General features: G+C 36.3%; 40 protein-coding genes, 2 tRNA genes, 3 rRNA genes and 7 pseudogenes. 22 read left to right on the forward strand and 30 right to left on the reverse strand.

The genetic code is table 11. The annotated features are described in order from the left end of the window. Positions 1-59: 59 nt before the first annotated feature. Entirely contained in the window at positions 60-659 is a 600-nt protein-coding gene (locus QWZ06_RS22665) for an NAD(P)H-dependent oxidoreductase (RefSeq protein WP_290301234.1), read from the forward strand. Positions 660-912: 253 nt separating this feature from the next. On the opposite strand, the pseudogene murI reads toward QWZ06_RS22665, so the two are convergent. The 5 genes and pseudogenes from murI to QWZ06_RS22690 form a co-directional block, all read right to left on the reverse strand. Then, positions 913-1742, reverse strand: a pseudogene (gene murI, locus QWZ06_RS22670) (glutamate racemase). Positions 1743-1860: 118 nt separating this feature from the next. Beyond that, entirely contained in the window at positions 1861-2985 is a 1125-nt protein-coding gene (hemW, locus tag QWZ06_RS22675; protein WP_290301235.1) for a radical SAM family heme chaperone HemW, read from the reverse strand. Positions 2986-3036: 51 nt separating this feature from the next. Next, positions 3037-3987, reverse strand: coding sequence for a PorP/SprF family type IX secretion system membrane protein (locus QWZ06_RS22680; RefSeq protein ID WP_290301236.1), 951 nt, complete (start codon positions 3985-3987; stop codon positions 3037-3039). Positions 3988-4038: 51 nt separating this feature from the next. Further along, positions 4039-5112 carry an RluA family pseudouridine synthase gene (locus tag QWZ06_RS22685; RefSeq protein ID WP_290301237.1) on the reverse strand — a complete coding sequence of 358 codons (1074 nt, stop codon included), beginning with the start codon at positions 5110-5112 and terminating at the stop codon, positions 4039-4041. Positions 5113-5185: 73 nt separating this feature from the next. Next, positions 5186-6279: pseudogene (locus tag QWZ06_RS22690) on the reverse strand (PASTA domain-containing protein). Between the two features lie 156 nt (positions 6280-6435). Here QWZ06_RS22690 and QWZ06_RS22695 point away from each other — a divergent pair. From QWZ06_RS22695 to QWZ06_RS22705, 3 genes are all read left to right on the forward strand, one after another. Then, complete coding sequence (locus QWZ06_RS22695) at positions 6436-7425, forward strand: D-alanine--D-alanine ligase (RefSeq protein WP_290301238.1); 990 nt, start codon at positions 6436-6438, stop codon at positions 7423-7425. Between the two features lie 74 nt (positions 7426-7499). After that, complete coding sequence (gene coaD, locus QWZ06_RS22700; RefSeq protein WP_045492768.1) at positions 7500-7964, forward strand: pantetheine-phosphate adenylyltransferase; 465 nt, start codon at positions 7500-7502, stop codon at positions 7962-7964. 243 nt (positions 7965-8207) lie between these two features. Next, on the forward strand, positions 8208-8840 hold the full coding sequence (locus tag QWZ06_RS22705; RefSeq protein WP_290301239.1) for a trimeric intracellular cation channel family protein: 633 nt from the start codon (positions 8208-8210) through the stop codon (positions 8838-8840). Positions 8841-9030: 190 nt separating this feature from the next. Here the strand turns inward: QWZ06_RS22705 and QWZ06_RS22710 are convergent, their stop codons facing one another. Both QWZ06_RS22710 and QWZ06_RS22715 read right to left on the reverse strand, forming a co-directional pair. Continuing rightward, positions 9031-9597: a DUF2892 domain-containing protein gene (locus QWZ06_RS22710; protein ID WP_290301240.1), complete on the reverse strand. Its 567-nt coding sequence runs from the start codon at positions 9595-9597 to the stop codon at positions 9031-9033. A gap of 151 nt (positions 9598-9748) precedes the next feature. After that, entirely contained in the window at positions 9749-10246 is a 498-nt protein-coding gene (locus QWZ06_RS22715; protein WP_290301241.1) for a dihydrofolate reductase, read from the reverse strand. A gap of 75 nt (positions 10247-10321) precedes the next feature. On the opposite strand from QWZ06_RS22715, the gene QWZ06_RS22720 reads away from it, so the two are divergent. From QWZ06_RS22720 to QWZ06_RS28330, 6 genes are all read left to right on the forward strand, one after another. Then, on the forward strand, positions 10322-10927 hold the full coding sequence (locus QWZ06_RS22720) for a LemA family protein (RefSeq protein ID WP_290301242.1): 606 nt from the start codon (positions 10322-10324) through the stop codon (positions 10925-10927). Next, on the forward strand, positions 10927-11358 hold the full coding sequence (locus QWZ06_RS22725) for a TPM domain-containing protein (protein ID WP_290301401.1): 432 nt from the start codon (positions 10927-10929) through the stop codon (positions 11356-11358). Before QWZ06_RS22720 ends, QWZ06_RS22725 begins: the two co-directional genes overlap by 1 nt. Then, the gene (locus tag QWZ06_RS22730) at positions 11339-12145 is read left to right on the forward strand and encodes a TPM domain-containing protein (protein WP_290301243.1); all 807 of its coding nucleotides are present in this window, start codon (positions 11339-11341) and stop codon (positions 12143-12145) included. Before QWZ06_RS22725 ends, QWZ06_RS22730 begins: the two co-directional genes overlap by 20 nt. 196 nt (positions 12146-12341) lie before the next feature. Beyond that, positions 12342-12863 carry an NAD(P)H-dependent oxidoreductase gene (locus tag QWZ06_RS22735; RefSeq protein WP_290301244.1) on the forward strand — a complete coding sequence of 174 codons (522 nt, stop codon included), beginning with the start codon at positions 12342-12344 and terminating at the stop codon, positions 12861-12863. A 21-nt stretch (positions 12864-12884) separates the two neighbouring features. Further along, complete coding sequence (locus tag QWZ06_RS22740) at positions 12885-14591, forward strand: monovalent cation:proton antiporter-2 (CPA2) family protein (protein WP_494337510.1); 1707 nt, start codon at positions 12885-12887, stop codon at positions 14589-14591. Then, on the forward strand, positions 14558-14752 hold the full coding sequence (locus tag QWZ06_RS28330) for a hypothetical protein (RefSeq protein WP_494337511.1): 195 nt from the start codon (positions 14558-14560) through the stop codon (positions 14750-14752). Before QWZ06_RS22740 ends, QWZ06_RS28330 begins: the two co-directional genes overlap by 34 nt. A gap of 1 nt (position 14753) precedes the next feature. On the opposite strand, the gene QWZ06_RS22745 is transcribed toward QWZ06_RS28330, so the two are convergent. Further along, the gene (locus QWZ06_RS22745) at positions 14754-15569 is read right to left on the reverse strand and encodes a GIN domain-containing protein (protein WP_290301245.1); all 816 of its coding nucleotides are present in this window, start codon (positions 15567-15569) and stop codon (positions 14754-14756) included. Between the two features lie 254 nt (positions 15570-15823). On the opposite strand from QWZ06_RS22745, the gene QWZ06_RS22750 reads away from it, so the two are divergent. The 3 genes from QWZ06_RS22750 to QWZ06_RS22760 all read left to right on the forward strand — a co-directional run bounded on the left by QWZ06_RS22750 (position 15824) and on the right by QWZ06_RS22760 (position 19289). Next, a complete protein-coding gene (locus QWZ06_RS22750; RefSeq protein WP_290301246.1) occupies positions 15824-17965 on the forward strand; it encodes a M3 family metallopeptidase in 2142 nt (713 codons plus the stop codon). Between the two features lie 348 nt (positions 17966-18313). Then, positions 18314-18691 carry a YchJ family protein gene (locus tag QWZ06_RS22755; RefSeq protein WP_290301247.1) on the forward strand — a complete coding sequence of 126 codons (378 nt, stop codon included), beginning with the start codon at positions 18314-18316 and terminating at the stop codon, positions 18689-18691. Between the two features lie 4 nt (positions 18692-18695). Then, positions 18696-19289 carry a hypothetical protein gene (locus tag QWZ06_RS22760; protein ID WP_290301248.1) on the forward strand — a complete coding sequence of 198 codons (594 nt, stop codon included), beginning with the start codon at positions 18696-18698 and terminating at the stop codon, positions 19287-19289. A gap of 189 nt (positions 19290-19478) precedes the next feature. Here the strand turns inward: QWZ06_RS22760 and QWZ06_RS22765 are convergent, their stop codons facing one another. From QWZ06_RS22765 to QWZ06_RS22775, 3 genes are all read right to left on the reverse strand, one after another. Beyond that, the gene (locus QWZ06_RS22765) at positions 19479-19979 is read right to left on the reverse strand and encodes an FKBP-type peptidyl-prolyl cis-trans isomerase (RefSeq protein ID WP_290301249.1); all 501 of its coding nucleotides are present in this window, start codon (positions 19977-19979) and stop codon (positions 19479-19481) included. Between the two features lie 212 nt (positions 19980-20191). Next, the gene (locus QWZ06_RS22770) at positions 20192-20437 is read right to left on the reverse strand and encodes a VF530 family protein (RefSeq protein WP_290301250.1); all 246 of its coding nucleotides are present in this window, start codon (positions 20435-20437) and stop codon (positions 20192-20194) included. Positions 20438-20442: 5 nt separating this feature from the next. Further along, positions 20443-21264 carry a hypothetical protein gene (locus QWZ06_RS22775; protein WP_290301252.1) on the reverse strand — a complete coding sequence of 274 codons (822 nt, stop codon included), beginning with the start codon at positions 21262-21264 and terminating at the stop codon, positions 20443-20445. 163 nt (positions 21265-21427) lie between these two features. On the opposite strand from QWZ06_RS22775, the gene QWZ06_RS22780 reads away from it, so the two are divergent. The 3 genes from QWZ06_RS22780 (at position 21428) to QWZ06_RS22790 (ending at position 25956) form a co-directional block, all read left to right on the forward strand. Further along, on the forward strand, positions 21428-21580 hold the full coding sequence (locus QWZ06_RS22780; RefSeq protein WP_290301253.1) for a hypothetical protein: 153 nt from the start codon (positions 21428-21430) through the stop codon (positions 21578-21580). Between the two features lie 131 nt (positions 21581-21711). After that, positions 21712-22917, forward strand: coding sequence for a metallophosphoesterase family protein (locus tag QWZ06_RS22785; RefSeq protein ID WP_290301254.1), 1206 nt, complete (start codon positions 21712-21714; stop codon positions 22915-22917). Positions 22918-22920: 3 nt separating this feature from the next. Next, entirely contained in the window at positions 22921-25956 is a 3036-nt protein-coding gene (locus QWZ06_RS22790) for an AAA family ATPase (protein WP_290301255.1), read from the forward strand. 23 nt (positions 25957-25979) lie between these two features. Here QWZ06_RS22790 and QWZ06_RS22795 read toward each other — a convergent pair whose 3' ends face one another. From QWZ06_RS22795 to QWZ06_RS22820, 6 genes are all read right to left on the reverse strand, one after another. Further along, positions 25980-26807, reverse strand: a complete 828-nt coding sequence (locus tag QWZ06_RS22795; RefSeq protein ID WP_290301257.1) for a universal stress protein — start codon at positions 26805-26807, stop codon at positions 25980-25982. Positions 26808-26850: 43 nt separating this feature from the next. Continuing rightward, on the reverse strand, positions 26851-28263 hold the full coding sequence (locus QWZ06_RS22800; protein ID WP_290301258.1) for an inorganic phosphate transporter: 1413 nt from the start codon (positions 28261-28263) through the stop codon (positions 26851-26853). Between the two features lie 391 nt (positions 28264-28654). After that, entirely contained in the window at positions 28655-29542 is an 888-nt protein-coding gene (locus QWZ06_RS22805; RefSeq protein ID WP_290301259.1) for an LLM class flavin-dependent oxidoreductase, read from the reverse strand. Further along, positions 29488-29679, reverse strand: a complete 192-nt coding sequence (locus tag QWZ06_RS22810) for a hypothetical protein (RefSeq protein ID WP_290301260.1) — start codon at positions 29677-29679, stop codon at positions 29488-29490. The genes QWZ06_RS22805 and QWZ06_RS22810 overlap by 55 nt, the downstream gene beginning before the upstream one ends. 754 nt (positions 29680-30433) lie before the next feature. Continuing rightward, positions 30434-30844 (reverse strand): IS110 family transposase, encoded by a 411-nt coding sequence (locus QWZ06_RS22815; RefSeq protein WP_353960027.1) that lies wholly within the window; start codon positions 30842-30844, stop codon positions 30434-30436. A 509-nt stretch (positions 30845-31353) separates the two neighbouring features. Continuing rightward, the gene (locus QWZ06_RS22820) at positions 31354-33492 is read right to left on the reverse strand and encodes a S9 family peptidase (protein ID WP_290301261.1); all 2139 of its coding nucleotides are present in this window, start codon (positions 33490-33492) and stop codon (positions 31354-31356) included. 348 nt (positions 33493-33840) lie between these two features. Here QWZ06_RS22820 and QWZ06_RS22825 point away from each other — a divergent pair. Beyond that, positions 33841-34352 (forward strand): annotated as a pseudogene (locus tag QWZ06_RS22825) (YceI family protein). Between the two features lie 82 nt (positions 34353-34434). Then, positions 34435-35261, forward strand: a pseudogene (gene ygiD, locus QWZ06_RS22830) (4,5-DOPA-extradiol-dioxygenase). A 66-nt stretch (positions 35262-35327) separates the two neighbouring features. On the opposite strand, the gene QWZ06_RS22835 reads toward ygiD, so the two are convergent. From QWZ06_RS22835 to hutH, 3 genes are all read right to left on the reverse strand, one after another. Beyond that, positions 35328-36809 (reverse strand): S8 family peptidase, encoded by a 1482-nt coding sequence (locus QWZ06_RS22835; protein ID WP_290301262.1) that lies wholly within the window; start codon positions 36807-36809, stop codon positions 35328-35330. 130 nt (positions 36810-36939) lie between these two features. Continuing rightward, positions 36940-37392: a GNAT family N-acetyltransferase gene (locus tag QWZ06_RS22840; protein WP_290301264.1), complete on the reverse strand. Its 453-nt coding sequence runs from the start codon at positions 37390-37392 to the stop codon at positions 36940-36942. Between the two features lie 68 nt (positions 37393-37460). Beyond that, the gene (hutH, locus tag QWZ06_RS22845; protein ID WP_290301265.1) at positions 37461-38948 is read right to left on the reverse strand and encodes a histidine ammonia-lyase; all 1488 of its coding nucleotides are present in this window, start codon (positions 38946-38948) and stop codon (positions 37461-37463) included. Between the two features lie 225 nt (positions 38949-39173). On the opposite strand from hutH, the gene uvrC reads away from it, so the two are divergent. Further along, positions 39174-40970 (forward strand): excinuclease ABC subunit UvrC, encoded by a 1797-nt coding sequence (uvrC, locus tag QWZ06_RS22850; protein ID WP_290301266.1) that lies wholly within the window; start codon positions 39174-39176, stop codon positions 40968-40970. 458 nt (positions 40971-41428) lie between these two features. Here uvrC and QWZ06_RS22855 read toward each other — a convergent pair whose 3' ends face one another. The 3 genes and pseudogenes from QWZ06_RS22855 to QWZ06_RS22865 form a co-directional block, all read right to left on the reverse strand. Then, entirely contained in the window at positions 41429-42136 is a 708-nt protein-coding gene (locus tag QWZ06_RS22855) for a hypothetical protein (RefSeq protein ID WP_290301267.1), read from the reverse strand. Between the two features lie 9 nt (positions 42137-42145). Beyond that, positions 42146-43227 (reverse strand): annotated as a pseudogene (locus tag QWZ06_RS22860) (putative type IX sorting system protein PorV2). A gap of 12 nt (positions 43228-43239) precedes the next feature. Further along, positions 43240-44118, reverse strand: a complete 879-nt coding sequence (locus QWZ06_RS22865; protein WP_290301269.1) for a DMT family transporter — start codon at positions 44116-44118, stop codon at positions 43240-43242. A gap of 201 nt (positions 44119-44319) precedes the next feature. Here QWZ06_RS22865 and QWZ06_RS22870 point away from each other — a divergent pair, with 201 nt between their 5' ends. Both QWZ06_RS22870 and QWZ06_RS22875 read left to right on the forward strand, forming a co-directional pair. Continuing rightward, complete coding sequence (locus QWZ06_RS22870) at positions 44320-44841, forward strand: GNAT family N-acetyltransferase (RefSeq protein WP_290301270.1); 522 nt, start codon at positions 44320-44322, stop codon at positions 44839-44841. 285 nt (positions 44842-45126) lie between these two features. Then, a pseudogene (locus QWZ06_RS22875) lies at positions 45127-46754 on the forward strand (acyl-CoA carboxylase subunit beta). Positions 46755-46836: 82 nt separating this feature from the next. Here the strand turns inward: QWZ06_RS22875 and QWZ06_RS22880 are convergent. Together QWZ06_RS22880 and QWZ06_RS22885 are read right to left on the reverse strand one after the other, a co-directional pair. After that, positions 46837-48275: pseudogene (locus QWZ06_RS22880) on the reverse strand (AAA family ATPase). A 58-nt stretch (positions 48276-48333) separates the two neighbouring features. Next, the gene (locus QWZ06_RS22885; RefSeq protein WP_290301271.1) at positions 48334-49452 is read right to left on the reverse strand and encodes a vWA domain-containing protein; all 1119 of its coding nucleotides are present in this window, start codon (positions 49450-49452) and stop codon (positions 48334-48336) included. Between the two features lie 671 nt (positions 49453-50123). On the opposite strand from QWZ06_RS22885, the gene QWZ06_RS22890 reads away from it, so the two are divergent. Further along, positions 50124-50402, forward strand: coding sequence for a transposase (locus QWZ06_RS22890; protein ID WP_290301272.1), 279 nt, complete (start codon positions 50124-50126; stop codon positions 50400-50402). 961 nt (positions 50403-51363) lie between these two features. On the opposite strand, the gene rrf is transcribed toward QWZ06_RS22890, so the two are convergent. The 5 genes from rrf to QWZ06_RS22915 form a co-directional block, all read right to left on the reverse strand. After that, a 5S ribosomal RNA gene (rrf, locus tag QWZ06_RS22895) occupies positions 51364-51471 on the reverse strand. A 146-nt stretch (positions 51472-51617) separates the two neighbouring features. Beyond that, positions 51618-54397: ribosomal RNA gene (locus QWZ06_RS22900) — 23S ribosomal RNA — on the reverse strand. Positions 54398-54598: 201 nt separating this feature from the next. Continuing rightward, a tRNA-Ala gene (locus QWZ06_RS22905) sits at positions 54599-54672 on the reverse strand. 103 nt (positions 54673-54775) lie between these two features. Further along, positions 54776-54849, reverse strand: a tRNA-Ile gene (locus QWZ06_RS22910). 223 nt (positions 54850-55072) lie between these two features. After that, positions 55073-56596, reverse strand: a 16S ribosomal RNA gene (locus QWZ06_RS22915). Together the 16S, 23S and 5S rRNA genes with 2 tRNA genes alongside form the textbook arrangement of a ribosomal RNA operon. Positions 56597-57671: the final 1075 nt, after the last annotated feature.

The raw sequence follows: 57671 nt of genomic DNA on the forward strand, positions 1-57671 counted from the left end.
ATTGCAAAGCTAATAAACTTACATTAATTTTGCAACTATAAAAATGATAGTATAAAATTATGAACTTTTTAGACAAAATGAAAACAAGATATACTGTAAAAAAGTATAACCCACAAGGTAACATCAGCGAAGAGAAAATCTCTCAATTAAAAGAGATTCTAAACCTAAGTCCTTCGTCTATCAACAGCCAGCCATGGAATTTTATCTTTGTAAATCGTGGAGAACTGAAATCACAATTGGCAGAGGTTTCTTTCATCAATAAAGAAAAAGTAATTGACTGCAGTCATCTGATTATTTTCCAAGTTCTTACAAATCCTGAAGATTTTGAAAAACAGATTGAGGAAAATTTACCTGAAGGTGCCGTAAACTATTACAGAACAAGGGTAAAACTAAAAGGAGAAGCATTTGTAAAATCATGGCTAGCGCATCAGGTATATTTATCACTAGGTGTTCTTCTTTCTGCATGTGCAGATATGGGAATTGATTCGACGCCTATGGAAGGAATAGAGCCGGAATTGTATGATGAGATTTTGAAAAATGATAAATATGAGACACTTTTCGCTGTTGCAATAGGTGAGAAACTAGACACTGATGCAAATCAGCCGAAATTCAATCCAAAATCAAGATTAAAACCGGAGAAAATAATTATGGAAGCCTAATTTTGGAATACAAATTCACAAATATCTTCACAAGATATTGGCTCATAGTCTCGCAGATTATACAGATTGAGCAGATTATACCGCACAAGAATCTGCGTAATTCGTGAGATCTGCGAGACAATAATTACAGCATAAAATTTTATCTGCGATAAAATCCTTGCGCCATAAAAACGCAATCTAATACTTTATTAGCGCCTTTGCGTTATCCAACACAAATAAATAAGTCTGCTTCTTTATGAGGCAGACTTTTTATTTATAATACTTTGAGTTCTAAATCGATCGTTTTACCGAAAAATTTCTTGGAGATCTTTTCAAAGTTTTTGGTAAGATCCGAAAGGTAGAAATGGTAATTCGGCTTAGGGTTATTTTCATTCATAAGATTATATTTGTCTAGGATAATCTTCAAATGATTGGCTACAATATTGGGAGAATCAATAACACGGACCCTATTCCCATAATACTGTTTAATCTCATCAATTAACAATGGGTAATGAGTACAGCCCAGAATTAATGTCTCAATATTCTTCAGCTTGCTATTGCTCAGATAATTGTAAATGATAGCATGAGTGATCGGATGGTTTTTAAAACCTTCTTCAATAGCCGGAACCAGTAAAGGAGTAGCCAATTCATCTACCTTGATCCATTTATTATGTTTTCGGATACTCTTTTTATACAATCCCGAATTCACAGTAGCTTTAGTAGCAATGACTCCCACATTATTATGGATTTCATAAGAAACCTTTCTGCCACGGGATTAATAACATCGATGACCGGAACTTTCCCTGCAACTGACTGCATTACTTCATTCAAAGCATTCGCTGTAGCCGTATTACAGGCAATTACAATTGCTTTACAATTTTGTTGAAGCAGAAAATTAGTAATCTTTGTTGAATATTCTATAATCGCTTCTTTTGATTTTTCACCGTAAGGAAGATGCTTGGTATCTCCAAAATAGATAAGGTCTTCATTAGGCAAAAGCCTTTTGATTTCCTTAGCAACAGTAAGACCTCCTACTCCACTATCAAAAATACCGATAGGCTGGCTGGATGAAAGATGCGAATAATCTTGTTTTTTAGTTTTCAAACGAACTGAAATTTTATACAAAATTAATGAATTTACGTTGTATTTACATTGTATTATCTTGTATTTAATACAACATTCTTAAGACGATTCAACTCTCACATTGAATTGGGATGCTGAATTAAACCATAAATAAATCAGAAGCAATTCCGTCTGCCATAAACCAATGTCTTTCCGGGATTTTCAGATGTTCATTTTCAATACTTAAAACCCCTTCTTCTATTTTCTGCTTGATTTCCTTTTGGAAATGCTCCATGAAACGGTTATCAAATTTTTCTTTTAGGCTTTTCAGATCAACTCCCCAAATCGTTCGTAAACCAATCATAATCATTTCATTAAACTGATCTTCCTTGGAAAGAATTTCTTCTTCCTTTGCTAAAAGTTTTGTACTGAGTTTTTTAATGTATTGCTGGTTGTTAGCAATATTCCAGCTTCTTATATCAAATCCGTTGTAAGAATGTGCGGAAGGCCCTATTCCTAAGTATTCCTGATATTTCCAATATGAAGAATTATGTCTTGAATAAAAGCCAGGTTTAGCAAAATTGGAAACTTCATAATGTTCAAAACCATGATCTTTTAAAAAATCTGAGAGATAATAAAATTCTTTGTTTTGTTCTTCTTCTTTCGGACTTTTCACTTTCCCTTTTGCAATCCAACTATCAAGAGCTGTCTTTGGCTCAACAGTTAAGGCATAAGAGGAAATATGAGGTACTTCCAGTGCAATGGTTTTATGTAAGTTTTCTTTCCAGATCTCAAGGTTAGAAGTAGGTGAACCGTAAATCAAGTCTATACTCAGATTTTCAAATCCGAAATCTTGGGCACGTTTAATGGATCCTTCTGCTTCTGAGGCTGTATGTGCACGATTCATCAATTTAAGATCTTCTTCAAAGAAACTTTGCGTCCCAATTGATAAACGGTTGACAGGTGTTCCCGACAACTGCTTTAAGAAATTCTTATCCAGGTCGTCCGGATTGGCTTCCAATGTGATCTCAATATCTTTTTCAAAACTGAAATAGTGCAGCACTTCATCAATTAAAGAATTGATTTCATCCACGGAAAGAATAGAAGGTGTTCCTCCTCCAAAATATAATGATTGTAAACTACGATTCTGCAGTTCATCCTTTCTAAGCTGTATTTCAGTTTTCATGGCATGGAGCATTTCATCTTTAAAATTCAAAGATGTTGAAAAATGAAAATTACAGTAGCTGCACTTTTGCTTACAGAAAGGAATGTGAATATATATCATAAAAAAAGCCCTGAAAAAATTCAGAGCTCAAATTTATTTAAATTAAATTGATTAATATCTATATCCTCGAACATTAATAAAGTTATCGAAATTATAACCAAGTCCGATCATGAAGCTGTTTCCTCCGTATTGCTGAATATCAGACAATCCAAGGTTGTAAGTAGCTCCAATCATAAATTTGTTGAATCTTACTTTAACAATCGGTGCAATTTCCAACTGCTGGCTGTCAAATCTATTCTGAGCAGCTCTATAACTTACCCCAACAGAAAATGCATTGACTTCATTAGAGAATGTAGCCATTAGGTTATAATCCATTACTCTTGTTGAATTGGTGTTCAGGTTGATCATCATCGCAGGAGTCAACATGATATTATCTGCAATATTCCAGTTATATCCTAAGTTTAAGAAAAACTTAATTGGCGAAGGCTCAAACCCGTTTACAATTGGTTTATCGTTACCTAATGCGATATCATTTACTGAAACACCCCCGAAAAGGTTTCTATAGGTAGCGGCTAAACCGAAATTAGCATAAGCCATGAAAATGTTCTCTCCATTACCTCTTATTAATGGATCATTCTGTTCTTCAACATTGATTTTAGAATAATCAAAATTTCTATTATAGAAACTAACACTTGTACCGAATGAGAACTGATCTTTTCTGTCTCCTTCACTACTTAGAGGAATAAAATATGAAGCTCCCGCTGTAACACCACCTGCAGATTCTGCTCCGTTGCTGTCTCTGAATACGGTAAGACCGGCACCTACTCTATCGAAAATGTTAGCATTGATTCCCACTGATTGTACGTTTGGGGATTCGCTGAATTTTGAAAATTGCTTTTGATAAATGGCATTGAGCTGTACGTAGTCTGTTTTACCGTACTGAGCTGGGTTGAACAGGAAGTCACCATCCAAAAGATACTGTTGATAATATGGTAGTGATTCTTGTGCTTTGTATGCATTTGACAAAAGAGCTAAACATACGATAGCATATAGTTTTCTCATAACAAATCTTGATTTCAATTCAACAAATATAAAAAAAATCTCAATATATTTTTAGTTTTCTAAATAAATTCTCCATTTTTTTACAGCATCCTCCATATCTTTGGGCATTGGGCTTTCAAAATATAATTCCTTTTTTGTTGTTGGGTGTATAAATCCTAGGGTATGTGCATGCAATGCATGTCTTGGAAGAATTTCAAAAACATTTTTAATAAACTGTTTATATTTTGGAAGATTCACTCCTCTTAAAGGCGTATGCCCTTCATAACGCTCATCATTGAACAATGTATGGCCTATATGTTTGAAATGTGCCCTGATTTGGTGCGTTCTCCCCGTTTCAAGCTTACATTCTACCCATGTCATATATTTGAATCTTTCTAGGACCTTATAATGGGTCACTGCATGTTTCCCATGGCTTCCGTCTTCGTAAACAGACATCTGCATCCTGTTTTTAGGATGTCTCCCAATATGACCTCTTATCGTTCCTTCTTCATCTTTAGGATTTCCCCATACAAAAGCCCAATATAACCTTTTTGTTGTCCTGTTGAAGAACTGCTTAGCCAGGAAGCTGAGTGCATATTCATTTTTAGCAATGACTAGAAGTCCCGAAGTATCTTTATCAATCCTATGAACAAGTCCTACTCTGTCAAGGTCAGATTTTGAGCCATTTTTTTCAAAATGAAATGCCAGAGCATTGACTAATGTTCCATCCCAGTTTCCGTGTCCCGGATGCACTACCATTCCAGGTTCTTTGTCTACAACGACCAGGTCATCGTCTTCATAAATAATATTCACAGGAATATCCTGCGGAATAATCACATTTTCCCTTGGAGGACGAGTTAGTAATATAGAGATCTGATCTCCAGGTTTCACTCGGTAATTCTGCTTTACTGCAGTACCATTCACTACAACGTTTCCAGCCCTGCAGGTCTGAGAAATTTTATTCCTTGAAGAATTCTGGCGGTGTATTAAAAGAAATTTATCAATTCTTAATGATTCCTGTCCAGGATCAACAGTGATATTAAGATGTTCATATAACCCTTTGTTTTCCTCGTCAATATCGATATTATCAATACTATTGGAATCTAACAATTCTTCGTCTAAAAAATCTTCGTTATCTTCTGACATTGTATTTATTTTTTTACACAAAAGGCTTCAACATTTTGCAGTTGAAGCCTATATTTTTATTATTAATCTATATTTATTCTACGACTACTTTCTTAGCCTTTGGCTTTTGAGCAGGCTGCTGTGTAGGATTTGAAGCTGCTGGTTTTGCAGTGTTTCCTGTAGCAGGCGTACTGGTAGTAGAAGCCTTAGGTTTCTCCGTTCCTGTACTTGCAGGTTTAGGAGTTGTAGACTGAGGCTTTGGAGTCTCCGTTTTGGGAGCTTCTGTCTTTGGCATCTCTCTTTTAGGCACTGGTGCAGGTACTACAGGTGCATCATAGTGAGGCTCATTATGAACTTCCTCATATCGTACCGGTGGCAGGGATGTATCTACCTTCATTCGGTAAATAGAATTCAACTGTTCCACTTTTGCTCTAAGCTCTGCCGGTGTTTTCTTACTTGCCCAAAGATCAATCTGCATTCCCTGGTCACGAACATCTCCTGCCGCGGGATCCTGATAATAGATAATATCAGACTCATCCTTACCGCCATCTTCATATTCTACCAATCCAACTTCAAACATACTTTTTGTAATCAATGCCCTAGCTTCTTTTACAGAAAGTCCCACTACATTCGGGATAGAAATATTTCTCATTGGTCCTGATCCTACTACAACATCAATAATAGAGAATCTAGGAATTTTGGTACCCGGATTTACGGCATTTCCTTTATATAAAATTCTTAAAAGAGCATCTTTCTGGATACTTGGTTCGAAAATGGTATCACCAATCTTAAGACCAACCTGATCCAATCTCTGGAACGCCAGCCCCGAATATTTGTTGATTACATCCGGAATTACAATAGGAGCCCATGTTCTTGGATTTACTTTAAGACGCACTGTTCTTCCATCCTTTACACGAGAACCCGGTGCAGGATAAACCTGCAGCACTTGAAACGGTCTGTATTTAGGATCATAATTAGCACTGTCCACATCATATTCCAAGCCCGTGTCATCTAATATTTAACGGCATCATGCACTGATTTATTTACAACATTGGGGACAGGAATTTCCTGACCATGATTAGTATGGTACTCTAACCAGCGGAACGTAAGCCATATCAGCCCTACGAAAACACCGATTGCCACTACTAAATTCACTAAAACTTTCCAATTGAAAAGTGATTTAAGCATACTTAAAAATACTTTAATTATAACCGCAAATATAGCTAATAATTTTAGAATGGACTTTTTATTTAACACAATTCATTTTTGATTTTAAAATTTGCGGATTTCCCGTATTGCATTGCATAAAATGTTTAAATTTGCCTCAATTGATACTATATGGTTATGAATAAAAAAAGTGTTGCCGTAGTAATGGGAGGCTATTCTGATGAATATGTTGTATCCTTAAAAAGCGGACAGTTGATCTATGATTCTTTAGACAGAAATCTGTATGACGTATATAAAGTAGTCGTTCTTAAAGATGAATGGTATTTTTTAGGAGAAAATGATAAAAAACATCCTATTAGCAGAGGCGATTTTTCTGTTACCTTAGATAATGAAGAAACATTGAAGTTTGATGCATGTTTCAATATCATCCACGGAACACCAGGTGAAAATGGTATTCTACAGGCTTATTGGGATGCCATAGGTCAAAAATATACTGGTTGCGATTTTTATCAGAGCGCCCTTACCTTCAATAAAAAAGATACTCTTGCTGTATTGTCAAAATATGGAATTCCATCAGCAAAAAGCATTTATTTAAGAAAAGGTGAAGAAATCAATGTAGATAAAATTGTAGAAGAATTAGATCTTCCACTTTTTGTTAAACCAAATCAATCCGGATCTTCATTGGGAATTTCTAAAGTAAAAGAAAAATCTGAACTGATTGCTGCTACAGAAATCGCTTTTAAAGAAGATGATGAAATCCTTATCGAAAGTTTCTTAAACGGAATGGAAGTTTCTGTAGGCGTTATCGATTTTAAAGGAGAAACCATTGTTTTAGGAATTACTGAAATTGTTCCTACCAATGAATTCTTCGATTACGAAGCTAAATATGAAGGAGCATCCGAAGAAATTACTCCCGCAAGAATTGACGAAGAAACAACAAAAAGAGTAGAAGAAATTGCCAAAAGAGCTTACAATTCTCTTGGAATGAGTGGATTCTCAAGAAGTGAATTTATTTTAATGGACGGCATTCCTTATATGCTTGAAATGAATACCAATCCAGGATTCTCTCCTGCAAGTATTCTCCCTCAACAGGCAAAACATTATGGGATCTCCATTATGGATCTTTGTGGAAATGAAGTTGAAAAAGCTTTAAATAAAAGAAAATAGATAGTAGAAACTAGACATTAGAGGTTAGAATTTAAACCAATATATGGATCGTTCAAAATCATAACTCATACAACATGAAAATTGCTGTTTTCCCAGGGTCATTTGACCCTATCACTTTAGGACATTACGATATTATAGAAAGAGCGGCACCGCTATTTGATAAATTAATTATTGCTATCGGGCAGAATTCCCAGAAGAAATATATGTTTCCTCTTGAGAAAAGAAAAGAGTTTATCCAAAATTCCGTAGCAGAATTTCCGAATGTAGAAGTAGATTCATTCGAAGGATTAACAGTAGATTACTGTTTTGAAAAGAATGCTCAATACATCATCAGAGGACTGAGAAACCCGGCAGATTTTGAATTCGAAAAGGCAATTGCTCATACCAACAGAACATTAGCCCACAAAAAACTGGAAACCGTATTCTTATTAACCTCATCCGGAAAATCATTCATCAGTAGCAGTATCGTAAGAGAAATCATTACCCATGGTGGCGAATACGAACTTATGGTACCAGATTCCGTAAGAGTTGAGAGATAGATATAATGAGTAATAGGTAATGAGCAATGAAAAAAAATTGCATTGTAGTTGAATAAATTGATGAGACACCACTTTGGCTTGAAATTATTGAAGAACTAGAATCCATAAGTCCAGAAAAAATTCTACATTTAAAATCAGAATGTGAAGAACTTATAAAAGTGATGACCCAATATAAATTATCTCAAATTTAAGTGGCATAATTTTTATTATTCATTGCTCATTATTCATTACTCATCATAATATATGCACGAACAGTTCAATTTTGCCATAGAAGTACTTGGAACCATTGCGTTTTCCATGTCAGGAAGTTTTGCAGCAATGCAGAAACGACTTGACCCTTTTGGCGTTCTTATTATTGCCTTTGTGACTTCCGTGGGTGGAGGAACTGTAAGGGATCTCCTGTTGGATATTCCTGTATTCTGGATGCATGATCTTCTGATGTGTGCCCTGATTCTGATGACCAGTATTTTTTCCATGGTATTCAAATCGCTTGAAAAAAACTTTAAGGTTACCTTATTTATCTTCGATAGTTTTGGACTGGGATTGTTTACCATTATTGGTATTCAAAAAGGACTAAATGTGGGTATTCATCCTTTAATCTGCATTGGTCTGGGAACTATTACAGGTTGTTTTGGGGGAATTATCCGGGATATACTGCTCAACAGAATTCCATTGATCTTCCGAAAGGAAATCTATGCTACAGCATGTATTGTAGGGGGAGCTGCATTTTTACTCATGACAAAGTATACCCCATTATCCTATACTTTTATACAGATCTTTACGATTTTATTGATTGTTGCCATCAGAACACTTGCCGTAAAATACCAATGGCAAATGCCTAAATTTTATGGTTATGACCATACTTCTGAAATGTAACTTATAAGAAACTGGTGGTTCCTTTATTCTCCAGTACACATGGAAGTCAATTCAATCCGATAGGAATCCAGTCAGTCTTTAGAGAAAAAAATATTCAAATACTCTTTTTTCAAAAATTCCGGAACTCATTCTTAGAAAAAACAAAAAGTCCTGAAAATTCAGGACTTTAGTATATGTATCGGATATTTTCTTAAAATTTCCCTCTCTGTCTCATGTTAGGATTGTGCATGTGCTTTTGCATGGTTGGCATTTTCAGCTGATCTTTCATCATTTTGATTTGATCAGTCATCATTCCTGCGCTATCAAGTTTTTTAGCTTCTTCCAACAACTTTTGCCCTTCCTGCTTTCTTCCTTTAGAAATAGCAACTGCTGCAAGGTTTAAAGTAGCCATTGCTCTATCATGCTTCATGTTCAAGCCGTATTCCAAAGCTTTTTTCATTAAAGGCTCTACTTTTGCCGGGTGATCCTGAGCTTGTGTTAGCCCTAATAAATAATGGTAATATCCGTATTGAGTCTTATGTAATTGCCCTTGGTAGTCTGTTATTTTTGTCAGCCATTCAGCTGCTTTTGCCATATTTTGCTTTCTTAATTGCCAGAATGCCAAAAGAATATATTCATTTTTAAAGAAAAGAGCAATTGGAATTGCTGCCAAAAGAAATACAACAATTCCCCAACCTAAACTTCTTGTGAAAAACATCATATAAAGTCCCAGAAGGATAAGAAGTGCTGCTACCGCAATTTTTATGTATTTATTCATTACTAAATTTTAGAAGTGCAAAGATAATAAATTTAAAGGTTAAAGTTCAAAAAGTCAATGGTGAATGGTTGATTCGATACGGTGATCAATGATTTAATAGATCAAAGAAATTCACAATTCACTTTGTAAAGTAAAGATTAACGGTTGATAATTAACCCTCACTCTTCATTCTTTCAAAAGTCTGAAAACAGAAATCATAGCCATTCTTTTCGTCTTTTTCATGGCAGACTTCATTGGTTTTTTTCCAGATTTTCTCATCGATTTTTGGGAAATAGGTATCTGCTTCCAGATCTGCTTTTACTAAGGTAACTTCAAGCTTATCTACAATCTCCATTGTCTGTTCATAAATATTACCACCACCGATAACGAAAACCTCTTCATCGATCTTTTTGGCAAATTTAAGGGCTTCCTTTAGGCTTCCCACAATCAGAATTCCTTCTTCAAACCAATCTTTTTTTCTTGAAACAACAATATTCGTACGATTAGGAAGTGGTTTTCCAATACTTTCATACGTCTTTCTTCCCATAATGATCGGATGCCCCGAGGTAAGGTCTTTAAAATGTTTTAAATCTTTCGGAAGATGCCAAAGCAACTGGTTTTCAAAACCAATCTCATTCTTCTCTCCCATAGCTACCACTATTGTTGTCATTCAAATATAATTTTTTACAAAATTAGCACATAATTTGTATATTTGATTAGCACAAAAAATTAAAAAAAATAAACTATGAAAAATAAAGGATGTCTGGGCGCCGGAACCATTGGTATTGCCCTCCTTATTATTGTTGCAGTACTATTCTTTTGGGGAAAAAGCGGATATAACAGCTTTGTCAACAAAGAACAGACCGTTAACGCAAAATGGTCTAATGTAGAGACTGTGTATCAGAAAAGAGCAAATCTTATCCCTAACCTGGAAAGAACAGTAAAATCGTATTCAAAATTTGAGCAGGAAACTTTAACACAAGTTGTAGAAGCACGTTCTAAAGCTACTTCTATCAATATTGATCCTACCAATATGACTGAAGCTGATATTGCTAAATTCCAGGCTGCACAAGGAGAATTATCGGGTGCGCTAAGCAGGTTAATGGCTGTTGTAGAGTCTTATCCTAACTTAAAAGCAGATCAGCAGTATATCAACTTCCAGAGAGAATATACCGCTATTGAAAACAGTATCAGAACAGAGACTGTTTATTATAACGATGCTGCAAAGGATTACAATACTTCTATCAAGACTTTCCCAAATAATATTTTGGCGAATTTCACCAATTTTAAAGAGAAACCTTATTTCAAAGCTGATGCAGGAGCTCAGAAAGCCCCTGAAGTATTCAAATAATAATGAGCAATTTCCTTACAAATCAACAGATCGCTTCCCTTGTGGAAGCGATTCAGTCAGCAGAAGACCATTCTACAGGAGAAATTAGAGTACACATTGACTCTAATACAGAAAAACGGGATGCTAAAACAGCATTTGATGTTTTCAAAGAACTACGCATGGATAAAACTACTGATAGGAATGCTGTACTTTTTCATGTAAATTTTGAACAAAAATACCTTACCATTATCGGAGACCTAGGAATTCATGAAAAAGTAAACCAAACGTATTGGGATCATCTGCATGACTATATCACTGCTGAATTTGCCAAAGGAAACTACTATAAAGCATTGAAAAGTGCTATTCTGGAAACAGGCGTTGAACTTAAAAAACATTTTCCTATAGAAGGAGAAAACCCAAACCAACTTCCAAATGAAATTACGTTCTCTTAAAATAGTATTTTCATTTTTACTGATTTGCTTTTACACATTTGTATCAGCACAATACACTATTCCTCAAAAACCAGCAGTTTTATACCCTGTTTTTGATGAAGCCGGAATTCTTTCCCAACAGGAAAAAGATGAGCTTAATAATAAACTTATCAAGTTTGCTGATTCCACTTCCACCGAAATTGAAGTGGTCATTATCAAGTCTACCAAAGGCGAAGATGTTAACTTTCTGGCAACAATGTTCGGTGAACAATGGAAAATCGGAAAAAAAGGTGTGGATAACGGGGTTGTTTTTCTGATTGCTACAGAAGATCATACGATGTCTATTCAACAGGGAAGAGCCGTAGAACAATACCTTACGGCATCTGTTGCAGGACAGATTCTGGATTATATCGTTACTCCCAACTTTAAAAAAGGGCTTTGGTATGAAGGCATCAACCGTGGTACTTCTGCGATTATGGAGGCTGTGGAGGGCAAATTCAAACCGGTGGCTACTACAGCTCCTTCCGGCGATGGCAGTGCACTCAAGGTTCTGATTATCGCATTTGTTATTTTTATCATCATTGCGATCCTCTTTGGTAATCGAGGCGGTGGTGGCGGTGGTCGTGGTAGTTCTGACGATGATGATGTAATCATTACCCGAAGAGGCCGCAGGAATTATCCTGGTGGGTTTTTCCCATTCCCAGGTGGTTTTGGAGGCGGTGGTGGAAGTTCCGGAGGTGGCGGTGGCTTTGGAGGCTTCGGCGGTGGCGGAAGTTTCGGTGGCGGCGGTGCATCCGGAGGATGGTAATCTTACAATAATTACAATCATTTATAAACAGATCAGGTCTCAAAGACCTGATTTTTTATTTAAAATCTAAAATAATAGCGTTTTTTTGACTTTAATTAACATTAAATGCACTTTCACATATTAAAAAATTAATAAATCAACACAAAACTTACCTTTTATTCAATATTTTTTCACTATATTTACTGAAAACAGGATTATGAAGAAGACGCTGGTAGTATTTGCACACCCTTATCTGGAGCACTCTAATTCGAATGTAGAGCTTATCAATTTCTACGTTCGTCACCAGCATTATACCTTAAGAGATCTTTATGAAGAATATCCTGATTTCCATATTGCCGCCTTCAGGGAAAGAAAACGATTAGCCAATTATGATCGATTTGTTTTTCAGTTTCCATTGATATGGTTCGGAATGCCACCTCTGTTGAGATTATGGATTGATGAAGTTTTTGACCGGGACTGGCTACAGCCTGGAAAAGAAAACCCTCTAGAAAACAAAGAAGTGTACATTCTGATAACCACCGGAGGAAAAGAAAGATCTTTTAGTAAAGAAGGAACCTATCAGTACACGATTGATGAACTCATCAGCGGACTGATCGTTTCATTGAAGGTTTTCAAGGCTGATATCAAACACATCAAAATCGTTTACGAAGCCAACAAGTTGTCTAAAAAAGAAATTATTCTGCATAAAAAAGAGTTTACAGAACTGCTCAATCAATAATATATGGAGTCCAGCTTAGCAATGAACACATTACTTTTTCTAGGTGTAGCCATTATCATGGTTCCACTGGCCAGAAAATTGGGATTGAGTTCTGTGATCGGTTATATTTTAGGAGGAATCATCATTGGCCCCTATGTCCTCAGCCTTACAGGTAATAATGTAAATGACATTATGCACGCCAGTGAATTTGGGGTTATCATGCTTTTATTTATCGTTGGCCTCGAATTGGAACCCCGAAAATTCTGGGAAATGAGGAAGAAAATAATGGGATTGGGGCTCACCCAGATGCTGCTGACCATTTTATTATTATTTCTCGTATTCATTAGTGTAGGCTGGAGAATTGATAAGGCTATTGCCGTTGCCATGTGTTTTGCATTGTCTTCTACAGCTATTGTATTACAAACATTGCAGGAAAAGAATAATTTTAAAACCACAGCGGGAGAAGCATCATTTTCTACCCTTTTATTTCAGGATATATCTGTGATTCCTATTTTGGCAATTCTTCCGATTATTGCTAATTATAAAGCAAAACATCATGATAATGAAATTCAGATCCTGATCCAAAAGCTTCCGGAATGGCTTCAGGCAAGTACTGTAATTTTTGGAGTGGCCTTATTAATCTTATTGGGACGATATGTATTTGTTCCTTTTTTGCGCTATGTCTCAAAATCTGGAATGACGGAATTATTAACGGCCTCTTCCCTATTTCTTGTTATCGGAGTATCTGAACTGATGATCGTTATTGGGCTTTCTCCCGCATTAGGAGCTTTCCTTGCCGGAGTAATGCTGGCGAACAGTGAATTCCGACATGAACTTGAAGCACAGATTAATCCTTTTAAAGGATTGTTATTGGCTGTATTTTTTGTCAGTGTAGGATCAACAATTAATTTTAATATCATTCAAAAAGATCCATTATTTATTTTCAGTACTGTGTTTGCAGTACTAGCAATAAAGTTTTTGGTATTATATACAATTGGAAAATTTTACAGAATAGATACTCCACAAAGTCTTTTCTATGCATTTGCCCTTTCGCAAGTGGGGGAATTTGCCTTTGTACTGATTAATTATGCTTCAGATCTTTATCTTCTTGGACCTGAACTCAATGCTCAGCTAATGGCCGTTACAGCGATTACTATGTGCATCACTCCTATTCTACTTATTATTAATGATAAATTTATTACGCCAAAGTTTATCAGGGAAATTCCTGAAGAGGAGAATGATTATAATATCCTGGACAACGATATAAGTCAGAAGAAGATCATCATTGTAGGTTTTGGTCACTTTGGAAGCACTGTAGGGCGTCTTTTAAAGGCCAATAAAATACAGGCAACCGTTTTGGACAGAGATTCCGATCGTGTGAAACTTTTGAGAAGCTATGGTTTTAAAGTATATTATGGAGATGCTACAAGAATTCCTATTCTAAGAGCAGCAGGCATTGAAGAGGCTGAAATCCTGGTATTGTGCCTTGATGACGCAGATGACAATATGTTTATTGCAGAACTTGTGCGTGAGCATTATCCGAATGTGAAAATCTTTGTAAGGGCCAAAAACAGAATTGATGCCTATGAATATCTTAATAATGGGGTCAATCATATTTATCGGGAAACTCTGGGAACTGCTGTGGATATGGCTGTGGATGTACTGCATGAAACAGGAATGAGAAAATATGCAGCAAGACGAATGGGCAGCGATTTATGGCGATTGATAAAGCCTCTATCAGAAAACTAGCAAAAGCAACAGAAGATAGTGATATTGCCTTGTTTACTACAAAAGAGATCCTACAGCGTGAGGAGGAACTATTAGCTTATGATAATCTTAATTTTGATAATAAAAATTGGGAAGGTTCCTCATCTACCGAAGAAGAAGACGAGGAAGACTCCCAGGATTAATTTATTCGATATTCACACTTCCACCACTGCTTTCGTTCTTCGTAACATTCTTAAGATCTCCTTTTCTGGAGATGTCTACACTTCCACCTGAAGAAGCTTCTGCTTTAACGGAAGAAACTGCACTGATTCCAATATTGGCTCCACTGGATGCATCAGCATCTACATTATCTGCAATAACTCCTTTAGCTGAAATACTACTCCCGGAAGAAGAACTGATATCTGCATTTTTTGCTTTTCCGGAAATATCAATGCTTGATCCTGAAGAGGACTCTATTTCAAGATTTACAGCCCATATTTTCCCACTGAAATTACTGCTGCTGTCTGTATTAATATTTAAGTCATTAGCCTCCAGATTTCCTGAGATACTTCCGGCGCTTGAGGCTTCAACACTTGTTTTTTCCTGAGTAAACTTATCTTTTACACTGATACTTGCCGCTGATTCTGCAACCAATTTTGTAAAGTCTTTGGTATAAATTTTCGCAGTTACTTTACTGATGTTCATCACTCTGATTCCAGGTTTATAATGAATATGCAGTTTTCCACCACTATTTTCTACAAGAACCTCATCGATGATGCTTTGTGGTGCTGAAATGATCACTTTTTCTATATCTGATTTTATCACTTCTGCTTCAATTGCTTGGGAAACCTGAATTTCATCAAAATCTCCATTGAATTCTCTCTGCTGAATAGGTCCTGTTTCTTTAGTGATAACTTTCTCTACCCAACCACTTTTTTCCTTGTTTTTTTTCTCATGTCTTTCATTACATGAGGCTAAAACCACTAAGGCTGAAAAAATAAAAAGAGTTCTTTTTTTCATGTTTATTTCTTTTTTATATTATTTTTTTGATTATATAATTTAATAACAACTAAAATATAAAAAATATTACATCTTCTTCTCATTATCCTTTTAGTCTCTGTAATTCAAGAGTTGAAAAACATTAACAACAGCAAAGTTGTTATTTTGGTTTACATAAAAATGTTCAAAACACCCGTTTCATTAAATACATTAGCCAAAATATCTGCTATAAGGCAAGTTTTTAATATCTTTATGCTTTAATAACAACTATATTTATGAAGAATATTTCATCGGTATTATTAATTTCTGCCTTGGCGTTCAATCAATCTTGTACTACAATGAAACAGACCGATACTCAGCAGGAACTTCCTGCCCCTGATCCATCATTATCTTCAAACCCTTTTATGAAGAAGAGTAAGCTTCAATACGAAGCTCCGGAGTTTGACAAAATTAAAAACGAACATTTTAAACCGGCTTTTGAATTCGGATTAAAGCAGCATGCTGCTGAAATTGAAAAGATTGCCAATAATCCGGCAACTCCTACATTTGAAAATACCATCGTTGCATTAGAAAAAAGTGGTGAAGTACTGAGAAGAACACAAATTGTATTTTCTAATCTTACCAGTGCGAATACCAACCCTACTCTACAGGCCTTGGATGAAGAATATGCTCCCATTTTTGCTGCACATTCCGATAAAATGTACCTGAATGAAAATCTTTATAAAAGAATCAAATCTATCAAAGAAGATGGCCTTGATCCTGAAAGCAAAAGATTAGTACAATACTATAAACAAAACTTTGAGATCGCAGGAGCTAATCTTTCTGCTGCGGATAAGGAAAAACTGAAGCAAATCAATCAGGAATTGGCTTCACTTTCTACTCAATATGCTAATAAATTACTGGAAGCTAGAAAACAAGGGGGTGTATTCTTTTCTGATGCAAAGGAACTTGATGGTCTTTCTGCTGACGAAATTGCAGCGGCTGCCGCTGATGCTAAAACAGCCGGACAACCAGGTAAATATCTTCTTGCCTTACAAAATACCACTCAGCAACCTCTTTTACAGAACCTGAAAAACAGAGCCTCCAGAGAAAAGTTATTCAAAGCTTCATGGACAAGAGCTGAAAAAGGAGATGCTAACGATACCAGAGAAACAATTGAAAAGCTGGCAAAGCTTAGACTTAAAAAAGCGCAGACCTTAGGTAAAACAAATTATGCTGAATGGAAACTTCAGGATCAAATGGCAAAAACACCTGAAGCTGCAACGAAGTTAATGAACCAAGTGGCTACTCCTGCTGTAGAAACGGCAAGACGTGAAGCAAAAGATATTCAAGAGCTTATCGATCAGCAAAAAGGAGGTTTCAAGGTAGAGCCTTGGGACTGGAATTTCTATGCTGAACAAGTAAGAAAGGCTAAATTTGATCTTGATGAAAGTGAAATTAAACCTTATTTTGAAATTACAACTGTTTTAGAAAAAGGAGTTTTCTTCGCTGCTGAAAAATTCTACGGACTGACATTCAAAAAGAGAACTGATCTTCCAGTATATCACCCGGATGTAGTGACTTATGAAGTTTTCGATCACGATGGAAAATCTATTGCCATCTATTATCTGGATTTTTACACAAGAGATTCTAAAAATGGCGGAGCCTGGATGAGCAACTTTGTAGAACAGTCTTATCTTATGGGAACAAAACCAGTAATTGTAAATTGCTATAACTATCAGAAGCCTGCTCCTGGAAAACCTTCATTAATCAGTTTTGATGATGTTTCAACCATTTTCCATGAGTTTGGACACTCTATCCACGGAATGTTTGCAAGCCAGAAATACCCATCTCTTTCCGGAACAAATGTACCAAGAGACTTTGTAGAATTCCCTTCTCAAATCAATGAGCACTGGGCACTGGATCCGATGGTCATCAAGAACTATGCGGTTCATTATGAAACCAAGCAGCCAATTCCTCAGGCTTTAGTAGATAAAATTAAAAAAGCAGCTACCTTCAATCAAGGATACATGACTACGGAATTGATTTCTGCAGCGGCTTTAGATATGGATTGGCATTCTGTAACGAATGAAAGCCAGTTTATTCCTGTTTTAGATTTTGAAAAGCAATCTTTAACCAACCATGGATTTACTTTGGCAACCGTTCCGCCAAGATACCATACTCCTTACTTCGCTCACATCTGGGGTGGTGGATATTCAGCTGGATATTATGCTTACCTATGGTCTGAAACATTGGATAACGATGCATGGGAATGGATTAGTAAGAACGGTGGATTAACCAGAGAAAATGGTGACCGTTTCAGAAAATATATTCTTTCTGTAGGAAATTCTGTAGATCTTAATCAGGCATTCAGAGATTTCACAGGACACGATCCGGATATCAAACCTTTATTAAGAAACAGAGGTTTTATTAAATAATACAACGAGAAGCATTCTTTTAAGAGTGCTTCTTTTATTTTGCCACGAATGCGCAATTTTTTTATTAAAGCTCATAATATGAAGTATTACATTCTATGTACCTATGCGGTTTAAAATCTTTTACCACAAAGGCATATAGAATATTATCATTCGTGAATTCGTGGCAATTCTTCAGCAGTATATAATTTTATCGCAGATAAAATCCTTGCGCCCTTAAAAGCAACTTAGAAAATAAACAGTTTGCGCGTTTGCGATTTTCCAACAATAACATTACAACAGAAGTAAAAAATCAAAGCGGCTTCTATTGATATTCATTATTTTTGCAGCTTAAAACTTTAAATAAAAAAGATGAATTGTCCCTGCTGTTCAGGAAAATCCTACGAAGAATGCTGTAAGCCATATCATACCGGAGAAAAACATGCTCCCACTGCTGAAGCATTAATGCGTTCTAGATTTTCAGCCTTCGCCATCCCGAATGGTGAATATTTAATGGAAACCACGCTTCCTGGAAAACGAAAATATCACAACAAACGGGATCTACAGGAATGGGGCGAGATCAATGAATGGACAAAACTGGAAATTATCCAGACACCAACTTTAACCCATGTAGAATTTAAGGCTTATTATACAGACCAGGATAGCCATCCTCAAATCCATCACGAATTTTCTGCTTTTCAGAAAATGCATGAACGTTGGTATTATGTTTCAGGTGAATTTTTAGATTAAAACTATGAAGAAGAATTTTATTTACACATTGCTTTTTTTATTTTGCAGTTTCAGCTTTTTCACTGCACAAACCGCAGAGGATAAAAAGGAAGTTTCCACGGCCGTAGCTGATATCTTAAAGGGATTCCAAACCAAAAATGGCGATCTCATGAATAAATATGTGAACGAAACCTATGGTGTGGGCGTTCTTTTTAAAAGTAGTGGTGCTCTGGGATTTGTTTTAAATGAAAATGTTGATTTCAGTATGCCGTTAGGATATATCAAAAAAGCATGGAATATCAGAAATCAGTTTCCAATGCAATTCGACCAGAATGATGGATATGATTTTAAAAACAAGAAATGGACAAAAGAAGGGCTATTTGTTCAGTTTAATTCTAGTGCAGTCAATGATTATGCTGACCAATTTTCAGAATTATACGCTGTAAAGGATCAGACGATTTTTAAAATCAATTCCAATCCCAAAAATGTCGTTTTTGTAATGCTTGCAGAGAACAGTAAAGAAAAAGCTCCTATTAACGGATTTAATTTTGTCATGACAAAGATTGATGGAAAATGGTTCCTTACCTTTATTGATGTGACAGAGTATGATGCGGAGTAAGAAAGGGATAAACCACCCCATCAAATCTTTGATTTGACACCCCTCCAGTGGAGGGGAATGCCAAGCATTATACTTATCTTACTATATAAAAAAATAACCAGCAGAGAGTTCTACTGGTTATTTTTATATTGTCTTACAATGCAATTGTAGCACAAAAAAATGTCCGAAAAATCGGACATTTATATTTTCTTAGTGAGCGTCAGTTCCGTCAATTCCGTGAGCGTGACCGTGTGATAATTCCTCTTCTGTTGCAGGACGAGTATTTAAAATTTCCACCTGGAAATCTAACACTTTACCAGCCATTGGGTGGTTAAGGTCTGCTACAACAGCTTCAGGAGTAACTTCTACTACAAAAGCCTGGAAATTATTCCCTTGATTGTCTGATAAAGGTAGGATCGCTCCAATTGGAGGAGTTCCTGATTCTTTGAACATTTCAAGTGGCAATTGAGCAATAGCATCCGCCTGTCTTTCACCATAAGCTTCTTCAGGCTGAATTACAAAATCAGCTTTATCACCAGCTTTTAAACCAAGGATATTTTCTTCAAATTTTGGAATCATCATTCCAACACCATACAAAAATGTAAGTGGATTTTCTGCTGTTGTTTCTTCTACAAGAACTTTACTTCCATCTGCTTCGATAGTGTGAAGGATATACTTTACAGCTACAACGTGATTGTTTTCAATTGTCATATTTTTCTTTTTTTGTCGTAATTTTTTTTACGATTAACAATAATACAAATATACTCTTTTTGAAATAATTTGATGAGTTGAGAAGCTGGGAGATGGAAGAAGGAAGCTATGAAAGGCATAAAGAACAGCTATATCGTCTTTTTTACCTTATTAGTTCATACATGTAATAAGACAAACTGTGCCTCCACCCTCATTCTTCAAGCTTCCAGCCATTATTTTTTTCTCTCTTCGTCTCTTTTTTTCTGTCTTAAGACATACAAGTACAAACTTTCAACTTTTGCTCTTGCCCAATCTGTTTTTCGTAAAAACTTCAATGAGGAATTGACACTCGGGCTATCTGTAAAACATCTGATATTAATTTGTTTTCCCAATTCCTCAAAGCCCTGATAATATTCTACCAACTCTTCAAGAATGGCATCAAGTCTTTTTCCGTGTAAAGGATCTTTTGATTCTGACATTATCTTTATTTATTTTCTTTTTTATCTTTATCTGTCATTTTTTCATACTCTTCAGAAGTCATTATATCCAAATCATTTGATTTACAGTCCCAATAGCTAACATATTCTTTGGATACAACGGTATAATAATCCCAGTTGGTAAATCTCTGATAAAGCATCAATGTACAAATATCTGTTGGAGTTATTTCTTGCCAGTTTTCCAAAACATGGCTATGTGCACCACCAACAGATCCTCCCTTTTCGTCAATAATCTTTTGAACAATCATCCCCTGATGTAATTTCTCAACATTTTTAACTTCATTTTTACCATTAAAAGTAATAAGATAATCATTACCAAAAATGACAATATTATCTATAGAAGGACCTGTAAGTGCATACACTTTTTTCACACCATTTCTGATAATAGGGATCAAATTGAGGCTGGCATTTTTATAATGTTTAAAAATAGTATCATTCTGTACTCTTTTAATTGCGCTTTGTCTTATACTGAAATAATCCATTTCTTGGGGTGTAAAATCTCTCTCAGTAAAGTCTTTCTGAGCCTTTTCCGGATTATAAGTAGTAGGAAAAGATATGGTTGCTATTACTTTATTGTTTTTGGAAAAGAAGATACATCTGGGTGTTTTTCCGTCGATATAAGAAAAATATCCCCCTACATTTTCACTTTTGCCATACTGACTCTTAAAAATATCAGTACCATACCAACTTGCCATTTCACTTTGATATAATTCTACTCCTTCTGCTCTAATTTCAGCATTTCTGGAAATATTCTGACCATTAATAGATAAAGCTAATAAAACAAGCCAAAAAGTTAATACAACTCTCATGAGGAAATAATTTTTTTCCAAAAATACTAATAAAAAAAGTCTACCCGAAAAAGATTTATTCTGACTATAGGTTGATTGATTAATATATTTCCACTTTGCGTTTTTGTTTCTTATTTTTGATGAAGCAATTTTTATCCATAAAAATGATTCGCTGCAAACCAATATGAGCAAAAACAACGACGCCAACAGGAAAAAAAATAAAAAGCAAATTGATCAGAAAAAACGGAAAATGCAAAATGCTGAAGCAGAAAGAAAAGCACGTTTAAAACAGATTCAGGCAGATTTCAAAGCAAAAGAAAACGATAATAAACTATAAAACCCGTTCATTATCAAGCCCATTAACGTTCTGATTAAATATACTTCTTGATAAATTGAGGTAAACCATATTTTTAAAAATACAGCTTCATCTATCTTTGGACACTTCCTTTACATTATGATCAACTTTTTATGAAAATTTTACACACCGCCGACTGGCATTTAGGAAAAAAACTGGATCGCTTTTCCCGATTGGAAGAGCAGAGTTCAGTGATGGAGGAAATCATTGCGATTGCTGATGAAGAACAGGCAGACCTTATTCTTGTTGCCGGTGATCTTTTTGATAATTTTAACCCCGCTGTAGAAGCCGTTGAACTTTTTTATAAAACCCTGAAACGGTTGTCTCAAAACGGAAAACGTCCTGTTATTGCTATTTCAGGAAATCATGACTCTCCGAACCTCATCAATGCACCCGATCCGCTGGCCAGAGAATGCGGAATTATTTTAATAGGTCATCCCAAAGCGGAAATTATGCCATTTGGAACTGAACATTTTAACATTACCCATTCAAAAGAAGGCTTTATAGAAATAAAGATCAAGACTCTTGATTTTCCCATAAGGCTATTACATACTCCTTACGCTAATGAAATCCGTCTGAAGGAATATTTAGGAGAAAATAAAGAGGAAGAGATCAATAATGTACTTTCAAAAACATGGAAAGATCTTGCCGATCAGTTTTGTGATGAAAATGGAGTTAATCTTTTAACAGCCCATTTGTACATGAATAAAAAGGGGGCTGATATTTTAGAAGAACCTGAAGGTGAAAAACCGATAAAAATCGGAAACGCTGACCTTATTTTCTCAGATAGTATTCCTGAACAGATTCAATATACGGCTTTAGGTCACCTGCATGGTTTTCAGAATATCGGAACAAAGGAGAAGCCTGTAATTTATTCATCTTCTCCTCTATGCTACAGCTTTAGTGAGGCAGGACAGACAAAATATGTTTCTATCATTGATGCTGAACCGGGAAGGCCTGTTTCTTATGAAAAAAAGGTATTGAAAAGCGGAAGAGCTTTAGCTAGAAAAGCCTTTACATCCGTTGATGAAGCCGTTCTTTGGCTAAGAGGAAATCCATATACGTTTATTGAGCTGACATTAGAAAGTGAAACTTTTTTAACGGCTGATGAACGCAGGCTGATCTATCAGGCTCATGATGGAATTGTGCATCTGATTCCTAAAGTTAAAAACAAAGAATCCGGTGAGGAAACGATTCATGAAATTAATTTAAATCAAGATATAGAAACATTGTTCAAGGATTATTTTAAATCAAAAAATGGTGGCCAGGAAGCCAATGAAGAACTGATGAAATTGTTTAACGAAATTTTAAATTCCTAAGCTATGATTCCTATTCAATTAACAGTTGAAGGTCTGTATTCTTATCAGGAGCGCCAGACTATAGATTTCAAAAATCTTACGGATGCAGGATTATTCGGTATTTTTGGAGCGGTGGGTTCCGGGAAATCATCAGTTCTTGAAGCTATTTCGTTTGCTTTATATGGTGAAACGGAACGTCTGAATATGCGTGATAAGCGTGCATATAATATGATGAACTTAAAATCCAACAGCTCTTATATTGAGTTTGATTTTATTAATTATGAAAATAAAGTTTTCCGTGCGACCAGGGATTTCAGACGAAATTCTAAAAAGTTTGAGGATGTAAAGCCTAATTCTGTAGCCTTCTATGAAAATAGTAATGGGAAGTGGATTCCTTTAGAGCATTCTAATGCGGAGGCTATCATTGGTTTAAGCTATGCCAATTTCAAAAGAACGATCATTATTCCTCAAGGGCAGTTCAAGGAGTTTCTTGAATTGGGAGCTGCTGACAGAACCAATATGATGAAGGAAATTTTCAACCTTCAGCAATATGATTTACAAAATAATGTTTCAGCTTTGAATACTAAAAACAGATCGGAATTGGATCAACTTGAAGGTCAGCTGAAGGGTTTTGAGGAAATCAGTGAGGAAAAAATTCAACTTCAAAAAGATATTTTAGGAGAGGAACAAAAAAAAATGGTTCAAGCTAATGAAACGTTTGAAAAGATTTCTCAAACTTATCAACAACTGAAGAATCTAAAAACAGATTTTGATAGCTTACAGCAAAACCGGGAAAATTTCAATAACCTTTCTGAGCAGAAAGCTCAAATGGATGTACTGGAAGCTCAAACAGAATTGTATGATCGTACTTTCAGAATTTTCAATCCATTGATTACTGAAAAAAACAGGCTTTCCAAGAGTAGTGCTGAAAAAAGAAATGAGAAAGAAAGTCAGATCAAAACTTTACATGAAACTGAAGTTACGTTTAAAGCGATAAAGGAGCAGCTCACAGCTTTAGAACCAAAATTCAAAGGTTTGGAGCAATCTAAAATACAAGAAAACGACCTTGATCTTATTGTTCAGATTCTGAAATTTTATGAAGAGATCAAAACGCTTAATGAAAGAACTCAGAAAGGATCGGAAAAGGTAGCGGAAGTAGAAGTTCAAAGGGATGCTATTCAGAAAAAAATTACTGAATTGTCTAAAAACATTGAGGTTTTAAAAGGACAGAAGCTTGATGCAGCCTTACTTTCCAATGTGGGAAATTGGTTTATTCAACAGAAAAACTTCAAAAAATCACATTATGAACAGGTTGAAAAAATTGGAAAAAACCAAAAGCAAATTGAACTCATCGCTGAGGAATTGAAGCCTTTTGCTCTTCAGGACAACTTTAAAGCTGATTTCGCTAGCAAGAAAGAGACACTTGAAACACAGAAAAAGGAATTTTCTCAAAAGCTGGATCATCTGAAAATTCAAAAAGAACTTTCTCGTTTTGCCAGTGAACTTCATGATGGTGAGGCTTGCCCGCTTTGTGGCTCTCAGGAACATCCACATATTGTGGAATTTCATGATGTAAATACGGAATTACAAGATATTCAGGAGAAAATTAAGGCCATTGAACAGGAAATCTATCAGCTTCAACAGCAGGAAACGGCTATTGAAAAAATTCTGGATAGAAAGAAAATCTTTGATGAGCAGCTGATCTCTGAACAAAAAGGTCTTCAACAGATTCAGAAAGATATGGAGAATCATCTTCAGCAATTCATCTGGAAGCAGTTCAGCCCGGATCATGAGGATGATTTTGAGAAAAAAAGATCAGATTCTTTCGCTCTGGAAAAAAAGATTGAAGAAACAGACAAAGCCATTACACAGGAACGAGAAACCTTAGAAAAAGAAAGTAAAGTTCTGGAGAAATATAAAAATGCTTTGGAGACTTTCAAGCTGGAAGAAGCTACGAAGCAGAAAGAGATCACTATCAGTCGCTCCCATCTTAAAATTCTGGAATGGGAGTCTTATGAACAAAAAACTATAACTGAAGTTGAGGAAGCTTATCAGAAATTAGCACAATCTAATACTGAAACTGAACAACAGTATCAAAAAGCCTCACAACAGGAAAAAGACCTTGCTCCTAAACTTGCAGAGCAGAAAGCTATTGTCAGCCAAACGGAGAAACAGATTGCAGATCTTGAAAAAGAGATTTCGGAGAATCAACAAACTATTGATAAGGCTTTAAATGAGCATAATTTCACAGCATTTAATGAGGTTGAAAATATTCTGCAACAGGAAATCAACATCCAGGAGGTTAGAACTAAAATCCAGCAATTCAAAATTGATTTTGAAACCTTGAAAAAAGTGATTGAAGGGCTGGAATTGAAATTGAAAGGGCTTTCTTTTGATGACAAACAGTTTTCATTGGCTGAAAAACAGTTGGGCGAGGCTCAGGCGGAATTGAAACAGATCAACGATGCTGTGGTGACCATGACTGCTGAAAAAGACAGATTAGAAAAGGAATACAAGAAAAAAGAGGAGCTTCTGAAAGAATTGACAAAGCTTCAGAAACGTTCTGAAAACCTGAAACTGATGATGAATCTGTTCAAAGGAGCCGGTTTTGTACAATATGTCTCCTCAATTTATCTGAGGCAGCTATGTGATCATGCCAATACCCGCTTCCACAGAATGACGAGAAATCAACTGAGCCTGCAGCTTAATGAAAACAATGACTTCGAGATCATCGATTACCTCAACGAAGGCAGAAGCAGAAGTGTAAAAACGCTTTCGGGCGGGCAGGCATTCCAAGTCTCTTTAAGCCTTGCTTTGGCACTGGCTGAAAGTGTTCAATCCAATGCTCAGGCTGATAAAAACTTCTTCTTTATTGATGAAGGTTTCGGAACTCAGGATACAGAATCCGTGAATATTGTATTTGAAACCCTGACCAATCTGATGAAGGAGAATAGAATTGTGGGAATTATTTCTCACGTAGAAGAGCTTAAAGAAAAGATTCCTACAGCTCTGAATATTATCAAAGACGAGGAAAGGGGAAGTCTTATTGAGATTATATAATTAAACTAAAACTGGTTAAAAAGTTACGCATGAAGAATCAATACAGCCTTCACTGATTTATTCAGGATCTCATCTACAGTACTTCCGGAAAACAATCGGTAAATAATATTATGATTATGCTTTACAAGACATAAAATATCTGTTTTATTGGTTTCTATGAAATCAATAATTCCGCTAGATGGTTTATCATCCTCAACGTAATGAAAGGTAATCTCTACAGAAGAAAGCTGATCTTTTAATTTCTTTTCCCCATTTTCTATAGTTTTTGCAGCTGTATCTTTATCCGAAATATGGAGGACTTCCAGCTTCTTCGGATCAGAAACTTTTAGGATCTGGTTCAATGCTTTTATATCCCTTACAGATAATTTTGTGGTCTTGTAATCAGCGGCCAGAGTGATAACAGGTGTTTGTTGAAGTATACTTTCTGCAGGAACTATTAATGTAGGGATTCGCATTTTACTAATGGCTAAACTGGCATTGCTTCCTATAATTCCTTTAATGCCCGTAGCTCCCGTCATTCCCATGACTAAAAACGATACATCATTATATTCTATGTATTTGGTAATGACATTTCTCAAAAAGCCAACATCACAAACCGTTTTAACCTGAATGTCTTTATATTCGTCATTATTACAGAAAGTTTCAGTCCATTCTTTCAAAGCTGATCTTTTTCTGGCATAGTAATCTTCAATAAAAATAGCGTTGTATGTACTATTGTTAATACCTTCCGTAGGGTGAATGGCATTCAGTACTGTTACTTTCATATTGATAGTCTTAGCAAGGGACAGCGCATACAACAGCGCATTACCTGCGTTGTTGGAGAAATCTGAGGCAACTAATATTTGTTTCATTTTTTCGGTTTTAATAAAAGATTATTGAATTAAAAATCTGTCACTAAATAAACAGATGGAAACATATAAATAACAGTAAAGATAATACAATAGAAACCGGTAAGGTCAATACCCAGGCAAGGCCAATACTTTTTAATGTACCCGAATTAAGGTTACTTTTACCTCCTGAAGCTACCATAGAACCTGCTATACCACTTGACAAAACGTGCGTGGTACTTACCGGCAATCCCAGAAATGTGCTTATACCTATAGTAGATGCTGCAACAATTTCACTGGATGCGCCCTGGGCATAATTCAAATGTTCGTTTCCTATTTTTTCACCAATGGTTACTGCAATTCTCTTCCACCCTATAGTAGTTCCAAGCCCCAGCGATACAGAGATAATAATAATTACCCATAGAGGAGCAAATTCGGTTAGCTTTTTAAGTTCCTTAATCTGGCTGGTAAGTATCGCTCTGTTGGGTTCGTCAATCACTATGGCTTTACTTTCATTCAGTTTTTTTAGAGAATCAATAAGATTGTCAACCTGTTTTCTGAATTTGTAAGTGGCCGCTTTGTCTCTTTCATTCTTATGTATCAGATTTTCTTTTACATTTTCAATGGTCAGATTCAACGTTTTAAATTCATCTGTATTTTGAGTATTATGGTTGGCTGTCGCTTGCAATGTATGTTCCGTTGTATTCAGGATAGAAATAATCTTATCGTTGGGAATATCATGATTAATTGCAAATTGAGCAGGCATAAAAGCAATCAGGATCAGCATAAAAAGACCTACTCCTTTTTGCCCGTCATTACTACCATGAAAAAAGCTTACTAAAGTACATGTTATTATTAGAATAGCTCTGATAGCCAAAGGCGGTTTGTCATTTTCAGCCGTCGGAATATGAAAGAGCGATTTATAACGTATTACATATTTAAAGAACCACATTAGCAGAACCGCTAAGCAAAATCCTACTATCGGGGATAAAATGAGTGACATACCGATTTCCTCAGCTTTATGCCAGTTTACTCCTCCTCCATAATACCAGGTAAACCCTAAGCCAGCACCAATCAAGGCACCAATCAGGGTATGAGAACTGGAACACGGTATCCCTAAATACCAGGTTCCCAGATTCCAAATGATGGAAGCCAATAAAACAGCAAGAACCAATGAGGCTCCTACAGCAACCGGCAGCGTTATGAGTGTATCCATAGGAACCAGCTTTAAGATCCCCATCGCAACAGCTATTCCTCCTGTAAAAACGCCCAGAAAATTCCAAAAGCCTGACCAAGGAATTGCAATAACCGGCTTAAGAGCTTTGGTATAAATCACAGTTGCTACAGCATTGGCTGTGTCATGAAAACCATTTACAAACTCAAAAGCCACAACAGCTATCAGGCACAGGATGAAAATAATAACAAGTCCTGTACTGAGATCCGGATCCACCGAAAAAAATAGAATATTATTTAAAAACATGGTTTTTTGTTTAAATTTTGGAGTGACTGGATTAACAGAACATCCAGAATGTTGAGGCATGAAGCAATTGAAAAAGCATCATAACGAAGATATATTGAATGATCATAGACTTTGGAACATCCAAACGACCTGCTTTGTGAAATGGAAGTAGGGGAGAAATTTTCGTTCTCAGTATGATACAGATTTTGTATCATGCGGATCATAGACAGGTCAATCATTAATAGCTATCGCTTTGTTTCATTGCTGTAAAGAAATGAAGTTTAAAAGATTACGATGTTAATAAATGATTAACTGTTTATTATATTTAAAAAAATAAGATTGCTTGAAATATAAAACAAAATAAAAAAAGGAGACCTTTTCGGGTCTCCTTAATCATTTCTATAAAATGTTATTATAATCCCTGTATAGCAGGTTTCACTTCTTTTCCGAAGAGTTCAATAGACTTCATCATGATATCATGAGCCGGATCACCAATATCCATATGTCCGATAAACCTTGTAATTCCAAAGATTTCCTTCATGTAAGCAATTTTATCTGCTACCTCAGCCGGACTTCCGATGAATAAAGCACCATCTTTACTTCTTCCGCCATCATACTGCATTTTGGTATAAGGAGCCCAACCTTTGGAAGCCCCTATCCTATCCATCTGAGATTTATAATTGTGGAAATATCCGTCTATTACATTCTGGTCGTCACTTACAAAAGTATGCGAATGGATTGCAATCTGCATTTTAGACATATCATGCCCTGCTTTTTGATATTCCTGTTTGTAGAATTCAATCAGATTTTTAAACTGAATTGGCATTCCGCCAATGATTGCTACCACTAATGGCATTCCTAATTGGGCGGCACTTAAAACAGATTGCGGAGTTCCTCCTACGGCTCTCCAGATCGAAAGCTTACCCTCATTTTTTGCTCTTGGATATACGGTCTGATTATTCATTGGAGCACGAAGCTTTCCTGACCAGGTTACATTTTCCTCAGAATTGATTTTCAATAATAAGTCCAGTTTTTCGTCAAAAAGTTCTTCATAGTCATTCAACGAATAACCATATAACGGAAACGATTCAATGAAACTTCCGCGTCCCACAAATATTTCGGCTCTTCCGTTTGAAATTAAATCCAGTGTAGAAAAGTCTTCATACACTTTTACCGGTTCTGAAGAACTCAAAACAGTTACTCCACTTGCTAATTTTATATTTTTGGTAATGCTTGCCGCTGCTGCTAATACCATTTCCGGGGAAGAAACAGCATAATCCGGACGGTGATGTTCTCCCATAGCGAAACATCTATTCCTACCTCATCCATCAATTTCACCTGCTCCAGAATTTCATGAAGCTTGGTTCCTGCATCTCTATATTTTCCTGTTGACTGATCGAAAGCTAAATCTCCGAACATTCCTATTCCTAATTCCATATTGTTGATTTTAGTTATACAAAAATACAGCTATAAAATGTGAGATGCATTGATCTTTGATAAGATCGATAATATGCTTTAAACACTGATAATTTTTTATGATGTTGGACAACACAAAGATTTCTATGTTAATAAGCAAGTATTATGAGTGTTTTTTATTGATAAAAATTCTTCTTTAGGAAAAAATGGCTGTTTTCGTTTGATTACGGCCATTATCCTATGTACTAATTTATTTCTTATAGCATTAAGAATGCTCATTTTATTTTTACCCTCTTCTACTTTTCTCAGAAAATAGGTCTTTAATTCCTTGTCTGTTCTTATACTTGCCATGGCAGATAAATGGAGCAGCTTTTTTTCAGTTTTTTTGATTCGCCATTTTTCGATACACGTTCTTTTTTTCACAATGGTTCCTGATTGATTTTTTTGAACGGAACAACTCCCGCATAACAAGCCAGATGTTTAGCGTTATCAAAACGATTTGAAGTTATTGGTAATGATGATTAAATTAAGAGCACATTGAGTTCCGATTCCAGGAATTGAGGTCAAAAAGTTCTTTGTTTTTCCTTAATCTCATCTCGGATCTCCATGAGTTCTGAAAGCTCATTTTCTATTGCTTTTTATTGACGTTGTCAGAGTTTTTTTAGCGTTTTTTTGAAAAAGGCTTGGGTCAATAGCTTAAAACACATACAAATCGTGGCTTTTTAGCTTCCCTTAATTGATTTTTCCAAAGCTGTTTTTTTGCAACAGTAAAGTATCACGGGATTTTTGCCAGTACATTCATTTGTTGTATAACTTCATCTGGTTCCTGATAAAACATTGCTTTATCATAATAACGCAGAGCATATTCTGCAATTCTTCTGGCATCTTTTCTGTCGTCTTTTCCTCTTAAATCACTTGCTGCTTTTTTGATTTTCATTGGGTGTTCTACCCAAAGAAAATACCCTAATTTTGAACAGAATTTTTCCAATGGCCGATTATAAATCCCAGTATTTTCGCAGCAAATCAAAAGATCTTCTTTTGTTATTTTTAGCATTCTTAAAATATCTTTCAAAAAAGAAGCAATTCCTTTCTCTGTGTTGGGAATAATCAACTCGCATTGGATCTTATACTCAGAATCCATTACTGCACAATCTAATTTTGATTTGGAAATATCAATTCCGATAATGTACTTTTTGTTTCATAACTTTTTTTGGGTTATCATCCACATTGAAAGTCTTGTCTAAGTCCTTGATAATAGGTCTAAAGCCTAAATTTCTATTATGACCTTACTTTCAAAGAAGCAGGGTTCATAATCTTTGCATAGGTCTAGCATCCTCTGGCGCAAACTGATTCACCCTGTTTCTTGTGGATTAATTAATACTATAAAACTAATAATGAAATCATTAAAAAAATATAGTACAAACTAAAGGACGCAAAGGAATTAAAGATTATGCTATTTTTAAGGCGTAAGAAAATCAAAGATTTTCAGCAAAAATAATGTAGATTTTTTGCCACGGATGCACGAATGAATTTATTTGTGCGTTCATGGCGATCATTTAGCAGTATACAATTTTATCGCAGATAAAATCCTTGCGCCTTAAAGCCATATTATATTAAATATTCTTTGCTCCCTTGCGCTTTCCAACACCAATACACAAACAAAAAAAATCCAACCGCAATGGCTGGATTTTGATATTATTTTTTCAGATACAAATCAAAGTAATTTGTGATTTTCTGCATTAAGTGAACTCTGTCTTTTCCGATCACATTATGCGGATGTCCCGGATAAGCAAAGTAATCTAGCTGAACTCCATTATCCACTGCTGACTTAATGAATTTAATAGAATGTTGCCATACTACGACATCATCCTGCGCTCCATGGATCATCAATAGTTTTCCTTTCAGATTCTGAACTTTATCCAGAAGATTAGCTGTGGCATATCCTTGTGGATTTTCCTGAGGGGTATCCATATATCTTTCTCCGTACATCGTCTCATACATACTCCAATCAATTACTGGCCCTCCGGCTACTCCTACTTTGAAAACGTCTGGCTTACGAAGCATGAAACTTGTTGTCATGAATCCGCCGAAGCTCCATCCATGGATACCCATTTTATCACCATCTACATATGGAAGTGATTTTAGATACTCAACTCCTTTCATTTGGTCGTTCATTTCTGTTGTTCCCAGGTTTCTGAAAACAGCCTGTTCGAACTTCATTCCACGATTAGAAGAACCTCTTCCATCCATTGTGAAAATAATATATCCGTTCTGAGCCATATATTCATACCAAAGGTTTCCTGAAGCTGGGAAGCTGTTTGTAATCAATTGCAAGTGCGGCCCATTATATAAATAAACGATCGTAGGGTATTTTTTATTAGGATCGAAATTTGTTGGCAGGATGATCTTACCATATAATGGTGTTCCATCATCAGCTTTTAATTCTACATTTTTAATTTCTGGTCTCTGATAATTTTTTAATGTATTTTCAGAAGTAAGGATATTGGTAGATTTTAAGTTGGATGTATTGATAATATTTCCTACTCTTGGAGTATTTGCATTGCTGTAAGCATCATATAGATGATTTCCATCATTGCTCAGAATCCCAAAGTGCATTCCTGCCTCAGAGTCTAGTCTCTCCATTTTGAAATTCGTCCAGTTGATCTTATATAAATGTCTTTCTAAAGGAGTTTCTTTAGTAGAAGTAAAGAAAATTTCTTTTTTCTTTTCATTAAATCCTAGGACATCAGTTACCAACCAGTCTCCTTTTGTAATCTGAGCGACTAATCCTTTCTCAAGATTGTAATGAAATAAGTGATTATATCCTGTTCTCTGACTTTGCCAGATGAAATCTGTATTTGAATTCGGGAAGAAAGTAAGCGGATGCTGTGGTTCAACATATTTGCTGTCTGTTTCTTCAAATAAGGTCTTTATCAATGTTCCTGTAACAGCATCATATTGGTTCATCTTCATATGATTCTGCCCTCTGTTTAGTACCGCTACAAAAATATATTTTGAATCCGGACTCCACGTAACAGCAGTCAGATACTTGTCTTTTTCACCATCAACCTTCAGGAATATTGTTGTCTGAGTTTTGATATTGAAAACACCTAATGTTACCTGGTGAGATGTTTGCCCAGCCATTGGATATTTGATATTATGATTGACAGCCGGTGTTACTGACCAATCAATAATCGGATAATCTGCGACCATTGTCTGATCCATTCTGTAGAATGCAACGCTTTCAGAATTTGGTGCCGGGAAAATTCCGGTATCAATTCCAAATTCATTTCTGTGAACGGTCTGACCACTAATAATATTCTCATTAGTCTCATTGGTTATGGCTATGGTTTTCCCATTTTTATTAACAAATAAATTATTCTTTGCAGTAAAAGCAAAGGTTTGTCCATCACCAAACATTTTTACGTTGGCAGCATCAAGATCAATTTTTGCTGAATTCTTTACCTTCCAGTCGTTTCCTGACTTTTCGATCCAGAACATTGTCCCATTTGTATTGAAATACCCGTTGGATGTTCCTGTAAACTTAATGGGTGGAACAGCAGTAAGTTTCTTATCTGTAAATTGTCTGTTCAGCTGTGTAAGAGATACCAGAGTATCCTGCTTATTGGTTTTTAAATCTGTAGCCAGATACCCGCCTTTTACAGATTGGATATAGGATTTTCCGTCTGCAGACCATGAAAATTGTGAAATATTTTTCACGGCAAGGTTGGTTCTCATTCCATTTACAGCCTCCGCCATTGTAAACTTCTGTGTCTGGGCAAATGCTGAGCTACCCAAAACAAGCATCAATAAAGAAAATTTATGTAATTTCATTGTATAAAATTGAATCCGTCAAAAATAAGAAATAAAAACCATCCGTTAAGAAACGTTAAAATAAAACATTCATAAAATGGAATTAATTAATTGATAGAAATTATTTCTTACCTTAATGGTAGAATTTTGTGATGTGAGTTGGGGAAACATAAAGACACAAAGTTTGTTTAAAAGAATACATTTTTAAACATAAGGATTTTATTTTCGAGAACATGGATTGGAAATTTTTATGGGAAAAATTCATCATTCTAATGAGGTTATTTCATTTCTTATCCTATATCAATGACTCATATGTGTCCTCTGTTCTAAATTTGCATCATTAATAATAACAAAAAATACAAAATTACAATGGCAACAACATGGACATTAGACCCAACGCATAGTGAAATTACTTTCAAAGTAAAACACATGATGATTTCTAACGTAAAAGGAAGCTTCAGAACTTTCACTGCTGAAATTCAATCTGAAGATGAATTCTTCGCAAACGCTAAAACTACAGCTACTATTCAGACTGATTCTGTATTCACTAATAATACAGACAGAGATAATCACTTAAAGTCTGCAGAATTTTTAATACTGAAGTTCACCCAACCATTACTTTTGAATCTCAGAACTTAAACAATGAAGTTGTTGGAAATCTTACCATCAATGGAATTACAAAACCAATAACATTGGATGTAGATTTCGGAGGAATCAATGTAGATCCATGGGGAAATACAAAAGCAGGTTTCTCTTTTGAAGGAAAAATCAGCAGAAAAGATTTCGGATTAAACTGGAATGCAGCTCTTGAAGCAGGAGGTGTAATGGTAAGTGATGATGTAAAAATCGCTGGAGAATTACAGTTTGTAAAACAAGCTTAATTTAAAACATACTTTATAAAGGGTTCAGGGATTTTTACTAAAAAGCCTTGAACCTTTTCTTTTTTATTAATATTCAAGAATTATGAACCTCAACGATCTTCAAAATATAAGCGAAAGTTTCAAGAACACACAAAAAATGCCTGTCTTATTCCTTGGACATGGTTCACCGATGAATGCTATTGAAGAAAACCAATTTGTACAAGGATTCAGAAAAATAGCCACGGAAATTCCGAGGCCTAATGCTATCTTATGTATTTCTGCGCATTGGTATACTCCAGGGACTTTTGTTACTGCTATGGAAATGCCTAAAACAATTCATGATTTTTATGGGTTTCCTAAAGAATTGTTTGACGTACAATATCCTGCTCCCGGAAGTCCGGAACTGGCTAAAGAAGCTGCTGAGCTTTGCTTCCTGTAGAAGTGGAAGAAGATCACAATTGGGGACTTGATCATGGAGCATGGTCGGTGATCAGACATTTATATCCTGATGCAGATATTCCGGTGATTCAATTAAGCATCGATTATACCAAACCTCCACAGTATCACTATGACCTTGCTAAAAGATTGAATAAGCTGCGTGAAAAAGGAATCCTCATCATCGGCAGTGGAAATATTGTTCATAACTTACGTATGATTGACTGGAAAAATATCAATACCGTAGGTGCCGGCTGGGATTGGGCAATAGAAGCTCGGGAGAAAACCAACAATTGGCTCTTGGATGGTAATTTCCAGAATATTATTGATTATCACAAACAGGGAACATCTTTACAGTATGCTGTTCCTACTCCGGATCATTACCTTCCTTTACTCTATACCTTGGGTTTGAAAAATCAATCTGAAGAACTCAAATTATTTAATGACGAATTGATTGGCGGCTCATTAAGTATGACAAGTGTAAGGATTGGATAACATATATGACAAAAAAAGGAAACACCTCAGATGAGATGCTTCCTTTTCTTTTTATAATTGTATTATTTATTGTACAGCCTTTAAAACATTGATATTTCCGTACCCATAGCTTGAATTGACATTTGGATAATAGGTTGCTGATTGTCTCATTTTATTAAGAACCTGATCTCTTGTCCATGATGGATTTTTAGCCCAAACCAAAGCTGCTATTCCAGCGGTTGCAGCAGTTGCTACTGAAGACCCCCCTACATAATCAGCCTGCCCATTGTAATAACTTAAAACGGGAACCGTATTTCCTGATGCTCTTTCCATCTGGAAAGTAAAATCAATCTGGCTTCCCGAGTGGCAAACATTACATTTTTGGTCGGAAGTTCCTTCTTTCACTCCTGTTATGGCCTGAGTTTCTGACATTGAAGCAGGGAAAATAACGCCAACAAAATTCGTAAAGCTTGTAGATGTTCCTCCTGCGCAGAAAATCAGTTTTCCTCTGGCATAGGCATATTTCACACCATCTTCAATCTTTCCTACTGAAAAAATATGTCCCATAGACATAGAAATGATCTTTACATTGGTATTATTCCCTAGTTCTGTAAATGCAGTTTTCACTCCATTTTGCTCACTTGAAGTTTCCAATACAACGTTTTCAGCAGCACGATAAGCAATAAGATTAGCATTATAAGCAACCCCTACCGGAAGTCCCGCATTGTTTCTAGGAGCAGTCATTACAGAAGCCATTTTGGTTCCGTGTCCACACTGATCTGCTGAACCATCTGAGTTATAAATACCAAACTTAGTGATTGTTCTTCCTGATGAAGCTCCGTTATTAAAACTAGAACCCAATAAAGACTGATCTGGAGAAACTCCTGTATCAATAAGACCGATAGTAACTCCTGCTCCTGTACTGTAGTTCCAGGCATCAGGAATATTGTGTTTGGCAAATGCCCATGGAATTTTTGCACTGGGTGTGGTAGATGTATAATCTACAGCACTTAGAGTGGCCGTAGAAAAGCCACATCCTGAAGAACCACTCCCTGAGGATTTTGAAGTAGTATTGTAGTTCGTCTCATTTTCAAAATAATGATAGTCTGCAGGTTCTACATATCGGATGTTCTTCATTTGACGAAGCGCTACAAGCGTTTCTTCTTTTTCGATGGTAACATCCATCTGATTAAGATATTTATCCGAATTCAGAAGAAATCTAGCCGACCCTCTTCCTTCAGATTTTTCAATGACATTTAAAATCTCATTCTCCATTTCTTTGTTATCCTGAGATTTACTTCTGTCAAAATCATCTTTGGATGAACCAAATCCAATAGATACCATTCTGTTTCCACGAAAAATAGCACTCCAAAGGAAATGATCAGATTCATTCTTCCAATTGAAAGTACCATCTTTTTTAATGGCTTCATTGATCCTTTCATTGACCTGCTTGGCTGTCAGAGGATCTTTCTGAACCATTCCAATGGTGGGATTTTCATTACGAAGTTCTTCCTGCGTACAGGAATTTAAAGCAAAAAATAATGCTAGGAAAAATACACTTTTTTTCATATGTTATAATTTTGATTGGAATCACAATATAACACTTTAACGAGAATTAAAAGCTTTTAAAAAATGAATTTAGCATTATATGAATATTAATTTTATGGATTACACTATGATATAATCAAATAAATACATTTTAAAATATTAAATCTTTTTCAAAGCATACACTGCTCTCAACATCTACATACTGTCCATAATTAGGTATCCTTTGAAATCCACTTTTTTCATAAACGGAAATTGCATTCGTTAAATCCTGGGAAGTTTCAAGAATTGCTTTTTTATATCCTAAATCTTTGGCCCAGATTTCCAGTTCTTTAACAATAGCAGAACCTAATCCGCGTTTTCTGTATTCAGGATGGGTAAACATTCTTTTGATCTCAACAGTGCCTTCTGAAAATTCTTTAAAAGCTCCACATGCTGCCGGAACTTCATCGATGTAAACAACAATACAATTATTAATCATATCGATTTTATTATACTGAGCAAAGAATGTATTATCATCACCATTATGCTCTGCAAGGTTCGCATCAAGATATTTTACCAAAGTTTGGAAATCTAAAGAGCGAGAATCGGTTCTATGTATAGTCATATTTTTATATTAAAAGATTGGTGGAAATAAAAAAGCTCCCTTTCGGAAGCTTTTCATTTTTATTTTTATTAGTTTACAACAAACTTTCTTTCTTTGATCAGCTCAGCAATGGCCAGCATATCCTGTCCTATCAATCTGTCGTCTTCAAGCTTATCAACTTTGGAACGAAGAATGGCAACATTCTCTTCAATAATTTTAGAACATTTTGATGGTCTTCTGAATTCTAATCCCTGAGCAGCAAACATTAATTCAACGGAAAGAATATTAACCAGATTTCCAAGAACCTGATTGAACTTTCTTCCGGAAATACTCCCCATAGAAACGTGATCTTCCTGTCCTAAACTTGTAGGAATAGAGTCTGCAGATGCCGGGAAACATAATGTTTTATTCTCTGTTACCAAAGCGGCAGAAGTATATTGAGGAATCATAAATCCTGAATTTAATCCTGAGCTTTCCGTTAATAATCTTGGAAGACCATATTTCCCTTCCAATAATAAGTAACTTCTTCTATCTGAAATATTTCCTAATTCGGCTGCGGCAAGGGTTGCATAATCTAAAGGTAAAGCCATTAGCTGACCATGGAAATTTCCTCCTGAAATAGATTCTTCAGCACTTAATACAATCGGGTTATCAGTTACAGAATTCAATTCTGTTTCTGCCATGCTTTTAAGATGCTCAAAGGCATTTCTGCTCGCACCATGAACTTGTGGTACACATCTCATAGAGTAAGGATCCTGAACCCTCTCACAGTCTTCATGAGCTTTCATATTCTCAGATCCTTTCAGGAACTTAAGCATTCTTGCTGCCACCTTCTTACTTCCTTCAAACGGTCTGATTTCATGAAGTTCTTTTTTGAATGGGCTTGCAGATCCTCTGTAGGCTTCAATACTCATTGCAGCCGTCATATCAGCAAGATCCAACAAATATTCAAATTTCTCTAATCCTTTAATGGAATGTGCCAGAATAAACTGTGTTCCATTAATTAATCCCAATCCTTCTTTTGGCCCTAAAGTCAATGGATCAAGGTTATGCTTTTCTAATACTTCCATAGTATCAGAAACTTGATCACCATTCCAAACCTGTCCAAGACCTAATAAAGGTAAAACCAGGTGAGCTAAAGGTGCCAAATCTCCTGACGCCCCTACAGAGCCTTGCTCCGGAACTACAGGAATGATATCTTTTTCAAGCATCAGTATCATTCGCTCAATAACATCCAAAGAAACTCCGGAAAATCCTTTTGATAAAGCATGAACTTTAGCAATCATCATGATTTTTGAAAGTTCCTTTTCAATTGGTTTTCCTACTCCTACTGCATGGGAGATAATCAGGTTATATTGTAATTGAGCGGTTTCATCCGCAGATATTTTGGTATCGCAGAGTGGCCCGAAGCCTGTATTAATCCCATATACACATCTATCGGACTCTACAATTTGCTGTACGTTCTTTTGAGATTTTAAAATTTGGTCTTTGGCTGCTTTATTCAGCTTGGCTTTATTAGGTTTTTTACATATTTCCAGAACATCATGGAAAGTAAAAACATCTACTCCGTATATCATTTCTAAAAAATTTTCTTAAAATTACGCATTTTGCAATAATTGGAGAAACTCAATTTCATCGTTTTATCTTTTTATCTGAATTGGTGAATTAATTTGTTATTTTAATCGCCGAAATTAAAAACTATTATACATAAGACTAATAGCATTCAAACCCAAATTTTAAAACTCATAGAGCATACTGCAGGTTTTTTCTTTTTAAATAGAAAGATTCCTTAATTTTGTTATATGAATCCTTCTTTAGAATTACAGCTCAAAACTTTACCTTCGGAACCTGGTGTTTATCGTTATTATGATAAAAACGAGCAGCTATTGTATGTAGGAAAAGCTAAAAACTTAAAGAAGAGGGTTCTCTCCTACTTCAATAAAAATCTTTCAGGATACAGGATCAAAATTATGGTCAGTAAGATCCAACGTTTGGAAACAACGATTGTAAACAGTGAATATGATGCTCTTTTGTTGGAAAATAACCTGATCAAAGAACATCAACCATTTTACAATGTCATGCTGAAAGATGACAAGACTTATCCTTGGATCTGTATTAAAAATGAAGATTTTCCCCGTATTTTTTTAACCAGAAATGTGATTAAAGATGGTTCGGAATATTATGGGCCTTATGCCAAGGTACGTCCGGCAAAGATATTACTGGATACCATTAAACATATTTATAAACTCAGAACATGCAATCTGAATCTTTCTCCTGCTAAAATTGCAGATGGCAAATATAAAGTCTGTCTGGAATATCATATTAAAAACTGTGAAGGACCTTGTGAAGATCTTGAAAGCAAAGAAGAATATGACGAAAAAATAGATGCCATCCGTGGAATCATCAAAGGAGATTTCCGAAAGGCAAAAGAATATCTGGTGAATCAGATGATGAAATTGGCTTCCGACCTTCATTTTGAAGAAGCTCAGATTATTAAAGAAAGACTAGATATTCTGGAAGATTATCAGGCTAAGAACACTGTAGTCAATCCAAATATTGATGATGTGGATGTTTTTGGTATGACCAGTGATGAAACGGCTGCTTATGTCAATTTCTTTAAAATAAGAAATGGAAATATCATTCAGAGTTTCACTACCGAGATCAAAAAGATCCTTGAAGAAACTGATGAGGATATTATGGAAGAAGCACTCATTGAAATCCGACAGAAATTTAGTTCTGATTCCAAAGAGGTGTTACTTCCTTTTCACCTGTCAGTAGAAATTCCGAATGTTAAACTTATTGTTCCTAAAGTTGGAGATAAGAAAAGAATCGTGGAGCTTTCTGAAAAAAATGCCAAAGAATATCGTCTGGAAAAATTAAAACAAGTTCAGATTGTTGATCCGGAAAGACATACCAACAGAATCATGGCTGAAATGCAGAAGCTTCTGAGAATGCCTGTAGAGCCGAGACATATTGAAGGATTCGATAACTCGAACATCCAGGGAACCAATCCGGTTTCTGCCTGCGTAGTTTTTAAAGATGGTAAGCCCAGCAAGGCAGATTATAGAATCTTCCACCCTAAAACGGTAGAAGGGCCGAACGACTTTGCAACAATGGAGGAAGTCATTTACCGTCGATATAAAAGAATGTTGGACGAAGGGGAAAACCTGCCGCAACTTATTCTTATTGATGGTGGAAAAGGACAATTATCTTCTGCAGTCAAAAGCCTTAGATTATTAGGATTGTACGGAAAAATCACCATCGTAGGGATTGCCAAAAGGCTGGAGGAAATCTTCTTCCCGGAAGATCCTATCCCTTTGTATCTTGACAAGAAATCTGAGACTTTAAAGATCCTGCAAAGAGTAAGGGATGAAGCTCACCGATTTGGAGTAAAACATCACAGAACAAGAAGAAAAAACTCAACTATCAAATCAGAGTTGGAGGAAATTCCTGGTGTAGGAGAAAAAACCATCGAATTATTGTTGTCTAAACTTAAATCTGTAAAAAGAATCAAAGAAGCCAATCAGGAAACGCTTGAAGAGATCTTGGGTAAAAGTAAAGCAAAAGTGATTTGGGAGTTTTTCAATAGCAATAGCTAATTGCATCCACTACATTAATCTATTTTTTACAAATAAAATGAAGCTTTTTATAAAAATTTCATCGACTACCCCATTCTCCCAAAAAGAGACATAAATCACCAAAACCACCACAACACTTAATTACGATTAACAAAAATTAAATATATTTAAAAAATAACATAAATAATATCATTATTTATAGATTTTTCGTAAATTAGTTTTGTTAATCAAAAACAATAATACCATGAAAAAAATTCTCATTCTGTAAATGATATCTATTTATCATTTACATATAGCAGTACTCTACTTTATTATTTTTCATCATCGCTTTCATGTAATTGATACTAATATCCATTTGGTCAAAATGGTTACAGGATGGAATATTTTCTACAAATCATAAAAAACACATCAACATATTCAATAAAAAATAAGCTCTTTTTCAAGAGCTTATTTTAATATGCAGATAAAAATCTAATAATTTATTTTTGGGTAAAGACTTCTTTTGAGTATGTTCCGTCAGCTTGCGGAATATCAATAACAATATTTCCATTTTCAAAATAACCAGTTGTCATTGTACTTGTATTATCTGAAAGTTTTACCATAAACACTTCTTTTTTTGAAGTTGTTTTAAAAATAGCAAATGGCACAGAGCTGCCTGATTTTGCTAAAATAAACTGATTGGCATCAATCTGTATCTTCTGTACATCAATCTTCCCATTAGAATAATTAGCTCCCTCGTTTGAAGTTACCGATGGAGTTTGAGAAACAGAATTCTGAACAGGATTAGAGACTCCAACATTCTTTAAGGCAACTTTCAAAGCATCTGCCAACCCTTCTTCAAATTCTTTTATATCTGAGCTTCCTTTTGACTCAAGAACTGTTTTATTGTTACAGTCTTTAAACTCAAGAACTAATTTATTTGTAAAAAAGCTTTTAACACTTACTACATTAGCATTCAAAACATTACAATGGTTATCTTTAGCTTCCCATGGCCACTGGTCTTTACTTGTAGGCAATACTGCATACTTCTTGCTTTTTAATGCTTTTGTTAAAACATCCTCTAAACCGTAATCTCCCTTAAAGGTTGTAAACCTATCAGGAACAGATACATATTTGTAATCTGAAACTTTCTGTCCGAAAACAGCCGTTGAGCAAATAGCCAACATCAACATTGATAACTTTTTCATATCCTCGTTTTAATCATTTCTGAAGGCTCCCATATCCAGCTTAAGTGAGAAGAAGTTGGAATAGAAATTAGATCCACCAATCCCTGAATTTGTAATCGCATAATCCAGAGTTAGTCCTCTATATCTAATTCCAATCCCTGCACTAGGCTGGAAAGAAACTTTTCTTTTTAAATCTTCTATATCGGTAATAGATTGGAATCTGTTGATCCCTAATCTTACAAAAATCATTTTCTGATATCCTAGTTCAGCTCCAGCATAAGGGCTGATACTCGCAAAATCAGTAGAAATAAGAGAAGCAGTCTTCGCAAAATCTACGTTGATTCCTGCTTCTGGCAATACATAAACACTGCTATTGATTTCAAATAGCTTACTCGCCCCTACATTCAGCTTAGGCATTGTAAGTTCCAATTTATCCTTTGGTGCCGGGTTGAATTCTTCTCCATTAACTACCGTTGATAATTCTTTCTGGTTGATACTCCAAAAGTTGACTGTAGTGGTTATATCTCGTACCATTCCTCCGAATTTCCATCCGTTTTCCCCTTTATAAATAGCCCCTACATCAAAACCGAAACCATATCCATTGGCAAATTTACCTACATTTCTATAAACAATCTTGGCATTCACCCCTACATCCAAGTTTGGATTTCCACCAGGACGGAATGCATAAGAAGGATAGCTGCATAATCAGACTGAGAGAATTTTGTGATTTTATCATAATCAATATTCCCTTCAGCATCAATCATCTGAGTTGTATTTAAAATATTATCTACTCCAAGCCTTACTACCGACACTCCAAAAACACCTTCTTCCATTACTCTGGCATAGGCTAAATAGTCATATTTTGCAATAGATTCAAAGTATTCGGCGTGCATTGCTGCTCCCTGCCAGTCTTTCTCAATAGACATCAAACCTGCCGGGTTCCACATAGGAGAATACACATCATCCTGATTGGATATTACAGCACCACCCATTGCCAGCCCTCGGGCACCTGCTCCGATATTTAAGAATTCATTGGAATACTTCCTGATAATCTGAGATTGGGACAGCCCATAGAGCAGTGAAAATGCGAGTAAAAAATATTTTTTCATCATATAAAATTGATGCTAGTTAAAGTTTTTAGTTTTTCTGGCCTTTATTAATCCATTCGCTATGATAGCCAGTATCATAACTCCTGAGGCAATATAAAATATAGGGCTCATATGTTCTGATTCCCCAAAGATAAAAAAAGCTAGTATAATTCCGTAAACAGGTTCCAAATTAACTGTTAAAATTAAAGTAAAAGGAGATATATACTTCATTAATTTTACTGATTCAAGCATCGGGAAAGCAGTAAAAACACTTGCTAACAAGCATATTAACGCGAGATCACGATAGTTTATTTCATTCATTTGAAAAATTTGGCCTGAAAACAAATAAAATAACATTAAAATAAACCAACCAGAGAATATTTCATAAAATATAATATTGCCGGAACTTGTCTTTCCAAACATTTTACCATTAAAAACAGAAAATATTGTCCCAAAAATAGCACAGAAAACACCATATATGATCCCTTCCTTATATTGAAACTCTGTTTTGAAGATCAATAGAATGCAGGCTACAATCACCACTCCCATCACTACTTCTGAAATATCTATCTTTCGTTTAAAGATCACAGGTTCCAAAATTGAGGCAAAGAGTGTTGATAGTGATAAACAACTTAACGCAATGGATACATTGGAAACTTTAATTGAAAAAAAGAAGCAATACCAGTGAAGTGCCATAGCAAAGCCTATTGCCGCCAATTGGAAAAATATTTTTTTTGAAACTTTTATACTTTCCTTTTTATATATTCTGATAAATGCAAAAAGAAAAATTGCAGCAAACAGCATTCTGTAAAAAACAAGAATCTGAGCATTCGCATCAATCAGTTTTCCTAAAATTGCAGTGAATCCCCATAAAAATACTATTAAGTGCAATCTGAAAAGCGCTAATTTATGCATAACCTACCTTCTTTAAAATTTTAACAGGCAAATTTACAAATAGGCTTTTATAAATCTTATAAAAAATATAAATTTACGTTAATAAAAAAATGAAAAATAAGGTTTTTAATCATTTTTCTTTCTAGTACAAAATCAATTCTGTTCATTTTCTCAAAAGTATGGTCAAATAGAGAAGAAAAGCAATACTATTTCTATAAGCATATGATATTACATCCAGATATTAAAATTAGCACCCAACATCTCACCTTACAGCCTGTTGATGACTCATATATAGATGATATTGTAGAACATTTTACAAAAGAGGTTACCAGATATATGCCTTTTAATCCGCAAGGTGACAAAAAAGAGATTGAAAACTTTGTACAAACATCAAAAGAAAATTTATTACAAAATACAGATCTTGTAATGGTGGTTCTAGATTCTAATAGAGACTTTATTGGATGCTGTGGTATTCATAATATAACAGAGGAATCTATTGAAGTTGGGTTGTGGCTTAAAGAAAATTCTCAAGGTAAAGGATTAGGAACTGAGATCATCACAACACTCATCGAATTTTTGGAAAATAATTTTACTTTTAAATATATAATGTATCCTGTAGATGAAGAGAATATAGCCAGCAAAAAAATTCCAGAAAAATTGGGATTTATTCCTGCTAAAAAATACAAAAAATTTAAAGATCCGGTCACCGATCTTACTATAATAGAATACAGAAAATACTATTAATAATTACTTGGCAACCTCACAAAAAAACCCTGAAAATTGGTTAAACTTTCAGGGCCTTCAAATAATAAACTATTAAAAAAATAAACTAGGAATAGAGTATTTTGCAGAGGATATCACCCTCTGTTACTCTACTGTAAAGTTAGAAAAAATATAAATTATTTAAAAATATTTTTTAGTTAAAAATTTCACAAATTACTAATAACCAAAGTATTAAACAGTTGTTTTACTTCCTATTCGTATTCCTCATAAAAATAGTATCTTTAAGCGTAAAAAATTGAAAATTCTATGGACATCGAATTCAACAAACGAGAAGATCAGAACAGATTAAAATTATCAGAGATAAATCGCTTGCTTGCCGAGATTAAAAAAGGAGGCGGTGAAAAGAGGCTTCAAAAGATTCGTGAGGAAGGAAAAATGACTGCAAGAGAAAGGGTAGACTATCTTCTTGATAAAGATTCTGATTCCATAGAAATTGGAGCATTTGCAGGCTATGAAATGTATGAAGAACACGGCGGCTGCCCTAGCGGAGGAGTTGTTGTAGTAATGGGGTATGTTTCCGGAAGACAATGTCTTGTGGTAGCTAATGATGCTTCTGTAAAAGCAGGTGCTTGGTTCCCTATCACTGGAAAGAAAAACCTTAGAGCACAGGAAATTGCTATGGAAAACAGGCTTCCAATCATTTATCTTGTTGATTCTGCAGGAGTATACTTACCTATGCAGGACGAAATTTTCCCGGATAAAGAAATGTTTGGTAGAATATTCAGAAATAATGCTAAAATGAGTGCTTCAGGAATCATCCAGATTTCTGCTGTAATGGGAAGTTGTGTAGCTGGAGGAGCTTATCTTCCTATCATGAGTGATGAAGCTATGATCGTAGATAAACAGGTTCTATATTCCTTGCAGGAAGCTACCTTGTAAAAGCTGCTATTGGTGAAAGTATTGATAATGAAACGCTGGGCGGAGCGACCACTCACTGTTCTATTTCAGGAGTTACCGATTATAAGGCAAAAGATGATAAAGATGCTCTAAACAGAATCAAAAATATTATGAAATCTATCGGAAGTACTGAAAAAGCTGGCTTCGATAGAATAGAGAGCTTCCCACCAAAAGAGAGCCCTGATAACATCTTCGGAATTATGCCGGTTTCCAGAGCTGAGCAATATGATACCTATGAAATCATTAAGTGTATTGTGGATAACTCCGAATACGAAGAATATAAACCAGATTACGGTAAAAGCATCATTTGTGCTACGGCAAGAGTGGATGGATGGTCTGTAGGGATTGTGGCTAATCAAAGAAAATTAGTTAAGAGTGGTAAAGGAGAAATGCAGTTTGGTGGAGTGATTTATTCTGACTCTGCAGATAAAGCTACCCGATTCATTGCTAACTGTAACCAAAGAAAGATCCCTTTAATTTTCTTACAGGATGTAACCGGATTTATGGTAGGCTCCAAATCAGAGCATGGAGGGATCATCAAAGATGGTGCTAAAATGGTAAATGCTGTTTCCAACTCAGTAGTTCCTAAATTTACAATCATTACAGGAAATTCTTATGGGGCAGGAAATTATGCCATGTGTGGAAAAGCTTATGACCCGCGACTTATTGTAGCATGGCCTTGGGCAGATCTTGCTGTAATGGGCGGAACACAAGCAGCCAAAGTATTGGCACAGATTCAAGAATCAACATTGAAAAAACAAGGTAAAGAAATTTCAGAAGAAGAACACAACGAGATTTTGGATACCATTTCAAAGAAATACCAAAAACAAACGGAATCTACCTATGCAGCAGCCAGGTTATGGACTGATGCTATCATCAACCCAGCAGATACCAGAAAATGGATCTCTATGGGGATAGAAGCGGCCAATCATTCACCTATAACAGAGAAATTTAATATGGGAGTTATCCAGGTTTGATCATTATCTGATTAAAAATAAAAAAGATGTGGAGGTACTTTCCACATCTTTTTGTTTTTATGCTTTTTAAGTTTTCGAAACTTTAAGAAAAGAAAACCCCGGTTCTGAACCTTTCTCTATTCAGTCTTTTATTAACAGCCAACCCCCAAAGAATAAACTCTTTTAAGAATAAGACATCTTCAGGTTGAGTATTGGGTTGATATTTTTCAATGATCTGATCAAGAGGGTAAATCTTGTTAAGAGATTTCGCATAGGCTTCATCCGAAGATTCATCTGTAATTTCTAAAAAACCATCGTCTTCCAAAAACCAATCCGTAATCTGGCTAAATGGCCCATCAATGTTCTTTTTCTCCAGTTTTTCGACTTTCGGGAAATAGGAGCTGAATAAAGTTCTTATCGCATTATCAACTAATAAATGAGCAACCGCTTCCGCACCTTCCTGCTCGCCTTCATAAACCAATTCCACTTTTCCCGTAATCGCAGGGATTATCCCCACAAAATCGCTTAATCTTACAGAAGTTATTTCATCACCTGTTAGTAAGGATCTACGTTCCGCTGTACTCAATAAATTTTCAAAAGCTGTAATGCTCATGCGGGCGCTTACTCCACTTTTTGAATCTACATATTCACTGTCACGAGCTTCAAAACCAATCTGTTCCAAAAGATCCTTTGCTAAAGAAGGAACATATACTCCATTTTTCTGACGACTGTCTAAACTGGATTCATAATTGGTAATTTCTCTTGCAATATTGATATTTTCAGGATAATGAGTCAAAATCTGTGATCCTATACGATCTTTCAGTGGAGTCACAATACTTCCCCTATTAGTATAATCTTCAGGATTCGCCGTGAAAACAAATTGTATATCCAAAGGCATTCTCACCTTAAATCCACGAATCTGCACATCACCTTCCTGCAAAATATTAAACAGAGAAACCTGAATTCTCGCCTGAAGATCCGGCAATTCATTAATCACAAAAATACAACGGTTCGCGCGCGGGATCATTCCAAAATGAATCACACGGTCGTCTGCATAAGAAAGTTTAAGATTAGCAGCTTTAATAGGATCTACATCACCTATCAGATCAGCAACAGTGACATCCGGAGTAGCCAATTTTTCGAAAAATCTTTCATCACGCTGAAGCCACTCTATTGGGGTATTATCACCTTCCTTTTCAATTAATTCTTTAGCATAACGGGAAATCGGATTCAATGGATCATCGTTAATTTCGCTTCCTTCAACAAAAGGAATCCATTCATCCAGTAAAGAGGTCATCATTCTTGCCAGCCTCGTCTTTGCCTGCCCCTCAATCCTAATAAATTAATGTTATGTCGGCTTAGAATAGCATGTTCCAATTGAGGAATAACTGTATTTTCATATCCGAAAATCCCTTCAAATACAGATTCTTTATTACGAATTTTAGTTTTTAAATTATCTCTTAATTCGTCTTTTATATTTTTTGATATATATCCTGATGCTCTTAATGAACCCAGTGTTTTTATGTTTGGCTTTTCAGTCATTTTATTTAAAATCTGATTTATAAATTATTTGAAATATTTGTATGAATTAATGAACTTTCTAACGAATTCTTTTCTTACGATTGCTTTCATAATCTTCAAAAATCATATGTCCTAATCCATTAAGTCCCGTATAAAAGGCTTTTCCTTGATTAGCTTCTGTAAATTCACTCACGAAACGCTGTAAATAAGGATCCTGCGCAATCATAAAAGTAGTGATCGGAATATGAAGTCTTCTTGCCTGAGATGCCATGTTATAACATTTCTGAACAACATATTCATCCAAACCATAAGAATTCATGTAATAAGTGCCATCAGCCTGACGAATACAACTCGGTTTCCCATCAGTAATCATAAAAATCTGTTTATTGGTATTTCTTTTTCTACGTAAAATATCCATGGCTAATTGAAGCCCTGCAACGGTATTGGTATGATAAGGCCCAACCTGCAGATAAGGCAGATCCTGAATTTTAACAGGCCATGCATCATCTCCAAAAACAATAATATCCAAAGTATCTTTCGGATAACGAGTTGTAATCAATTCTGCAAGTGCCATTGCCACTTTTTTAGCTGGAGTAATACGATCTTCTCCATACAATATCATACTGTGGCTGATGTCAATCATCAAAACCGTACTCATTTGTGATTGATGAATACTGTCTTCTACAATTAAATCATTTTCAGTAAGATGAAAATCTCCAATCCCGTTATTGATTTGAGCGTTCTTAAGACTTTCTGTAATAGAAATTTTCTCTACCGGATCACCAAAATTATAATTACGGAATTCTCCTGTTGTATCTTCTCCCGTTCCACTTTTATTGGTTTTATGATTCCCATTACCACTTTTCCCAAGATTTCCAAATATTTGGTTAAGTGCTTGTTTACGGATATTCTGTTCCATTTTTGCGCTCAGACGAATTCCATTTCCTCCATTAGGATCAATTTCCTCGCGGATATATCCCTTCTTTTTAAGATCCTCAATAAAATCCTCAATAGTGTATTCCGGAGTAGTAAGCTGATATTCTTCATCCAGCATGCGAAGCCAGTCGATTGCTTCATCAAAATCTCCTGAAGTATGCGTTAACAAATCTGTAAAAATTTCCAGTAACCGATCAAATACTGATAGTTCCGGTGCTTTGTAAGTTTCAAATCTGAACCCTCTCACAATATGCTCTTTCATAGAATAAAGTTACAACATAAATAAAAGGCTTTTAAGAGATTTACTCTATTTTAATTTTTATGAATAGAAATAATCCTGACTTTTAACTTATTCAAAAATAATTTTCAGGAGCTTAATCCTGCTATCCACTCATACTCCTCGCGCCAATGCTTTTCCGGAACATAGCCTAAATGCCAACACTTGCTGTGGGGTAACCGCTTTTATGGTAAGTTTACATTACTTAAAATACTTGAGTAAATTAGTGTAAAAATTAAACCTAAAGAGTAAAAGCAGCAGGATTAAGGCAGACGCTTCTCAGATACTAGATATCGCCCCTGATTTTATCCCCCTGCTGCTGTTTTCTTCTAAATCCGGATAGAACATTGTTTGGTAATAACTTTTTACCATGATGGATCAGAAGAAAAACCTCTTTAATAAAGTCATTGCTTATGTCAAAAAAATATCAGTTATCGGTGTTGATGTTGGCGCTAAATTTTTTTAACGCTAAGCTTTATTAATGAACAAAATCAAGAATGTGTTTTCAATATAGAAAATAACCAGCGTTCGATTCTTTCTTTTATAAGAAAAATATCATCCCAAGAGTATAGCCTTGTTATTGAAGCAACCGGGAATTTCAGCAGCCGTATTCTTCATTTATCCTTGAGCCATGGATTAGAAGTAAGTCTGATCAATTGTATGTCTGTAAAGCATTACGCTACCATTCACAAATTAATCCAGATACTGAGAAGCATTATGAAAGAAAGCTTAAGCATTTGGATAAAGAAATCAAAGAAGTAGAAAAGCGCCTTCCCCAACTTCAGGATAAAGACTTTAAGAAAACTAAAGAACTTATACAGTCCGTTTCCGGAATTGGAGAAAAAACCTCTTTACAATTGATGACGGCTACTTCAGGATTTAAAAATTTTAATTCAGCACAATCATTAGTTAAGTATTTTTGGTTTAGCTCCTAGAATATATCAATCTGGAAAAAAAAATCGTATTCTCCTGGAAAAATGTCGCACTTCCAAGACTCATATACGAAGTTTTATTGTATGTGTGTTCATGGACGGCGATTAAACACAATCCCCATTGTAAAGAACTTTATTTAAGGTTGTTAGCTAAAGGAAAACCTAAAAAAGTAGCACTCATCGCTGTATGCAATAAACTTTTAAGAATATGCTTTGGAGTAGTTAAAAACAAAGTCCCTTATAATTCTGATTATATAAAAGATAAAATTTTAACTTAAATAATTTGCAAATTAACATAGAACATCAGGGCTAAAAATATAGTAATAAATGATAAAATAATGATATCAAGGAATAAATCTGTGAGAAAATAAAAGATTGAATTGTAAAAAGGGTAACCCTGGTAAATAAAAAAATTAGAAATAGACTTAGAAGAAGATAGAGTGTAGATTCCAATAATCACTTATCCCATACTTTGTCATCCCGTGGGGGTCTAGACAACATTAGACCTGATCTATCTATCTATCTATCTATCTATCTATCTATCTATCTATCTATCTATCTATCTATCTATCTATCTATCTATCTATCTATCTATCTATCTATCTATCTATCTATCCAACATTCATTCAATAGAAGTGGGCTTTAGCTAGCTTTATCATCAATAACAATTCTAAAAGGCTTTAGCCAAAACCTAAATAACGAGGAGGAATAGAGCTAAGTATGCAGTGATACCAGGAAATATTAGTGATAAAAAGAATAAAGAGTAAAGACTTCCATGAAGAGCAAGTAGCAGTATGAGTATGAGAATCAAGAATCAGGAACGAGGTATCAGGAATGGGCTTCGGATTGCTCACTGTTTATTACTGGTTAATGAGCACGTATTACTATTGGTGGGGGATTACAGAGGTAAGGTATATATAACATCCTTTATCTTGCGATAAAGGATTTTTAAAAATAAAATAAAAACTGGCGGCGGCCTACTCTCCCGCGTTAGCAGTACCATCGGCGCTGGTGGGCTTAACTTCTGTGTTCGGAATGGGAACAGGTGAGCCCCACCGCTAAAACCACCCTAAAGGTTGTATATAAGATGTCAGATGCAAGACATCAGATCTCAGACCAATTTGTCTGATATCTGAGATCTAATCTCTGATATCTGTTTTAAGCGATAAAAACTTTCACAAAGAGCTAACCTTGCTGCACTTTCGAGCGGCCATATCAGGCTATAAATCTACGGGTAATTAGTACTACTCGGCTATGACATTACTGTCTTTACACCTATAGCCTATCAACGTGGTCATCTCCCACGACCCTTAAAAGATGTCTCATCTTGAGGCGAGTTTCGCACTTATATGCTTTCAGTGCTTATCTCTTCCAAACGTAGCTACTCAGCAGTGCACCTGGCGGTACAACTGATACACCAGAGGTTTGTTCAATTCGGTCCTCTCGTACTAGAATCAAGCCCTCTCAAACATCTAACGCCCGCAATAGATAGAGACCGAACTGTCTCACGACGTTCTGAACCCAGCTCGCGTGCCACTTTAATGGGCGAACAGCCCAACCCTTGGGACCTTCTCCAGCCCCAGGATGTGACGAGCCGACATCGAGGTGCCGAACCTCCCCGTCGATGTGAGCTCTTGGGGGGGAGACTAGCCTGTTATCCCCCGGAGTACCTTTTTATCCTATGAGCGATGGCCCTTCCATACGGAACCACCGGATCACTATGTCCTGCTTTTCGCACCTGATCGACTTGTTGGTCTCACAGTCAAGCACCCTTATGCCATTACACTCTACGCACGGTTACCAAGCGTGCTGAGGGTACCTTTGAAAAGCCTCCGTTACTCTTTTGGAGGCGACCACCCCAGTCAAACTACCCACCACGCAATGTCCTTCTAAAAAGAAGTTAGGCTCCAAGTAAGTAAAGGGTGGTATTTCAACGTCGGCTCCACAGACACTAGCGTGCCCACTTCATAGCCTCCCACCTATCCTACACATTACTTACTCAAAGTCAATACGAAGTTATAGTAAAGGTTCACAGGGTCTTTTTCGTCCCATTGCGGGTAATCGGCATCTTCACCGATACTACAATTTCACAGAGCTCATGGTTGAGACAGTGCCCAGATCGTTACACCATTCGTGCAGGTCGGAACTTACCCGACAAGGAATTTCGCTACCTTAGGACCGTTATAGTTACGGCCGCCGTTTTACTGGGGCTTCAGTCAATGCCTTCGGTTTAACCCTAAGCACCTTCCTTAACCTTCCAGCACCGGGCAGGTGTCAGACCCTATACTGCATCTTTCGATTTTTGCAGAGTCCTGTGTTTTTTTGATAAACAGTCGCCTGGGCCTCTTTACTGCGGCCACCATTGCTGATGGCGTCTCTTCTCCCGAAGTTACGAGACTATTTTTGCCTAGTTCCTTAACCATGATTCACTCTAGCACCTTAGGATTCTCTCCTCGACTACCTGTGTCGGTTTTTGGTACGGGTTGCTTCACTTCGGCTTTTTCTTGGAAGCACTTTCCCTACAGCAGCTTCGCCCGAAGGCTAGGCCTTGACTATTCCGTCAGTCTCCAGTAAGTACGGCACTCCGTCCCCTTTTTTTAGTGTGAGCAAGTATGGGAATATTAACCCATTGTCCATCCACTACCCCTTTCGGGTTCGCGTTAGGTCCCGACTAACCCTCAGCTGATTAGCATGGCTGAGGAAACCTTAGTCTTTCGGTGAGGGGGGTTTCTCGCCCCCCTTTATCGTTACTTATGCCTACATTTTTCTTTTTCTATCCGCTCCACAATACCTCACAGTACTGCTTCGGCGCAAATAGAATGCTCTCCTACCAGATGTATCTAAAATACAAATCCATAGCTTCGGTAATATGTTTATGCCCGATTATTATCCATGCCGGACCGCTCGACTAGTGAGCTGTTACGCACTCTTTAAATGAATGGCTGCTTCCAAGCCAACATCCTAGCTGTCAATGCAGTCCAACCGCGTTGCTTCAACTTAACATATATTTGGGACCTTAGCTGTTGGTCTGGGTTCTTTCCCTCTCGGACATGGACCTTAGCACCCATGCCCTCACTGCCGTAGAACATTTATTAGCATTCGGAGTTTGTCAGGAATTGGTAGGCGATGAAACCCCCGCATCCAATCAGTAGCTCTACCTCTAATAAACTTATATACGACGCTGCACCTAAATGCATTTCGGAGAGTACGAGCTATCTCCCAGTTTGATTGGCCTTTCACCCCTACCCACAGGTCATCCGAAGACTTTTCAACGTCAACCGGTTCGGTCCTCCACTCTGTGTTACCAGAGCTTCAACCTGCCCATGGGTAGATCACAAGGTTTCGCGTCTAATCCTACTAACTATACGCCCTATTCAGACTCGCTTTCGCTCCGGCTCCGGTACTTAATACCTTAACCTCGCTAGTAAAATTAACTCGTAGGCTCATTATGCAAAAGGCACGCCGTCACAGCTTAATGCTGCTCCGACCGCTTGTAGGCGTACGGTTTCAGGTTCTATTTCACCCTTCTATTCGAAGTGCTTTTCACCTTTCCTTCACAGTACTTGTTCACTATCGGTCTTTCAGGAGTATTTAGCCTTGGAGGATGGTCCCCCCCATATTCAGACAGGATTTCACGTGTCCCGCCATACTCATTTATCATCTTAATATACCTTTCGAATACCGGGCTATCACCGTCTACGGCCGTTCTTTCCAGAACGTTCTTCTAAATATATAAAGACTTTTTGGGCTAATCCGCTTTCGCTCGCCACTACTTACGGAATCTCTTCGATTTCTTTTCCTCCGGGTACTTAGATGTTTCAGTTCTCCGGGTTTGCTCTCCTTGCGGAGTGACATGTCTTCAACATGCCGGGTTGCCCCATTCGGACATCTGCGGATCAATTCGTGTGTGCCAATCCCCGCAGCTTTTCGCAGCTTACCACGTCCTTCGTCGCCTCTGAAAGCCTAGGCATCCGCCATACGCCCTTAACGATTTCTTTCCTAATATTATTATTAGTTCAGTATTTTTCTAGATAATTTAAATTATCAATATTTTTGTAAACTTCGCACTCGAAAGTGCTCGGTTATCTCTTTGTGATGTCTTTACCGTTAATGTCAATGATCGTTATGCTATTTCTGATCTAATTCGCAAATATTGTTTTTGGCTCTATCTGCTTATTTAATATTAAACCATCTATATGTGGAGAATAAGGGAGTCGAACCCTTGACCTCCTGCGTGCAAGGCAGGCGCTCTAGCCAGCTGAGCTAATTCCCCTCTAGGTCAAGATTTAAATATTTAATGATTTTATCATTTAAAAATTAAACGCTGCTAATTTTTAAATCTTTAAATTCTTCAATCTTTAAATCCCTTTAATTAGTAGTCTCGGGCAGGCTCGAACTGCCGACCTCTACATTATCAGTGTAGCGCTCTAACCAGCTGAGCTACGAGACTGTCTATTAGACGTAAAGATGATAGACTGATAGATAATAGACTAATTTCTTCGTCTTTCTCTCTCTGCTTTTTATCTTCTTTGTCTCTCTCAATCCCTTTACTAATTTCTAGTGGGTTTTGTATTTTTAATATAAATCAACCAAACAAAAAACTAAAGCTTTACTTTGAATAAGTACTTGTATCTCTCGATACTAATTTTGTTTATCGTCTAAAAGACGCTCTAAAATGAGATGTTCCAGCCGCACCTTCCGGTACGGCTACCTTGTTACGACTTAGCCCTAGTTACCTGTTTTACCCTAGGCAGCTCCTATTACGGTCACCGACTTCAGGTACCCCAGACTTCCATGGCTTGACGGGCGGTGTGTACAAGGCCCGGGAACGTATTCACCGCGCCATGGCTGATGCGCGATTACTAGCGATTCCAGCTTCATAGAGTCGAGTTGCAGACTCCAATCCGAACTGAGACCAGCTTTCGAGATTTGCATCACATCGCTGTGTAGCTGCCCTCTGTACTGGCCATTGTATTACGTGTGTGGCCCAAGGCGTAAGGGCCGTGATGATTTTGACGTCATCCCCACCTTCCTCTCTACTTGCGTAGGCAGTCTCACTAGAGTCCCCAACTTAATGATGGCAACTAGTGACAGGGGTTGCGCTCGTTGCAGGACTTAACCTAACACCTCACGGCACGAGCTGACGACAACCATGCAGCACCTTGAAAAATGTCCGAAGAAAAGTCTATTTCTAAACCTGTCATTTCCCATTTAAGCCTTGGTAAGGTTCCTCGCGTATCATCGAATTAAACCACATAATCCACCGCTTGTGCGGGCCCCCGTCAATTCCTTTGAGTTTCAAACTTGCGTTCGTACTCCCCAGGTGGCTAACTTATCACTTTCGCTTAGTCTCTGAAGCCGAAGCCCCCAAAAAAAACGAGTTAGCATCGTTTACGGCGTGGACTACCAGGGTATCTAATCCTGTTCGCTCCCCACGCTTTCGTCCATCAGCGTCAGTTGTTGCTTAGTAACCTGCCTTCGCAATTGGTGTTCTAAGTAATATCTATGCATTTCACCGCTACACTACTTATTCCAGCTACTTCAATAACACTCAAGACCTGCAGTATCAATGGCAGTTTCACAGTTAAGCTGTGAGATTTCACCACTGACTTACAGATCCGCCTACGGACCCTTTAAAACCCAATAAATCCGGATAACGCTTGCACCCTCCGTATTACCGCGGCTGCTGGCACGGAGTTAGCCGGTGCTTATTCGTATAGTACCTTCAGCTACTCTCACGAGAGTAGGTTTATCCCTATACAAAAAGAAGTTTACAACCCATAGGGCCGTCGTCCTTCACGCGGGATGGCTGGATCAGGCTCTCACCCATTGTCCAATATTCCTCACTGCTGCCTCCCGTAGGAGTCTGGTCCGTGTCTCAGTACCAGTGTGGGGGATCACCCTCTCAGGCCCCCTAAAGATCGCAGACTTGGTGAGCCGTTACCTCACCAACTATCTAATCTTGCGCGTGCCCATCTCTATCCACCGGAGTTTTCAATATCGAATGATGCCATTCAATATATTATGGGGTATTAATCTTCCTTTCGAAAGGCTATCCCCCAGATAAAGGCAGGTTGCACACGTGTTCCGCACCCGTACGCCGCTCTCTCTGTTCCGAAGAACAAATACCGCTCGGCTTGCATGTGTTAGGCCTCCCGCTAGCGTTCATCCTGAGCCAGGATCAAACTCTCCATTGTATGTTTGTCTGACTCACTCAAAGTTTTTTAACGCTTTAGTTTTTCCTTACTTGGTTGTTATATTGTATGTCAATGATCTTTTCTTCTTTCGCTTTGTAACGAAGCAATCTTTCTGTCAGTGTCGCTCCGTATTTGCGAGTGCAAAAGTAAAACTTTATTTCGTAATGACCAAATGTTTCGAAAGAAAATTTTAAAGTTTTTTAAGTAACCTTAATTCCTCCCTTAACCTCAATCTCTATACTCCTGCGCTCCCTTAATTGGGACTGCAAAGATACTAACTTTATTTTATCTCACAAGTTTTTATTTGCTAAAAACTTATAAAGCTTTTTTTCGCTTATATCTTATCAAGTATCATATTGTTTTTTTGCTTATCTAAAAAGCCCTTCTGCGCTTACCGAATCTCTTTCGTTTTTTTCAGTGGGGCAAAGATAGACTCTTCATACATACCCCGCAAGTTTTATTTAACATAAAGTTTTACATACACATACTGATTGTTGGTAAGTATCATTATTAACTATTTGATTTATTTATACTTAAATAACAATTAATACTTATCCACAATTGTGGAATTGTTTTTTAAAAGTGTTCTAATACTGTTTTGGAGATATTATAGAAGGATTTTTATACACGTAATGAGTAATGAGTAATGAGTAATGGAAGTTATTATATAATGTATCGTCCCGTTTTCGAAAAGATTATTGAAATAGGTTGAGGCTAAAGCCAGAGGAAGGGGATTTATTTATTTTATTTATTTGAGCGGGCTAAAGCCCACTCCTATTGATGGAAGACTAGATGTGGGTAGTTGTAGTGGAAGATTTTGTAAATAATGGGATGGAGAGATTCTTACAGAATGACAAAGATTATGCAGAAGAGCATGAGAGAGAGAATTAAAAGAATGTATTAACAAAATCCATACAGGATCAGGATGGAAAAGATTATTCGGAAGAATAGAAAAGAATAAGCTGATTAAATAATACATTGGGGAGCTCCTTACAGAAGGACAATATACTATGGAAAAAGAATTGTAATGATATAAGGAATTGATCTATGGATCTGTGAGAAAATAAAAGATTGA

Origin of the sequence: Chryseobacterium tructae (assembly GCF_030409875.1) — a bacterium.
Lineage (GTDB): Bacteria > Bacteroidota > Bacteroidia > Flavobacteriales > Weeksellaceae > Chryseobacterium > Chryseobacterium tructae.

Coding starts and splice junctions, on each gene's coding strand:
- QWZ06_RS22665 (WP_290301234.1), top strand. CDS start 60: ATGAACTTTTTAGACAAAATGAAAACAAGATATACTGTAAAAAAGTAT.
- hemW (WP_290301235.1), bottom strand. CDS start 2,985: ATGATATATATTCACATTCCTTTCTGTAAGCAAAAGTGCAGCTACTGT.
- QWZ06_RS22680 (WP_290301236.1), bottom strand. CDS start 3,987: ATGAGAAAACTATATGCTATCGTATGTTTAGCTCTTTTGTCAAATGCA.
- QWZ06_RS22685 (WP_290301237.1), bottom strand. CDS start 5,112: ATGTCAGAAGATAACGAAGATTTTTTAGACGAAGAATTGTTAGATTCC.
- QWZ06_RS22695 (WP_290301238.1), top strand. CDS start 6,436: ATGAATAAAAAAAGTGTTGCCGTAGTAATGGGAGGCTATTCTGATGAA.
- coaD (WP_045492768.1), top strand. CDS start 7,500: ATGAAAATTGCTGTTTTCCCAGGGTCATTTGACCCTATCACTTTAGGA.
- QWZ06_RS22705 (WP_290301239.1), top strand. CDS start 8,208: ATGCACGAACAGTTCAATTTTGCCATAGAAGTACTTGGAACCATTGCG.
- QWZ06_RS22710 (WP_290301240.1), bottom strand. CDS start 9,597: ATGAATAAATACATAAAAATTGCGGTAGCAGCACTTCTTATCCTTCTG.
- QWZ06_RS22715 (WP_290301241.1), bottom strand. CDS start 10,246: ATGACAACAATAGTGGTAGCTATGGGAGAGAAGAATGAGATTGGTTTT.
- QWZ06_RS22720 (WP_290301242.1), top strand. CDS start 10,322: ATGAAAAATAAAGGATGTCTGGGCGCCGGAACCATTGGTATTGCCCTC.
- QWZ06_RS22730 (WP_290301243.1), top strand. CDS start 11,339: ATGAAATTACGTTCTCTTAAAATAGTATTTTCATTTTTACTGATTTGC.
- QWZ06_RS22735 (WP_290301244.1), top strand. CDS start 12,342: ATGAAGAAGACGCTGGTAGTATTTGCACACCCTTATCTGGAGCACTCT.
- QWZ06_RS22740 (WP_494337510.1), top strand. CDS start 12,885: ATGAACACATTACTTTTTCTAGGTGTAGCCATTATCATGGTTCCACTG.
- QWZ06_RS28330 (WP_494337511.1), top strand. CDS start 14,558: ATGGCGATTGATAAAGCCTCTATCAGAAAACTAGCAAAAGCAACAGAA.
- QWZ06_RS22745 (WP_290301245.1), bottom strand. CDS start 15,569: ATGAAAAAAAGAACTCTTTTTATTTTTTCAGCCTTAGTGGTTTTAGCC.
- QWZ06_RS22750 (WP_290301246.1), top strand. CDS start 15,824: ATGAAGAATATTTCATCGGTATTATTAATTTCTGCCTTGGCGTTCAAT.
- QWZ06_RS22755 (WP_290301247.1), top strand. CDS start 18,314: ATGAATTGTCCCTGCTGTTCAGGAAAATCCTACGAAGAATGCTGTAAG.
- QWZ06_RS22760 (WP_290301248.1), top strand. CDS start 18,696: ATGAAGAAGAATTTTATTTACACATTGCTTTTTTTATTTTGCAGTTTC.
- QWZ06_RS22765 (WP_290301249.1), bottom strand. CDS start 19,979: ATGACAATTGAAAACAATCACGTTGTAGCTGTAAAGTATATCCTTCAC.
- QWZ06_RS22770 (WP_290301250.1), bottom strand. CDS start 20,437: ATGTCAGAATCAAAAGATCCTTTACACGGAAAAAGACTTGATGCCATT.
- QWZ06_RS22775 (WP_290301252.1), bottom strand. CDS start 21,264: ATGAGAGTTGTATTAACTTTTTGGCTTGTTTTATTAGCTTTATCTATT.
- QWZ06_RS22780 (WP_290301253.1), top strand. CDS start 21,428: ATGAGCAAAAACAACGACGCCAACAGGAAAAAAAATAAAAAGCAAATT.
- QWZ06_RS22785 (WP_290301254.1), top strand. CDS start 21,712: ATGAAAATTTTACACACCGCCGACTGGCATTTAGGAAAAAAACTGGAT.
- QWZ06_RS22790 (WP_290301255.1), top strand. CDS start 22,921: ATGATTCCTATTCAATTAACAGTTGAAGGTCTGTATTCTTATCAGGAG.
- QWZ06_RS22795 (WP_290301257.1), bottom strand. CDS start 26,807: ATGAAACAAATATTAGTTGCCTCAGATTTCTCCAACAACGCAGGTAAT.
- QWZ06_RS22800 (WP_290301258.1), bottom strand. CDS start 28,263: ATGTTTTTAAATAATATTCTATTTTTTTCGGTGGATCCGGATCTCAGT.
- QWZ06_RS22805 (WP_290301259.1), bottom strand. CDS start 29,542: ATGGGAGAACATCACCGTCCGGATTATGCTGTTTCTTCCCCGGAAATG.
- QWZ06_RS22810 (WP_290301260.1), bottom strand. CDS start 29,679: ATGGAATTAGGAATAGGAATGTTCGGAGATTTAGCTTTCGATCAGTCA.
- QWZ06_RS22820 (WP_290301261.1), bottom strand. CDS start 33,492: ATGAAATTACATAAATTTTCTTTATTGATGCTTGTTTTGGGTAGCTCA.
- QWZ06_RS22835 (WP_290301262.1), bottom strand. CDS start 36,809: ATGAAAAAAAGTGTATTTTTCCTAGCATTATTTTTTGCTTTAAATTCC.
- QWZ06_RS22840 (WP_290301264.1), bottom strand. CDS start 37,392: ATGACTATACATAGAACCGATTCTCGCTCTTTAGATTTCCAAACTTTG.
- hutH (WP_290301265.1), bottom strand. CDS start 38,948: ATGATATACGGAGTAGATGTTTTTACTTTCCATGATGTTCTGGAAATA.
- uvrC (WP_290301266.1), top strand. CDS start 39,174: ATGAATCCTTCTTTAGAATTACAGCTCAAAACTTTACCTTCGGAACCT.
- QWZ06_RS22855 (WP_290301267.1), bottom strand. CDS start 42,136: ATGAAAAAGTTATCAATGTTGATGTTGGCTATTTGCTCAACGGCTGTT.
- QWZ06_RS22865 (WP_290301269.1), bottom strand. CDS start 44,118: ATGCATAAATTAGCGCTTTTCAGATTGCACTTAATAGTATTTTTATGG.
- QWZ06_RS22870 (WP_290301270.1), top strand. CDS start 44,320: ATGATATTACATCCAGATATTAAAATTAGCACCCAACATCTCACCTTA.
- QWZ06_RS22885 (WP_290301271.1), bottom strand. CDS start 49,452: ATGAAAGAGCATATTGTGAGAGGGTTCAGATTTGAAACTTACAAAGCA.